Raw genomic sequence first — 57671 nt, 5'->3', positions numbered from 1 at the left:
CACTTCAGGAGCGGCGTATCGATATCGCGGTGCATAGCCTGAAGGATCTGCCAACCGCACAGCCAGAGGGGCTCTGTGTGCTTACGCCGGGACCACGCGAGGATGTGCGCGATGTGCTCGTCTCAAAGGGAGACCTGCATATTTCGGCACAGGGTACACTGGAAGGGATAACGCCTGGGCGCGCTCCCCGCATTGGTACCTGTAGTTTGCGTCGTACCGCGCAGATTCGTCATCTCTGCCCCAAAGCGGAGATCCTCTCGCTGCGTGGGAACGTTGATACACGCCTGCGTAAGCTTGAGGCGGGCGAGTATGATGCAATCGTCCTGGCAGCGGCGGGACTACATCGCCTGGACCTGCAAGCCACGCTAGAGGGAAAGCTCAGCTATTTCCCGGTTGTGCAGATGCTGCCCGCGCCAGGGCAAGGCGCTTTGGGCCTGGAGATTCGCGATGAGCCAGCTTTCCGTGAACTACTGGCACCTTTGCAGGATCGGAACGTCCAGGCCGCAACGAGCGCCGAGCGCATGTTTATGCGTCGCCTGGGCGCGGGGTGTTATCTCCCGGTCGCGGCCCATGCCCATATCATTGATGAACGTCTGGTGTTGCGTGGACTGGTAACGAGCCTGGATGGGCAGCGGCGGATTCTCGTGCAGCAGGAGACGGGTTGGAACGCATATGCCTTCCTGGAGAATGCCGAGCGTCTAGGTATCGAACTGGCTGAGATAGCGCTGGCGCAGGGCGCGCACGGTATTATTGCGGAGCTTGATGGGAGTCGCGTGCAGGAGCAGCAACATGTCTGAGAGGCAGGCAGCAACTCAATCTCTACAGGGCCAGCGTATCCTGGTTACGCGTACACGCGAACAGGCGTCAGCCTTTAGCGAGCGGCTGCGCGCTCTGGGTGCGCTGCCTATTGAGTTTCCCACCATTCGCATTGAGCCACCCCAGGACTGGAGCCAGCTCGACGCAGCGCTACACCGCCTGTATGCTGCTGAGCAGTCCCTGCCCTATGATTGGCTGATCCTGACCAGTGCGAATGGCGTCTCCATCTGTATGCAACGCCTGCGCGCCCTGGGCCTGGAACCCGCGTGCTTACGCGAGGTCTCGCCCAGGCTACACATTGCCACCATTGGACCCGCGACAGCCGCGACCTTGCAGGATTATGGCCTGCATGCGGATCTCGTGCCAGACGAATATGTGGCCGAGGGCGTCATTGCGGCCATGCACGAGTGGGCGCGGCAAAAGGAGCTCTCTCTACAGGGCCAGCGTATCCTGCTGGCGCGGGCCGCCGAGGCGCGTAAAGTGCTGGTGGTCGAATTGAAGCAGGCAGGCGCACAGGTAGATGAGGTGCCGGCCTATTATACCAGGCCGGTCGCGAGCGATGATGAGCATGGACGCGAGATTCTGCGTCGCCTACAGCGTCATGAACTGGACGTTCTGACCTTTACCAGCTCCTCGACGGTGCGTAACTTTGTGTTCTGGCTCAACTCATGCACGCAGGGGACAGGCCTGGACGCTACGGAACTGCTCGCGGGCGTGCGCATCGCCAGTATCGGCCCCATCACATCCCAGACCGCATACGACCTGGGTCTGCACGTCGACATTGAGGCCCAGGCCTTTACGATTGATGGCCTGGTAGAGGCTATCCATCACGCTGTGAGTGCTTAAACTAGAGTAAATTATATTTTTGCGTTTTACTGAAATAATTCATGATAGAGGAATAAACATTATGGCAGAACAGACAACTGAGATCACACAACCGGTGCAGCACGAGACGCAGGCGACGGCTCCCGCAGCCGCGCCCGCCCAACCCAAACCCAAACAGCCACGCCAGCTGGTACGGTTCACCTTCTATAAACTGGATCAGCAGTGGCAATTGCTGCCCGCCGAGGTACGTGAGCAGGGCAAGCGCGAGCTTAAGCGTATTGTTGATGCCTACTCTGAGCGTGCCTTGATCCGTAGTTATGGCCTCTACGGTGTGCGCTCCGACTGCGACTTTATGCTCTGGACCGCGACTTACGAGGCTGAGGATCTGCGCTGGCTGAGCAGCCAGATTCGCCGTAGCCCAATGGGTCCCTACCTGCGCGAGGCGCAGGCCTTCCTGGCCATGACCAAGCGTTCGGTCTATGTGGGGAAAAATGCGCGAGGCGCGCACGATCCACGCCTGGTGATCTCGCCCGAGGATAGCAAGTACCTCTTTGTATATCCCTTCGTCAAGACGCGTCCCTGGTATATGCTCTCGCTCGAAGAGCGCAAGCGCATGATGAACGAGCATATTCGTGTGGGTCTGAAATATCCGCAGATCAAACTCAACACCACCTATTCCTTCGGTATCGACGACCAGGAGTTCGTCGTCGCTTTCGAGTCGGATAGCATCGCTGATTTCCTCGACCTGGTGCAGGAGCTGCGTGAGACCGAGGCCAGTCAGTACACCCTGCGCGATACTCCCATGTTTATGTGCGTCCTGGAGGAGATCGACCAGATTCTCGACGCGATTGGTGCGTAGAACACGAATAGAAATAGAAGGGGACGTGGTGTGGTGGTGTAGCCGTGTACGCAAGTAGCGGGTTACACTACCACACCACGTCCCATGTGTAGAGAGAGGAGCGTTAACATGAGTCAGCAGAGCGCGAGTGAGCGCAAGCTCAATTTGTCCAGGTCCCGTGCGCTCTTTCAGGAGGCACAGCAGGTCATGCCCGGTGGCGTCAATAGCCCGGTGCGTGCCTTTCGTGGGGTAGGTGGAGAGCCCGTCTTTTTGGAGCGCGCCGAGGGCGCCTATCTCTATGATGTCGACGGCAATCGCTATCTCGATTTTGTTCAGTCCTGGGGGCCGATGATTCTTGGCTTTGGCTATCCCAGCGTGCTTGAGGCGGTAACTGAGGCCAGCAAACGAGGCTTTACCTTTGGCGCCCCAACTCAGGCCGAGACCGAATTGGCACGCCTGGTGATCGAGAGCGTCCCCTCGGTTGAGATGATCCGCTTCGTCAATTCCGGTACTGAGGCCACTATGAGTGCACTCCGCGTCGCACGCGCCTACACGGGCCGCAGCAAGATCGTCAAATTTACCGGTTGCTACCATGGACACGCGGATATGCTGCTGGTACAGGCTGGCTCGGGTGTAGCCACGCTGGGCCTGCCTGATAGCCCCGGTGTGCCCAGCGAGACCACGGCCAATACCCTCTCGGTTCCCTATAATGATAAAGAAGCGATCAAACAGGTATTTCAGACATATGCCAATGAGATCGCCGCGGTCATCGTCGAGCCTGTGGCCGCCAATATGGGCCTGGTGCTTCCGGTCCCAGGCTTTCTGGAGCTGCTTCGCGAGCTTACGACAAAGCATGGGGCCCTGCTGATCTTCGACGAAGTCATGACAGGTTTCCGTGTGGCGCTGGGTGGTATGCAGGAACGTGTCCAGATCACGCCTGACCTGACCTGCTTTGGCAAGATCATCGGCGGTGGTCTTCCTGTGGGGGCCTATGGTGGGCGACGCGAAATTATGCAGGTGGTCGCGCCGCTGGGTCCTATGTACCAGGCGGGCACCCTCTCGGGAAATCCCCTGGCGATGGCCTCGGGTATCGCGACTCTAAAAGAGCTGCGTAAGCCGGGCCAGTATGAGCTATTAGAGCAGAAGAGCCAGCTCCTGGGCGAAGGCATCGCGCGTGTGCTGCACGATACCAATACTGATGCCCAAATAACACGTATCGGCGCCATGTTCTGCCTCTACTTTACCCGCGAGCCAGTTCACAACTACGCAGACGCCAAACGTGCCAGCACCGAGCGTTTCGCCAGCTACTTCTGGGAGATGTTGGAGCGAGGTTATTACTTGCCGCCCTCGCAGTTTGAGTCTTGCTTTCTCTCACTAGCGCAAGAAGAGGCGCAGTTGCAGGAGATGGTGCAGAGCATCGAGACCGTATTACGTCAGCAAGCATAGAAAAGGGAGCCCTGGATACAATGACAGCCAATTTCCCGATTGTTCGCATGCGCCGGACGCGCCAGAACGAGGCGCTACGCTCCATGGTGCGTGAGACCCATTTACAGACCAGCCAGTTAATCTATCCTATCTTTATTGCGGAAGGCATCACGCAGCCGCAGCCCATCGCATCCATGCCTGGCATTGTGCAGTGGCCACTGGAGTTGCTGGAGCAAGAGGCGAAGCGCCTGGTACAACTGGGCATTCCCGCGACCCTGCTCTTTGGCATTCCTGCGGAGAAGGATGCCGTTGGTTCGCAGGCCTATGCCGAGCAGGGTATTATCCAGCAGGCCATTCGCCTCCTCAAGGCCACCGTTCCCGAGCTGCTCGTGATTACGGATGTCTGTCTCTGCGAATACACCGACCACGGGCATTGTGGCGTCATCCATAATGGAGATGTCCTCAACGACGAATCGCTGGAGCTCCTGGCGCGCATGGCCGCCTCACATGTCGAGGCGGGCGCGGATATTGTTGCTCCTTCAGATATGATGGATGGACGCGTGGGAGCCTTGCGCCATGTGCTCGATGAGCAGGGCTACAAGCAGACTCCGATCATGGCATATTCCGCCAAATTCGCCTCCGCCTTCTATGGTCCCTTCCGCGAGGCGGCGGGCTCAACTCCGCAATTTGGGGATCGGCGCTCATATCAGATGGACCCGGCTAACGCTCGCGAGGCCTTGCGCGAAGTGGAGCTGGATATTCGCGAGGGTGCCGACATCGTCATGGTCAAGCCCGCGATGGCCTATATGGACGTCATTCACCGGGTGCGTGAGTATTGTGACTTGCCGCTTGCTGTCTATAATGTGAGTGGTGAATATTCTATGGTCAAAGCCGCGGCCCAGCAGGGCTGGATTGACGAGCGGCGTGTGATCATGGAGGTACTGACAGGATTGCGGCGTGCTGGCGCGGACATGATCATCACCTACTTCGCGCCAGAGGTCGCACAATGGCTCAAGGAGGCGTAGAGGACTCATGACACTCTCAAAAGACGAACTGGAGCGTATGCGAAGCCTGGCGCGCGAATATGTCGAAGAGGTTGCCACGCTCACGCAGCGCATCTGTAGGGTGCCTGCCCCCACCGGCAGCGAGCAGCAACGGGCCGCATTTGTAACTGGGCTGTTTGAGGAGCGTGGTTATCGCTGTGAGCATGACGAAGTCGGCAATGTGTACGTGCGACGCGGGCGAGGGACTGGCCCTGTCTTGCTGCTGCTGGCGCACCTGGACACGGTTTTCCCCCAGGACACGCCGCTCAACGTTCGTCGCGAGGGTGACGTACTCTATGGGCCTGGTATTGGCGATAATAGCCTGAGCGTGGCCTCTATGCTTACGCTGCTCAAGATGCTTGATCTGCTCAAGCTGGAGACACCCATCGATATCGTGGCAGCCGCAAATGTGGGTGAGGAGGGCCTGGGCAACTTGCGTGGAGCCAGGGCGGCCGTCGAGCGTTATAAACAGCAACTGGGAGCCGTGATCGCCATCGATGGTAACCTGGGGTATATCGTGAATGAAGCCGTGGGTTCGCTGCGCTGGCGCATTACCGTCAATGGTCCTGGCGGCCATTCCTATGGCGCCTTTGGGCGTCCCAGCGCCATTCATGGCCTGGCGCGTATCATCGCGCGGATTGCCGAGATCCAGGTGCCAAAAGATCCCAAGACTACCTATAACGTAGGAGTTATCGATGGAGGTACATCGGTCAATACAATTGCCGCCAGTGCCTCGGCCCTACTAGATATGCGCTCTACGGATGTGCTGGCGCTAGACCGGCTTGCCGACGAGGTGCGAACCATCGTCAAGACCGCGCCTGGCGAAGGACTCCAGGGCGTGATTACCATCCTTGGTGAGCGACCAGCGGGAAAGATTGCGCCTGACGCGCCGCTTGTGCACCTAGCGCAAGAGGCTTTGCGTTGGATTGAGATCGAGCCGCGCCTCGTAGCCTCCAGTACGGACGTCAATATACCCTTGAGTCAGGGGATACCCGCCGTATGTGTAGGCGTCTCACAAGGCAGGCAGGCCCACACACTTGAGGAGTGGGTCCCCGTAGCCCCAATCGCAGATGGCCTGGCCCAACTCCTCTACCTGATCACCCATGCCTGTGAACAACTCGCACACTAAAGCCAACACAAGAGAACACCCTGGATCCGCAGTATTTCTAGTAAGTAATGTAGGAATGGGCCCTGGTAGCCGAAGGCTACCAGGGCCCATTCCTACATTACTTACTAAGCGAGCGCTAGGAAAGATGGGGGATGGTAACAAGAAGCGATGTTTTTGGCAGAGCCGCAAACATCGCCTCTTGTTATCCTTAAGTACGCGCCGTCCGACCGGCGAGAAAATGGCAGAGGCCAGCGAAAAGCAGAATTTTACTGGCATTGCCCCGCAAACTTGCCAGAAAGCCGAGCGTCAGGCCCAGTGTCAGGCCGATACGTCCCGCGGGATGGCGAACCATTTGTGCTAATATCTGCATACAAACTCCTCAAATTATGGTATCTTTGGCGTAACTTCTTCCCTTAGTGATACGTGGAAGATTATTAAAACGTGGAGATGCCTTGATTCCTAAATGTGGCCTCCTATATGCTCTATTCGAGAAGAAATTAGAGTGTCCGGGTTGTTATTACTGATACGAGTAGTATACATGCCTGGCTCTAAAAAGGGGTGGAATATGGTGACATGTATATAATCATTTTTTGTCATTTTTTATATATGTGTCATTGGTTTTGAGAAGGCATGACGACGGACCTTAGCAACTTGCCAGGGGGGGTGATGAGCCATAAAAAAAACTTATGGAAAAATCTGTTACTATTCTCTGAGGTCCTGCGTCTAACCCTGATATAAGGCTCCAATCAGGAGTTCTAAGGGCTTTCTAATAATAAACTTAGTGAATTTTAAGGATGTTGGCGAACAGTTCAACGCCGAACAGTTCTAGGAAGTATAGTCTAAATGGTTGGGATGACCGAATTCAATCGCACTTATCTACCAATTAATTCATACGGAGTCATTGGCGATTGTCATTCAGCCTTGTTGGTCGCGCCCGACGGGTCAGTTGACTGGGGATGCCTGCCAGACTTCGATAGTCCAGCTATCTTCTGTCGTTTGCTTGATCACGAGCATGGTGGCTACTTTCAAATCGCCCCCTCCGAGCCTATGCCGGGGACCCAGCGCTACCTGAAAGGTAGCAATGTTTTACAAACCCGTTTTACCAGTACCACTGGCGAATTACTCCTGACCGACTTTATGCCGGTAGAAACCTTGCGTGCCTGGCCGTACCAGGGGATGAATAACAATACCTGGACGCGTGAAGATGGCTCATGCCACTGCATGGTGCGTATTGCCGAATGTACCCATGGCGAGATGCCTGTAACTATGACACTCAAGGTCAGTCCAAATTATGCTGCCTCGCCCAGCGAGGTCAGCCTGGTTCCTGGGAACAAAGGCGTTCTCGTTTCAGGTGGAAACCAGTACGTTGGCCTGGCTATTATTGGCGCACACCTGCATCCATCCTTAACACTCAATGTCGTACAGGACGCTGAAGATAGGCATCCTTCGGTTGTATTGAACGTGATGCTCTCAGAGGGCGAGCGCCTGCTCTTCGCGGTGGGCATGGGCCGCAACATGCAGGCGACGCGAAGACTGGTCGAGGGCGAATTGCACCAACGCAATTTCGATTCTGAACTGGCACATACCCTGCATTGTTGGCGCGAGTGGCTCTCGACCTGCAACTATCGTGGGCCGTACCGCGAGGTGGTAGAGCGGAGCGCGTTGGCCTTAAAGATGATGACCTATGCCCCCACAGGAGCCATTGTCGCGGCCCCCACGACTTCGCTGCCCGAGCATATAGGTGGGGTACGCAACTGGGATTACCGCTATACCTGGCTGCGGGACGCGACCTTTACGCTCTATGCCCTGAACGTCCTTGGCTTTACCGACGAGGCACGCGCCTTTACGCACTGGCTCAGGCGACTCACATATGCGGATGGCGAGTCGTTGCAAATCATGTATGGTATCCGTGGCGAGCGTGACCTGGCCGAGCAAGAACTGACTCACCTGGAGGGCTATGCCGGTTCAAGCCCCGTACGCATTGGCAATGGGGCCGCCAGGCAGAGACAGATGGATGTCTTCGGTGAGGTGCTGGACTGTATCCACCTCTACCGGCGCCAGGGCAGCTTTGAGCGCTATGGCGAGACACTGGATGGTCCGCTATGGAATCTAATGCGCGACCTCGTGGAGCATGTCTGTGCGCACTGGCAGGACCCTGATAGCGGCATCTGGGAGATCCGTGGCGATGACCGGCACTATGTCTATTCCAAGGCGATGTGCTGGGTGGCTTTAGACCGGGGCATTCGTGCCGCGCAGCAACTCAACCTTGAAGCGGACCTGCCGCGCTGGCTGATGGTGCGAGACCAGATTCGTGCCGACATCCTGGCGAACGGTTATAACACGAGCGTTGGCGCGTTCACCCAATCTTATGGGGATACTGCCCTGGATGCCTCCAATCTCTTGCTGCCCTTGATCGGCTTTATCCCGCCCGATGATCCGAGAATGCGTTCAACCGTGGACCGTATCATTGAAGGCCTGACGGACGAGAATGGCTTTGTTTTCCGCTATATCTCCCATGATGGTCTTGCTGGTCACGAAGGGACATTTACCATTTGTACCTTCTGGCTCGTGGATAATCTCGCTATGCAGGGCCGGGTCGACGAGGCGCGCTCACTCTTTGAGCGCTTGCTTAAATATGCTGGCCGCCTGGGACTCTTCTCGGAAGAGGTGGATGCCAATACTAGCAGCGCGCTGGGAAACTATCCCCAGGCCTTTACGCATATCGCGCTTATCAACAGCGCCTTCAACCTGCGCAAAGCTGAGATTCGTCAATCCGAGCATCATACAGATCCTTTAATTGCAGCCATTCGCTTGAACAAACAGTAAGCTTTGTCGTTCTACTGGTAGCCTGGAAGCAAACGTAGAATAGCCTGTATGCAGAATTTACCACAGGCATGAATTTGGGGGAGGGGCATTGTCCTCCTTCAAATTCATGCCTTTTTACATGAATGCATTGTTCCAATGAAGAAAGTCGTAGGTTCCAAGCTGGCTTGGACTCCGAGGCCCACAGACCGATACCCAGACGCGGGTAGATCGCTTCGCTCGGAGTCCAAGCCAGCTTGGAACCTATAATTTAACGACTTCACTATGTATGCGATAATGGCAAGAACAATATGCACTTAAAATAAGAGAGCGAGTTATATCAGTGTCATCTGTTCAATACCCTACAGCGAGTTTAAAGCCCCATAAAGATGAGAGCCTGCTTGGTGGTCATCTCTGGATCTTCTCTGGTGCCTTACAGCAACCACCACGCTGGGTCGAGCCAGGCGCCCTACTGGACGTGAAGTCCTCGACAGGCCAGTTTGTGGCGCGCGGCTACTATAATCCCCAGACGGATATCGCGATCCGTATCCTGACACGCGATAACGCAGAGTCTATCGATGGTGACTTTTTGCGTAAGCGTGTGCGCGAGGCGCAGGAGCTGCGCAGGGTCTTTGTGCCGAGTGTGACTAATGCCTATCGCCTGATTCACTCGGAGGGAGATGGCCTGCCGGGCCTGGTGGTGGATCGCTACGCCGACATCCTGGTTGCCCAGGTGCATACTCTAGGCATGGATCGCCTGCTGCCCCAGGTGCTTGAAGCCTTGCTCGCAGAGACGGGCGCACGCGGAATTCTCTTGCGCAACGAGAGCCAGGCACGTCGCCGCGAGGGTCTAGAGGTAGAGGAGCCACGCGTGGCAGCAGGGGAGGTGCCCCAGCAGATCGAGATCTTTGAGAACGGCGTGCGCTTCATTGTTGATCCCTGGCGGGGACAGAAAACGGGCTTTTTCCTGGATCAGCGCGATAAGCGCGAGGCCTTGCGTAAATATGCGCGAGGTGGGCGCGTGCTCAATTGCTTCAGTTATAGCGGGGGCTTCTCGGTCTATGCGGCCCTGAGCTCAGAAGCGACACAGACGGTGAGCGTAGATGCCTCTGCTCCAGCTATTGAGGCGGCACGTCAGCATTTTGCCCTGAATGGCCTGGATGCCAGCAAGCACGAGTTTCATACCGAGGATGTGTTTGAGTACCTGGAACAGGCCGCAGAGCGTGGGGAGCGCTTTGACGTGGTTATACTGGACCCACCTGCCTTTGCCAAGAACCAGGGTGCGCGTACGCAGGCACTTAAAGCCTACCGGCGCCTCAATACCCTGGGCATGCAGGTCTTGCGTCCAGGCGGGATTCTCTTGACCTGTTCATGCTCTGGCGTGATTGGTATGGACGATCTGCTGGGGGTCGTCTCCAATAGTGCCCAGCGTCAGAAGCGCACGGTACAACTGCTGGAGTCCTATACCCATGGCGTGGATCATCCTACCAACCTGGCGATGCCGGAGACCAATTATCTCAAATCCGTCTTTTGCCGGATTTTGGCCTAGTATAAGGTTTAAAGAGATGTGCAGAAAGATGGCGTTTTAGCTATCGACCGACGCTGCTAAAGCACGCGTCTACATATCAAGGCGCGATATCCCCCGTACCTCATATGTAGACGCGTGCTTTAGCAGCGTCGTGCTACTCTTTACTGAATTATTTCTTCTGCCTGCTTCTTGAACTCGGGAACGGCAGGCACGAAGTTCGCGGCCTCGCCCGAGAGATGGGCGCAGGCCGCCCACTGTACCAGTCTGCCCACGACATCGTGCTCGCTGGTGGTGAGTTCGATCTCGGTAATTGAGCAGTTGTGCTTCTTGCCTCTGCTAATGGTTTCCAGGCTTTTGGGACCACAAATCGCCGAGACGAGGGCGATAAAGATGGCCGCGTGCCCGGCGATGGCGATCACACGTCCCTGTTTGCCCCAAGTGGCTTTATGCAGGCCTCGTTTGCCGCGCTCGATCAGGGTCAGGAAGCTCTCTCCATTGGGGAAGCTGGCATCGAGGCGTCCATGATACCACTCGGTGACAATACTGTTATGGTAATCCCAGTTCTCAGCGGTGGGCGCGGCATCCTCGAGGTCACCCACATTGACCTCGCGGAACTCTTCATAAAGCGCCACTGGTCGCTGATGTGGCTCAGCGATAATCTCGGCGGTTTCACGGGCGCGTTTGAGGGGCGAAGAGAAGAATTCATCGATGTGCTGATCGCGTAAGTGGGTGGCAGTTTGTTGGGCCTGGAGCACGCCCTTGGCCGTCAGCGAGTAGTCAACGCGTTTATAGGAAAATTCCCCGGTAACATTTGCGAGATTTTCTCCATGGCGAATAAGAAGGATGGTATTGGTATACTGAGTATTCATATGCTCCTAATATATTTTGGGGATAGTGTTCAGGTACCATCTTCTCTATGGGTCTCAGCGCCGAGTCCCGCACTGGCGTGTGCGAGGGCACCCGAATAGGCAAAGGATCGGACATCGCTCTTGATATCATCTATACTATAGTTCCAACGACATAACATTGTCTAGTGATTTCTCGTGGTTTATCTAACTGCGCCAGAAGACCCCTGTTTTCAAACATGGGGATGAATGGCGCGCTCCTTTTTTGAGGTGGATAGGGCGGTGCAAATTGTTGCATTTTTACACTGTAACTGCTATAATATAACCTATGAAACAGAAACGCGCTTTCAAGTACCGCGTGTATCCCGCGCCAGAACAACAGCAGATCCTTGCTCAAACCTTTGGGTGCTGTCGCTTCGTCTATAACTGGGCCTTGCGCAAGAAAACCGATGCCTATTACAACGACCATCAGCGACTCTATTACAAAGAGTTGAGTTTCCTGTTGACTGACTTGAAAAAGCAAGAAGAGACGCACTGGTTGAATGCCGTTTCGAGCGTGCCCTTGCAGCAAGCTCTTCGTCACCTGGACAAAGCGTTTCTCAACTTCTTTGAAGGGGTGCCAAGTACCCCACCTTCCACAAAAAACGCAACAAGCAATCCGCCACCTATACCGCCAACGCTTTTATCTGGCACAATGGAGCTCTCACACTCGCCAAGATGAACGAACCCCTTGATATCCGCTGGTCGCGCCCTCTGCCAAAAGACGCACCCCCTTCGAGTGTGACCATCTCCAAAGACTGTGCCAATCGCTACTTCATCAGCATCCTTGTGGAAGATGAGATTGAGCATGTACCCGCCAATGAGCAGGCGATTGGTGCTGATCTTGGTTTAAAGTCCTTTGTGGTCCTCTCGACAGGCGAAGTGGTGGGCAATCCCAGGTTCTTCCACAAGGATGAAAAGAAACTGGGCAAAGCCCAACGTTGTCATGCCAGGAAGAAAAAGGGCTCGAAAAACCGAGACAAGGCACGTCTCAAAGTAGCACGCATGCATGCCCGTATCGCTGATCGCCGCCGTGACTTCCTGCAGAAACTGTCGACCCGACTCATACGCGAGAACCAAGTGGTATGTGTCGAGTCGTTGGCAGTCAAGAACATGGTCAAGCACCCAACCCTCAGCAAAGCCATCAGCGATGTGGGATGGAGTGAGTTTGTGTCCCAACTCGAATACAAGGCCAACTGGTATGGTCGAAACCTGGTCAAGATTGACAAATGGTATCCTTCCAGTAAGCGCTGTTTCGATTGCGGTCATCTCCTCGACTCCTTAGCGCTTGATGTCCGTCAATGGGACTGTCCGGAATGTGGGGTCCATCATGACCGCGATATCAATGCTGCAAAGAACATTGTGGCCGTGGGGCTCACGGTCCTTAACGCCTGTGGAGAGTCTGTAAGACCTGGACGGGCTTTGTCTCGTTCAGGCAAGACTCAGCGAAGCAGGAAACCCTAGAGGCGACTCGAGGAATCCCCTGGCTTTAGCCATGGGGAGGATGTCAATGGCCACTTGTTTTCACGAGACAAGGCTTGTCCTTTTGCTTCGTGAGGGGAACGACAATCCTCACCGGATGGACTACCAGAGATGCAAGCACCTCTCCACCATCCTCTACCCCCTTTGGCCCGGAGGCATCAGGGGCTACTTTGCGTACTCGAACTGCAGTGCGATGATGAATCCATTGAGGAGGCGCTTTTTCCAGTCCTCGTCCAGGTGAGCGCCCACGCTTTCGGTTGTACTCCTTGACCTCCTCAATGGCCACCAGAAGCGGGGCTTGCAAGTTGGGCTTTCCCGTAGCCGCATCGGGAGAGAGCCTCATAATCGAGGTAAGGTAGCCCGCGAAACTGGCAACACTGGCCAGCTTGCGAAGCTTATTTACATCCCTATTGCCTATTTTGGCAAGGATCTTAGGATTACCTCAACCGACCACGCGGCCGGTGATCGTTGTGACCGTCGTGGGACCCCAGGATGCATTCGGCTCCACTTCCAGTTGCAGTTCGCCGCTCGTGTAGTGGAAGCGGAAGACCGGGCAGAACACGCCCTCGTAATAACAGATCCTCACCTCGTAGGTGTCTTCCGCCGTCCAGGCGCCGCACGCGGCGACGGGTTCATCGCCATGCCCGCGCATGTCGGTGGTCCCTTTCAGCCACGTAGCGTAGCCGACCTGCATCGAGTGCTCGCCGCGTTCGTCGCGCACTATGAGCGTGCCGCGCTCGTCGCCGAACTTGATCGCGACGCTCTCCAGCTTCAGATCATTGCTCTCCAGCTTGTACGTTTTCCCCCACCACTGCTCTGCCTTGGGCGACGAGGGCTGTCCCTTCGGCAGCGGCAGCGACAGGATCGCCAGCTTGTCGTACAACCCGCCGTAGGCTTGCGGGTCGGCGGGCAACGCTTCCGGCTGCATGGCGGGCAGCAGATGCTCCCAGACCTTGTCCAGTACAGACTGCATGTTCCGCACACCGCCGATGATGGCCAGCACCACGTCCTGCTCAGGCATGACGATGCAGTATTGGCCGAAGGCGCCATCGCCGCGGTAGCCATCGTACCGGCAGCGCCAGAACTGGTAGCCGTATCCGACCATCCAGTCTGGGTTGGTCTGGGTGTTGCTGTTGTCGGAGTGGGCGCTCGTCGCCTCGGCGACCCACGCCTCCGACAGGATGCGCCTGTCGTGCCAGCTGCCCTTCTGCAGATACATCTGGCCGAAGCGGGCGATGTCCTCCGTCTTGATGTGTAGGCCGGACCCGCCGATGTTGATGCCGCGCGGGTCGGTCTCCCAGGTGGGGTTCTCGATGCCTAGCGGGTCGAACAGGCGCGTGCGCAGGTAGTCTAGCAGGGGCTTACCCGTCAGTCTGGTGATGATGGCCGAGAGCATGTACGTGGCCGCGGTATTGTAGACGAACCACGTGCCGGGCTGGTACTCGACGGGCAGAGACAGGAACGTGCGGGGCCAGTTGTCGTCTTCGCCTCCGAACACGTGCCTGGACGTGTCCTCCTTGTGGCCGGTGTTCATTGACAGCAGGTGCCGCACGCGCATAGCCTTCAGGTTCTCGCTGGGGTTCGCCGGAGAGTCGTCGGGGAAGAACTTCAGGACGGGGTCATCCACCGTGAGCAAACCCTCGGCCACCGCCAGGCCGATGCCGCTGGAGGTAAAGCTCTTGCTCAGCGAGTAGAGCGAGTGCGGGGATTGGGGCCCGTAGGGCGTCCACCATCCCTCTGCCGCCACGTTCCCGTGACGCAGAAGCATGAAGCCCTGCACCGCGTCCAACGGGTGGGTGTGCTGCTCAACTGCCCGGATGAAGTCCAGGATCGCCGAGGAGGGGAGGCCCTCGGCTTCCGGGCTGCTGCGCTTCAACTGAGTTATGCTTGCCATGATATCAATCTACCCCTTTCTTTTATTCGGCCCCTCATAAGGCCTGGTGTTGTCCGTAATGAATGAATTGGCCTGTTCTGTCGCCGCGCTTCAGGCTTCCTCTGTTGCTGTAATCGTCGTTCTTGTTCTTACTGTACCACATAGCGCGCTGGGTTGCTCGCAAATCGAGACTTCAACTCCCTGGTGGCGCTGACGAGATCGGGGAAGCTAAAGTCTATTGAGTGCCGCAGGCGCGAAAAGTAATGCTTCTTTAGTCCCAGCGTTGGTGTGATATGATGGTAACAACGCTTTGCTTGCGCGACAAGTAGGAATTGTGGAAAGGATAATGTGTTATGCAGTTTTCTGGCTCGCAAACGATCGCTGCCCCTCTTGAGAAGGTGTGGGCGTTTCTCTTAGATGTGAATAATGTGGCGAGCTGTGCGCCGGGCTTTCAGAGCCTGGAGCAGTTGGGCGAAGAGCATTGGAAGGCCCTGATCTCGGTTGGCGTGGGACCTGTGAAGGCCAAGTTTAACCTGGATGTCACGCGCCCAGAGAAGCGCGAACCCGAATTTATGGCCGTCAAGGCACGTGGCAAAGCGCCCGGCAGCGCAGTCGACCTCGCGGGCGATATGCAGTTAAGCGCCATTGATGCCAACCAGACGAAGATGGATTGGAATGCCCAGGTAACGATCAGTGGCTCTATTGCCAGCGTCGGCGCGCGCCTGATCAATGGCACTGCCGAGAAGATGACTAATCAGTTCTTTAGCTGCCTCCAATCCAAGCTCCAGGAGCCACAGACCGCTTCAGCTGGCGAGTAACCGCGTTGTAGGCCTTGTGCTCTTTTCTCAGGGAGGTAGAAACAATGCAAATGGCGCTTGCGCGTTGGCAAGAGATCCTGACGGCGAGGGCGCGTCAGATGGACGAGGCATATGCCCGTCTGGGGCGTTCCAGTGCCGACTTCTGGGATCGGCGCGCGCGCAACTACCACCGCTCAAGCCAACGAGTTCAATCCGATAACTCGTTGCTGCTGCGAATGGGTGAGGTGCTTACACCCGAGAGCGAGGTGCTGGATGTAGGAGCGGGCACCGGACGCTATGCGCTGGCCCTGGCACCTCTGGTGAAACACGTCTACGCGGTCGAGCCAAACGCAAGTATGTTGCGCTATTTACAAGCGGATGCGCAGGCCAGCGGGATCACGAATATTTCATCTATAGCCAGTACGTGGCAGGAGGCAGATCCCGCTCTGCGTGCAGATGTCTCGCTGTGCAGCCACGTGCTCTATCCTATTCTTGATCTGGACCGTTTCCTCGCCAGGCTACATGCAGCGACGCGGCACACCTGTTTCCTCTTTATGCGCGCCACCTCTTTTGATGAGATCAGCGATCCCCTGTGGCGGCATTTCCATGGCGAGCCTCGCTGCCTGCCCCCTGGCTATATCCACGCGCTGGATGTCCTCTACGAAATGGGCATTTATGCCAATGTCGAGGTCGTCTCTACCACGCAAAGTATGAGCTTTGCCTCGCTTGAGGAGGCCGTCGCGGAGATGCGTGAACAGTTGATTTTGCCTGAGGATCCCGAGATTACGGAGGAACTGCGTGGTATGCTGGCCTCCTGGCTGGTTGAACAGGAGGCCATGCTGACCTTCCCGTTGCCGCAGATGCCCAATGCCATTATCTCCTGGCGGGCGAATGGATAAGCAGGAACAAGAAAAGCGGGTCCCTTGCTCTCATCCGAGAGCAAGGGACCCGCTTATTGAGTTTGCGAGAAATTACGCGATATTGTTATCCAGGTTCTTGAAGATGGTGTTCAGGGTGCTGTTGACTACGCCCTTGCCGATGGGATTGTTCGCCATCGCGACCGCGCCTTCAAGCTCCGCGTTGGCCTCATACGCCAGCACGGCGCCGCCGGGCTCGTCGGAAATATTGATCTGGCAGACGCCATTGACCGAGCCACCGGTGCCCTGGCGCTGAATCTGAAGTTCAATGAAGTTAGGTTCCTGAACGCGGGTGATGTTGATGACCACCGCGTAGGGACCTTTCAGTCCGGGGATGGGTGTCGTCACAAATGCCTTGATGCGGTTCGCGTCGAGGAACTCAATCGACTGGCAACCAGGGATGCTGGCCTGGAGGATGGAGGGATTGAGAATGCCCTTGAAGACCTGCGAGCTGGAAGACTTGAACTTGTGTGTACCACTAAGTTTCATGCGAGAAAAACCCTTCCTTAGAAAAAATATTGTTGATAGCGTCTTGATGCGCTTCTGCAATATGCATGTGTTTGCATGTACGATCTAGTAGATCAGGCCCTATTGTACCGACTTCTTATGCGACTTTCAAGAAGTTAGCCTCTTTTCCTATTCCTTTGCACCTGTGGCGCTCAGGAGTAAAGTGTGATGATGTGGCGCGTGGGCAAATGCCCACGCGCCACATCATCACACTTTACTCCTGAGCATGTCCATCGCAGGGGAGACTTACGGCGTCTCGAATGGATATTTTTTATCTTCTATGAGGTCTATAAATTGCATTCAATATGCAAATTTGGGATTTTGAAATGTATGGAAAGTAGATTATCCAAATGTGCTATCTGCATAATTTTTGCAAATCTTTTGTGGAATATGTGTTATACTGCATCTATACGTTCCAACCTGTATCGTATAATCCTAAAAACTTTTGGGAGCAGCGATGTCTTTGCATAGAGAACAAGTAGAAACAACGAACCAAGATTGGCATACTTATGTGGCGAGAGAGAGGTATAATCTTTCGGCCTCTATAGAGCAGACCTTTTATCAAAAAGCTGAGAAATCTGTAGCTGCTGGCCGAGAGCGGGAGGGGGGAGATGGGAAAGTGAAGAACTCGAGTCATACCATCTATGGCAAAACGCTGATTCCACCTCGTATTAGCTTGCAATCGCGCCTGGCACCAGCCTTTTACCGCAGTAATCTGGGCGAGGAACCCGCGGCCACGCAGACAAATGTGGCCCTCATGGCTCTGGGTGAAAATGGCGAACTGAAGGCGAGTTCTGAGAATAACCTGCTGACCCGCTTTGCGCGGCGTGTCACCTCATCGCTGGCGGCTATCGGTTTCTACAAACGGAGCGGAACACCTCCGGAGTCAGGTGATTATAGAAATACTGCTGCTAGAGATACTACAAATGTTGTGGTTAACACGATCTCTGCGCAAGAGACGCTTGATTTTCCATCGATACCGGCATCTTTTCATGATGGCATGCCGACTATGAATGAGATGAGAGAGGCAGCGCATATTGCGGACCAGATGACTATACCGCCGCTGGAGCAGATGTTTGACACACCGTGGAATGAAGCCTTTCGCCCGTTGCCATCTTCGATGGGTTCATTCTCGGCCTCCATGACGAGCATCAGTTCCTCCATGGGAAGTGTTGCCGTCTCGCAGACGGGCAGGGGCAGGTATCGCCTGGCTGGCCACACTACCAAAATTCATTTGCAGGCCGCCTCACCTGTGGCTATGGCGAAGGAGACCCTGGCCTCTACTCAGATCCCGCTTTCACCCACAGCTCCCCGTGTTCCGATTGCCGGGACGCGCCGCAAGGAGAGCGTGAGCGCCTATATACCAGCCGTGCAGAAGGGAAGCGAGAAGCGTGCAAGTGAGGACATTGTGACTACACATGCCCCTGGTCTCCTGCCCGATACGCCCATGGAGATGATGCGTAATAGCGCTTACCTTACGGCCCTGAAACCAGTGCAGACAGCACGAAAGACGGCGAATGCGGGGAGTGGCGTCTTTGAGAGCGCTCAGCGCGACGTCACCATTAATCATGAACAGGTCAGTGCCACCAGTACGGTCCTGGTCACGTTGACATCTGACCCTGGCCCGGTGGTGGTGCATTTCGTCACGCTCCAGCCCGGCGTCGGCTTCACCGTCCACCTGACGGCCCCTGCATCTAAACAAGCAACCTTTAACTACATCATCCTCTAGCAGTTTGTCGGAGAGAAGGAAGTACTTACCACACGAAGCGGCAACATGCTTGATGTTGATGGGGAGAGCCCGTGGCCAGCAATAAGGTGTGACAAGATTACCGGGGTAAAACCTACGCGAAGCGCTTCGCGTAGGTTTTACCCCGGTAATCTTGTCACACCGATCTGGGCGAATAGACTTGGCAATATACAGCAAAACAGCTGGACGCTGTTCTCCTTGCGAAGTGCAGCGAGATCCGATCACTCTTTGAGCCAGATCTTGCGATGACTCTGCATGACGCTGATCCTACTCTAGATCTTTGCGTGCTAGGTCGCTCAGCGATGGAATGGCTCGTAGTCGACGGTTCAAGGTGGCAAACAATGCGATGAGAGCTTGAGGCACAAAAAGCAGCACCACTGTCTGAGCCGGACCAATCCATTGAATCAACAACCCGGCGAGTGCGAGGCCCAGGGGCATGCTGCCAAGAGAAAGGAGACGGAATACGCTCTGCACGCGCCCCTGCAAATGGTCTGGGATCACGATCAGGCGATAACTGGACTGGACTGAATAAAAAACGGGCACGACAATGAAGCTCACTCCGTTGGCGACCCCTAACACCCAGAGATTCGGCGCGACGGCCAGGGCGAGCCAGGAAACGGCCCAGACCCAGGCTGCACCGATCGTCAACGGCCCAACGGCGAAACGCTTTTGCAAGGGACCACTCAGCACTGCTCCGGCAATACTGCCCACACCGCCACTGGCGAAAAGCATGCCGATGGCAAGCGGCGTGGCATGCAGGTCCTGCGCCAGCACAATCAGGATCAACGTAAAGCCGACCGTGGGGAAGACCAGTCCCAGGGTCAGCAGGGCCAGAAAACGCAGGACGTGCTCGCGCCAGAGCCAAAGAAGCCCCTCGCCGATCTCGTACCAGATTTTGCGCGGTTCCTCCGTGCGCCCCTCTTGAAAACGCGCGTGCATCAAAAAGATGCTGAGCACCGAACAGACGTAAGAGATCGCATCGGTCAAGAACGGGACCGCGTGCCCCACGCCATAGAGGAAGCCGCCCAGAAATGGTCCCAGCGTCCAGGAGGTCGAGTCGATGACCTGATTCTGCGCACTGGCGGCGGGGATCTGCGCTTTGGGCACTACGTGCGGCAGGCAGGCGATCTGGGCCACCGAAAAGAAGGTCATCAGCGTCCCCTCGACCAGCGCGACCAGGCAGAGTTGGAGAAGGCCCAGGCGGCCCAACCAGAGCGCGACGGGAATACTGCCCAGGGCAAGCGCTCGCCCCGTGTCGCAGATCAGCATCACCCGCTTGCGATCCCAGCGGTCGATGAATGCGCCTGCAGGCAGGCAGAGCAGAGCGAAAGGCAGGCTGCGCAGAGCACCAACCAGGCCGGCCTGAATTGCTGAGTGCGTAATGCCCAGGACCAGCAGGGGAAAGGCCAGCAGTGAAACCTCGCTGCCGACGCTTGAAAGGAGTTGGCTGCTCCAGAGCAGCATAAAATCGCGGTTGTGCCACAGGGGCGCAAGATGCCGCACCTCCTTCGCCGATGATGGTGAACTGAGTTCGGAAGAGCGCGAGCTTTCCGCGCCACCTGATTGATCATTCAGAATATCTTGTTCACTAATCATGTTCGTTTCTAACTTTCTTCTCTCTCTTTGAAAAGTTTGCCCCTCTTCAAGCTGCCCGTGTCTGCGAACCCGGCACAAAACGCGCACCTGCGCTTTCGCGCGTTCGGCCAACAACTGCCTAACGAGCAGAGACGCCGCAAACGGCCAGTGTGTACGGGAGCAGGAAGAGTTACAAACATTTTCCCGGCAACGATTGGGCAGACCGTACCATTCCCAGAAGGAAACAAAGGATGAACGGGCGTCTGCGCGAATCGCATATCTGGTAGAGCTACAAGATTGGTAGCCTTGTGGGGTCGCGAACATCACAACGAGCATGCACTTTACACCATGCAGCAAGGTATAGACGCCACTGCTGGAACAGATTGTGGTTCTCTGGCAAGAGCTGTTCCTTTTGCTCGATCAACGTCGCGTATTCAGATATGACAGGCTCCCTCGCACATGAAGACCTGTATGTGAGGATGAAGCGTTAGAAGACCTTCAACGCGAAGGTGGAGGTAGTAATCATGTTCATTCCTTTCGCGTAGTGGGGCAAGTATAGCGAAGAAAATACCATCAGTCAAGAGAGGTCCCGGCCTTTTTGCCCCCCAGAATCCCCACTAAGGATTCTGCGAGACGATTCGGCCTCGTTTTCTTCCCGCTAAGCCAGGAATAGATGGGCGTCCTTGCTTGGTGTAGTCCCTCCCGCTTGTGGTGGTATATTGGTGAATATGAGTAAAACGTTCAAAACAGTAGATTACGCTCAGAAGCTTGACCTGACCGTGCGCCTGGGTGATTGTTTGCCTCCTGATCATCTCGCCCGCTTTGTGGTAGATAGCGTGGCACAACTTGACCTCTCGGCGCTCTATGCTCGGTATGGGTCGCGCGGCGGGGAGCCATATGCCTCTGAAGTGCTGTTGGGCTTACTTCTCTATGGGTATGCCACTGGGGTATTCAGCATGCGCAAGATTGAGCGAGCCACCTATGAGGCAGTCCCCTTTCGCTTTATCGCAGGCAATCTGCATCCCGATCACGACACGCTCGCTGCCTTCCGATGCACGTTCTTGTCAGAGCTGAAAAATCTCTTCGTACAGGTGCTTTTGCTTGCGCAAGAGGCAGGCGTCTTGACACTGGGAACGATCAGCCTAGATGGAACGAAGGTGCATGCCGATGCCTCCAAACGCAAAGCGGTGAGTTACAAGCGTCTGCTGGAACTGGAGACCCAACTGCAAGCCGAGGTAGAGGAGTTGTTTGCTCAGGGTGAACAAAGTGAACAGCCAGAGATACCTGATGAACTGGTGGTGCGCAAGGAGATCGCACGACGACAGGACCGCCTGGTGCGGCTGGCAGAGGCCAAAGCAGCCTTGGAAACACGCGCGAAGGAACGGGTGTCAGTTGAGCAGGCGGAGTATGAGGCTAAACTGGCGCAACGCAAGGAGCGAGAGCGCACGACGGGACGTCGCCCAGGAGGTCGTCCACCAGCTCCACCGACAGAAGGGCCACGTGATAGCGATCAATACAACTTCACCGACCCAGAATCGCGCATCATGAAAAGCTCAACGCATGCTGAAAGTACGCGTCTACATATAGATCATATGTAGACGCGTACTTTTGTAGCGTCGTCCCACCTCCACATCCTGTATCTTTACAGCTCTCCTTGTACTTCCTGGCGCAGGCGCTGGAAGAAGTTTTCCATATAGTCAAAGCGCTCCTGTGCCAGTTCGCGGCCGGTCGCGGTCGTCATGCGCTGGGGCATGGCATCGAAGAGCAGTTCAAACTCGATGCTTGGCGAATAGTCAGGGCGCCGACGGAGCTGGCGGACGAGGAGGGGATCGACAGGTCGACTGACCTCGGGGGGAACCTCTGAGTAGACCTTCTGGTTGTAGCGTCCCGTAATGCAGAAGAGGCGCGCAATCCCAATTGCGCCTAGACAATCAATCTTATCTGCGTCATAGAGGATACGCCCTTCGAGGGTGCGCGGAACCTGGCCCCCTGTCATGCGATGGTCGCGAATGGCCTGCTGGACCAGGGGAATGCTCTCCTGGGGGAAGTGGGTATGCGCGAGCAGGTCGGCGGCCATATGCGCGCCTATCTCGGCATGGTCGCCACCATGCAGGCGTTCGCGCTCCTGCCCGATATCGTGAAATGCGACCGCGGCCCAGATCACGGGCAGATTACCACCCTCCCTGGCTTGAATCGTCTCTGCCAGGGACATGACACGAAGTAAGTGGTCAAAATCATGTGAGGCATCCTTACACTCTTCTTGTTCCAGTACCTCCCTGGCGCGTTCCACGATCCAGGAGCGAAGTTCAGGCTTCAATGATGTCAGATCTTTCTACTAATGGTAAGGTGAGAATAAAACAAGTGCCCTCGCCCGGTATACCCCTACTCTCGACGCCGATATGCCCACCATGCAGGCTTAGAAACTGTGCCACGACATACAGCCCCAGGCCCACACCCCTGGTCTTGTTCCCTTCGATATTGGGGGCGCGATAAAAGCGCTCGAAGAGGCGTGCCTGGGCATCGAGGGGGATGCCAATGCCCTGATCTTGTATGCGTATCTCTACAAAGGGATCCCCGCTGGCGTTAGGTGTCTGCTGCAAGGTAACAGTAATAGATCCTCCGAACGGACTGTATTTTATCGCATTTTGTAGGAGGTTCGCAAAGACCTGGGAGAGGCGGGCGCTATCACCCAGGATGAGGTAGGGGTGCGCGCCTGTTTGAACCTGGCAGGTGATGGTATGCATGGGCGAGGTCATAGCATGCTCGGCGACCGTCCGCTCAACGATACGCTGGATATCAAGTTCTTCTGTATTGAGCACGATCTGGCCCCGATTGAGGCGCGTTACCTCCAGGAAGGTATTGACGATGTTAGTGAGTTGATGGCCCTGTTGATCAATCGTGGCGATGCTCTCATGCAATTTGTCCTGGAGCACTGGCTCAAGTTGATGCTTGCGGAGCAGGCGTGCCATCATCTGGCTATGGGCGACGATAATGGTGAGCGGCGTGCGAAACTCATGGGCAGTAATATCGAGAAATTCGTCTTTCAGATCATTTGACTGGCGCATAAGCTCCTCACTGGTGCGGGCGAGGGTCGCCTCCTTTTGCCAGTGCATCTGTTCCATGGCCAGGCCCGCGAACTGCGCGATACCTTCGGCGACCGCGAGATCCCAGACATTAAAGACCGGGTGGCGCAGGGGACGTGTCGCGCCCTCCTGTGGATGCTGCTCCCTGCGCAGCGTAGTCGAGCGGTCGAGCAGAATAACCCCGTGGAGGTCGTTACGATGCATAATGGGAGCCGCGATGAGCATGGTTTCGGCGAAGGGATTAGGCTGCTCCGGGCATTGTTCCGCGCTGACCTGGAGCGCGTGCCCGGCCAGCAGGTGTTCCCGAAATCCCGTGTACTGTCCCTCTGTTGGCATAAGCCAGGTTTGTTGCTCTTGCTGCCAGAGCTCCTCCTCCTCTGGAGCGAAACCAATGGAGAGATAGGGTTCAAATACATGCTGTTCCTGGTTGTAGAGCTGAACCATACCGCGATCACAATGCAGCGAAGCCAGGGTTTTCCCCAGCAGGCTCTGTAGCATATCGTGAAGGTTCGTCAGGCCCGAAGCTGCCTCGGCGGCATGGAGCATGGTATCCAGTGCGCGCCGGACGCGCCGCTCGCTACGTATCTGTTCGCTGATATCCCGAAATGCGCTGACGATGCCAATCTGTTGCTGTTGATCGTCTAGGAGCGGCTCGACATTTATCTCCATGGTACGCTCGGAGCCATCGGCGCTTGTGGTCACATAGCGCTCGCCACGGATATATTCGCCACGTAGTGCGCGTACAATCGGGAAGCGCTCAGGTGGAATAGTTTTGCCGCGTAAGGTTGAAATATGTCGATGTTGGAGGAGCTTGGAGAGGTCAATTTGCGCGTCAAAAGAGGTTTCCAGGTAGCGCCTGGCCATATGGTTGCTGAGAATGGCCTCCCCTTGCATATCCAGGACCAGGATGCCCTCGCTCATGGCGTTGAAGATAGCATCAAGAGTATTGGCGCGTTCATTCGCCAGGGCGGCGGCCCGGCGGGCCTCCTGCAAAATATGATCTTTCTCGATGGCCAGGGCACACTGAGCGGCGATATCCAGGGCAAAGGCGCGATATCCCTGCGAGGGGGCACGTGCATGCAGGGGAAAGCCAATCAAGGCCAGTCCCAGGCACGAGGTCTCGCCACGCGCCGTCCGCCGACTATGCTGGCGGGGAAGATTCCCCATCAAGGGAGCCACGAGGACTTGCTCAAAACCAAGTTGCTGAAACCAGGCACGCTCATGTGGAGTGGCCTGATCGGAGGGAATGAAGTAGGTCTTCCCCGTTGTGGCCGCTTGCTGACAGTGAGATAACGCTGGCAGGTGGGGGCCTTCGCTGGGTGTTGAGGAGGTTGACTCGCCCTGGATCATCATGGTCAGGGTCGTGTCCTGGGAGAGAAGCGCAATGGCTGCCTTGCCCGTACCAAAGCCCTGTTGGAGGTGCTGTGTGGCAATATGCAAGACCGTCGCCAGCTCCTCACCGGAGTTGACGGCCATAGCAACCTGGTAAATAGAGCGGGCGCGCTGGATCAGGCGTTCGGCGCGCTTGCGCTCGCTCTGTGCTTGCTGATAGAGGCGAGCATTATGAATAGTGAGCGCGGCCTGCTGGCCGATGGCGCGTGCCAACTGCTGTTGTTCCGCACTAAAAAGCGTTTCCTGCTGGGGATTATCGAGCGACATGATGCCCACGGGTTTGCCTTCACGCAAGAGCGCGATCAATAGAATCGAGCGCACCAGAAATTTATCAGCGAGCAGGCGCATGTGGGAACTGGGGGTACTGGCGAGATCGCTAAGTGCCAGGCAGGGTTGTTGTTGTACGAGGTGTTGTACAATAGGATCATGAAAGGGAAAGCGACTTCGGTGCCAGACGTGGTCGGCGGCCTGGAGCGCCTTCGGCGGAAAGCTTGAGGCGTTCAGGTGATAGGCTGAGGGGAGAAAGGAAGTCTGGGCTTCGTCGAGGAGCCAGACCGCGCAGCGCTGCACTTCGCACACTTCTGTGGTACGGCGCACGAGTACCTGTAAAATATGGGTCGGGTCCAGCGAAGAGGCCAGCAGTTCTGAGAGTTCGCGCAACAACTCGCTCTCGCGCAATGCGTTTCTCAGTCGAATGTGCTCTTCATTACTTGTCGATATAGATTGCTCTCCAGGCATACTTACGACCTCTTCCGAAGCTACATGGACCTCAAAAAGGCACGTGCATTTTTACTACACTCTGTCACTAGAACCAGGAGTTCATGGACGGCATTGGGTAAACGAGGCATCTCATCTAATTGAGTGAAAGTGTAACAGATTCTTACAGGTTACGTCAAGGAAAACGAAGGAATACAGTATTGGACGCGCTGTGTGTTTCAATATGTTGTGTCCATACATGGGAGATAAATTGAAGAGCATGAATATAAGCCTGGGTCTTGAGTATCGCCATGGTGAGTGGCGTCTTTGCGTGTTGGAGCAGGGAACGCCCATCGAGTATAGGTCCTTCGCCACGGGCGAACTGCTCGCCGAGCATATATCGCGTCTCTGTGCCTGCTATCCCGAGCCGGCTCTGGCCCTGGCATCTCAACTGGAAACGGGCCTGCGCCCTTTAGCTACGTTTGATCCAGGGACACAGGTCCCGCTTTCGCTCTGTACCGCAGTTAGCGCTGAGGAGCTTGATGAACTACAACGCTTTCTCGTCTCGTTAAGCGCCTACAATAACCACAGCCACTGCCTGCCGAGTGTGCGTTATTTGCCGAGCGTGCCGGCTTTTCGCAAGCGTTATCGCTCCCAGATGGGGGGATCTGATCGCCTCAGTGTGACGGCGACCTTGCTCTACCGTATGCGCCAGCGCGAGGCGGTCTGGCCAGAGATGCGCTTCCTCTTGCTTGACATGAGTAGTATAGCGCGTCATATTACGGTGATCTATGATGGGCGCATCATCGATGATTACGGCGAGAAGCCACTCACCTATTTCTCGCCTGAGCAGGCAGAGAGCGAGGAATTAGCCATGGCGCTGGAAGAGGATCTACGCCAGGACCTCGCGGCGCTTATAGCTATCCACCACATTGAAGATATCGTGTTGCTGGATCGAGGCTATATGCCTGTGGGATCAACAGCCACGGTGCCGCTGGTAAACGAAAAGATGCTCGCTCGCCTCGGGGACCTCTACCAGGTCTATGTTTTTCCCCGTGAGGCAAGCGAGCCTGAAGGTTTCGAGTGTGCGCTAGGAACCGCGCTTCTCGCCGATGGTCTGGATGGACAGGGACTCGCGGCCGAGATTACTGAGCACCTAATGTCTCTGGCGCAGGCGGAACCATTCGAGCAAGACCGCGACGAGGGAGCCAGCGGCCACCTGTAGGACCATGCCCTTTTTGCTTGGTTTGGCGGCAGGGGCTTTTCCGGCTGAACCGTGTTGCAGGTAACCTGGCGTCTGGTGGATTTTCTCCTGGTTGCGGCGCTGGTTCTGCTCCTCCTGGTTCCGCGCTTCTGCGACATGCTGGCGGTCGGCAAGCTCGGTAGCTTTGATATTTACAATTGCCTCAGCTTCTTTCTCTGGAATATCCTTATTGAGCTTGCCCGCCATGGTGCTGACAAACGTTACCAGGTTGTTGGGGAGAGGGCGTACGCCTTCGCTAAAGAAGGCATTGATCTCGCCACCAATCATCAGGATCGTGGCGAAGTAGTAGAAAAAGATCAAGGAAATGATCGCGAAGCCCACCTGGCCGGTATAGTTGCCCAGGCCAAAACGCGCATAGATTGGGAAGAGTGCCAGGAAAAGAGCCAGGGCAATCGACGAGCCAAGCGCGCCCTTCCAGCTATTCTTCCAGCTGATTTGCTGATTGGGGACAATAACGTAAATGGCCTCGAAGAGCATAAAACCTACCAGGACGCTACCGCCAAAACCTGCCAGGTACGAGAGCACAGGGTTTGCGGCGATGGTTGATACAAAGGGAATGCTCTTCAATGCCGGGTTATTTTGCAGTAATCCGAGTATAAGGGTGGGGAGCGACGAGGCAAAGACCATGATGGGAACGAGAAAGACAAAGATCAGCACCATGCCTATGGCGACCAGGCGCTGGCGTATCATAGGGCGTGGCCGTACGCGGTAGACGATATCCAGGCAGTTCTCTATGGTCACAAACAGGTTGGAGCCGTTGAAAAGTGCCAGCACTACGGCGATAATTGTCAACCAACCGGCGTTTTTCTGCAGTTGCGTAATCGCCAGGCTGAGCGCAGCCTTGTTGGACCCTGCGATTGGGAAGAAGCTCGTTGCCTGGTTAATAAGTTGCTGTGTATCGGTGACACCACCCAGGGCAAACCCCAGGATGGCGATCAAGGCAATGGCGATAGGCACTATCGACATCAGAATGTTATAGGCCAGCAGGCCCGCCAGGCCCGACGACCAGTCGTTATTAAATTTGTTCAGGAATTCGCGGAAGGTCTTGCCGCCCGCTTCTGCCCCGTGGAGGAGGTGCTGTGTCGCGCTCTTTTTCTTGTGCGCCTCACTCTCCATATTGCTTATGCCGCTTGCCATAATTGCATCTCCCGTTGGATACTATACAGTGCTCGATCTGCTATCCGCATTTTCTGAAAGATAAAGGAAAAGCAAGAAAAAGGACCTTATCTTCTGTATATCAGTCACGGTTGAGCATAGTGTAGCGTTTCATTTCTAGCGCTGTTTCGGGTATAGTATTGGAGAGAAGGCAGGCAGAAAACCTATAGCGGTATGTAGTAGCATGAAGCTGTGTATTATATACGGGCATAATATGTAGACGCGTGCTTTAGTAGCGTCGGGCAGGAGCTTACTGTAGATTGAGAGGACAATGAGTACACGACCACCAAAATCGCTGGGCGCCTTACTATGGCAGATGCTGCGCCTGAGTATGAAAGCGCTCTGGGAGAGCAATTCAAATCCAGCCCGTGTGCTCATGCAGCGCCAGCAGGCCCTGGCGGTGCTGGGCCTGCCTGCGAACGCGACTCCTCAACAAATTAAACAGCGCTATCGCCTGCTGGCCAAGCGATACCACCCGGACCGGGGAGGCGATCCCCAGCAGATGCAGCGTATCATCGCGGCCTATCATACTTTGATGCGCGAGCAGAAATAGGAGGGACGGGCGCGCCTAGAAGAGGGGCGCGCCACAGCGATTACAGAAGCGCTTCCCCGGTCGACAGCGATTACCACACTGCTCACAATAGATCGGCTGCCCACTGGCTGCTGGCGCCTGATTTTGGCTGACAACGGGGGGCGCGGATGGTGGCGCAGGCGGTGTGGGCATAGTTTGGTGCTGGGGCGCAGGCGGGGCGACGTTCTGTATTGGTTGCCTGGGATAGTTTGGATTCGCTGTAGGTTGGCTCTGACCCGCTAGCTGCGCGTCGGGATCTGGCTTCTGTGTGCTCTGAATCGTATCATTGATGGTTTTCGCGGCCTTGACGGCCATTCCACCCAGCGTCGTGGCGATCTTAATGCCCTTAGCGATGTCATCCATATCCTTTTTCATGCGTTGCATCGAGGGCAGGGATGGCGAGTCTGAGACCTTCGAGAACAGGTTCTTCCCCAACTGGATGCCATCCTCTTGCGGCGTCAACTGCCCTTGCTCCTGGTTCCCATCGTCAAAGCGTAGGGTCAGTAGCGAGCCCTGCTGATAAAAATTTCCCTCACGCCTGATCTCAGCGGCGGGCGCCGTGGCGTTGGTCTGCTCGCCCTTGATGAAGGACTGGGCCATATGGGCCAGGCGACTGCGATCCTGGACAATCAAGACGAAGCGCCCATTCGCTTGGAGAACAAGGCGGTCAATGAGGGAGGTAAAGTAGTCTAGACCGACCCCTGAGCGATGCTGACACTCATACTGACCTGTAATTGGCTTCATGATAATTCGCGCCCTTTCCCGGTGAAATTCTATCCTTGCTGTCTTATACTACGAAAATGAGGCCAGGATAGTTGAGTATATCACAGCCGTTTGTGCTACCCACAGTTGCCAAATTGGTGTCTCTATTCTAACATGTGCATGCGCTAATCTTGCGCCCTGGCATGATTACCAGATATGCTAAGAACAAAAAGAATTTGACTAATAGAACTTTTGATCCAAAATTGCTAGAGATTATCTTGACTTTCCATGTTTAAGGCTGTATGCTGATTAGGCAATAAACGCATTGAAAGAGGTATAGGGTTAGATGTCTCGTTCCCCAAAAGCACTCCCTCCCATGCAGAATGAGTCAGACCTTCAGCAACAGGAGTTCTCATTCTTAGCGACGCGGAGTATAGACGAAGATAGAGAAGAAAAACAACAGATACAGAGCGTTGAGTCGAAGGCGCCTAGAGCCCGGAAGGAGGCAGTATACTCCTCTGCCGATATCCAGGTGCTCGAGGGTATCTCCGCCATTCGACATCGCCCGGGAATGTATATTGGCTCAACATCTACCTCTGGACTGGTGCATCTGATTTGGGAGGCGCTTGACAATGCTGTTGATGAGGCTGTAGCTGGCTATGGCAAGCAGATCTGGGTAACGATAGATCGGGAGGGCTGGGTCACGGTACGTGACGAAGCACGAGGTATGCCCTTTGACCTTATGCTTTACCAGGGGGATTACCTGCCCGCGGCAACGGTTATCCTGACAGTACCTCATTCAGGCGGCAAATTCGCTGAAGGTGCCTACAAGACTGCAGGTGGTCTGCATGGTGTTGGCTCGACCGTCATCAATGCCCTTTCAGAGAAGCTAGAATTGACCATCTGGAAGGATGGACAGTGTTTTACCCAGTCGTTTAGTCGTGGTACCGCGCTGCCACACCACATTGAGCCTTGTGACCCAAAATTACACGGTACCCAGCTGCGCTGGGCGTATGACCGCACCATCTTTGATCCCGATGTCTACTACTCTCTTGAAGCCATCGATAGCCGTTTGAAGGCCTCTGCCTATCTCAATCGCGGTGTGACTTTCCATCTTGAGGCCTGGGATGAGAGCCTCAACGAGCAGGTGCGGCGCGTGTACTATTCGCGTGAGGGTCTGCCAGACTATGTGCGTGATCTCTCCTCTGGGACGAATACCCCCATGTTTAAGCATGTGCTTGGCATCGCCAAAGAGAAGGACGATGTCTCGGTCGAGGTTGCGCTCCAGCCTACCACAGGGTATAAAACCGCGCTCTATAGCTATGCCAACGCCGTGCGTACGCGCGATGGTGGCGTGCATGAAAGCGGGTTTAAGGCCGCCTTAACCAAGGTCATCAATGACTATGCCATCAAGCTGAGCGTGATCAAGAATCGCGAACGTGATGGCTTTAAACCAGAGGTGATTCAACAGGGCCTAAACATCGTGATCTCGGTCAAGCTGACCAACCCCCAGTTCCAGGGCCAGACCAAGGATCGCCTGAACAATGCTCCCATTGAAGGCATCGTTCGTTCAGTCGTTGACGAGGGGTTGAAGGACTGGTTTGAGAAGAATAGCGTGGCCGGGAAAGAGTGGCTGAAGAAAATTCAGCAGATGCAGAAGGCGCGCAATGAGGCTCAGTTGGTGGAGGAGCTGGCGCGGGCGGGCACTAAGAAGAACAATGAGATGATCGACACCTCGCTCTCAAAGAAGTTCCTGCGTTGCAATACTAGTGATGCTTCGCGCGCGGAACTCTTTATCGTCGAGGGCGATTCGGCGGGTGGTAGCGCCGGTCAGGGGCGTTTCTCCGAGTTCCAGGCCGTCTTAAAGCTCAAGGGCAAACCCCTGAACGTGGCCAAGGCCGATTTGAAGAGTATCGTCGAGAACGAAGAGATTCGCACGATCATCAATGTGCTGGGAACTGGCACACGCGATGTATTTGATATTAGCCGTCTCAAATTTAACCGGGTTATTATCGCGACCGATGCGGACGTCGATGGCCTGCATATCCAATGCCTCCTGTTGACGCTTTTCCACCAGGAGTTTAGCGATCTGATTGAGCAAGGGCATGTGTATATTGCCTGTCCCCCCCTGTTCTCCGTCAAGTATAAGGGCAAGGTGCATTGGCTGCTCAATGACGAGGCGCGTGAGCGCTTTGTACGTACCCATGCCGACGCGCAGAACCTGGAGTTCAAGCGCTTCAAAGGTCTGGGCGAGATGAACCCGAAGGAACTGCGCGATACCACCTTTGACCCGGCACGGCGTACGCTCAAGCGGGTAACAATGGAGGATGGCGTCCTGGCGGCGAAGCTGGTGACTGAGCTGATGGAGGATAAAAACGCGGAACGCCGTCGCGTTTTCCTGGCGGAACACTCGCGTAAGATCAAGGAACTGGACGTGTAAACGATGGCTAGTGTAAGTGAAAATACAGAGAAAACCGTAGAAACGGGTATCATACAGGAAGATTTCTCCGTGATCATGGCCCAGGCCTTTGCGACCTACGGCCTCTCCGTGGTCACGGATCGCGCCCTCCCAGATGCGCGCGATGGCCTCAAACCGGTGCAGCGCCGCATCCTGGCGGGTATGCGCGAGGCACGTTATCTTGCCAGCCGCCCTACGGTCAAGAGCGCCGAGGTCGTGGGCCTGATCCTGGGTAATTATCATCCACACGGCGATACCTCGGTCTATGATGCGGCAGTCCGCATGGCCCAGCCCTTTACTATGCGCTATCCGCTGATCGAGGGGCAGGGCAACATGGGCAGCGAGGATGGCGATGCCCCGGCGGCTTATCGCTATACCGAGATGCGCCTCTCGCCGCTCGCGGAGGCCTTGATGGCCGATATGGAGCGCGAGACGGTTCCCCTGCATCCAACCTATAAGCAGGATCCCAAGGTGCAGGAGCCTGACTATCTACCTGGACGCATTCCGCCTGTCGTCAATCCCTCCAGCGGTATCGCAGTTGGCCTCTCAACCAACATTCCGCCCCATAACCTGGGCGAGGTGCTACGAGCCTGTATCGCCCTGCTGGACCGTCCCGATATGACCGTCGATGAGCTGATGGGCTATATTCCAGGGCCTGACTTTAGCCAGGGTGGCCATATCATCGGCACCGAGGGCATTCGCGATTATTTCACCACTGGCAAGGGACGTATCATTGTGCGGGCGGAGGTGCGCCTGGAGGAGACGCCGCGCAGCCGCGCGCTCGTCGTTACTCAGATCCCCCCGACTGGTCGCGACAAGGTCAAGGCTTCCATTATCAAGGCCTTTAACGCGCGCAAGCTCGAAGGACTGATGGCCGATCTGCGCGACGAGACCGACACCGAGAAGGGGACGCGTATCGTGCTGGAACTGCGCAAAGACGTGGACGCAGCCCAGACCCTGGAGCAGCTCTATCGCGAAACTGATCTCCAGATCGCGATCTCCTTCCAGATGGTCTTTCTCTTTGGCTCACCCATGCAGGCCGCACGCCAGCCCAAACAGACTGGGATGCTGGAACTGCTCAACTACTGGAACGCGCACCAGCTCGACTTGCTCACGCGCCGGGCACAGTACGACCTGCGCAAGGCCCGTGAGCGCCTGCATGTCATTGAGGGCCTGATTACCGGTGCCGCGCACGCGGAAGAGATCGTGAAGATCTTCCAGCAGTCAGAAGATCGGACAAGCGCCCGTAGAGCCATTGAAGAGCGCTACTCCCTGACGGAGATCCAATCGGATGTCATCGCCTCAATGACTTTATCACAGGTCACTAAACTGGATAGCGGCAAATACCAGCGCGAGCGCGATGAGTTGCAGCGGCGCATCGAGGAACTTGAGAATCTGCTCACGAATCGGCGCGCCCTGATCTCCCTCTTGAAGAAGGAGATGCAGCAGCTCATGCGCCAGTTTGCGGATGAGCGCCGCACCTATATTGATGTCGAGGGGCAGCCCCACGCGCCCATCACTCATGTGGCCAGCCTGCACGAGCGTGAGCCGCTGACCGTCGCCTTTGCCTCTCCAGGGACGTTGAAGGCGCTTGCGCCCGATACCTTCAAGCCCAAGCAGAAAAATGGTGTGCTTGCGTATACCCCTGTCCGTGGCGATGAGCAGTTGCGCCAGGTGGTCGCCACCACCACGCAGGACTACCTGCTATGTATGTCCTCGACCGGGCGTGTCTTCCAGATCGGTAGCCATCGCCTACCCCTGGTGACGCGTTCCGCCAAGGGCGAGGCCATCCGCGATCTGCTGGAGCTGGCGCCAGGTGAAGAGATCGTGGCGGTTGTGCCCATCGATGCCTATGACGAGGATCGCTACCTGGTCACCTTTAGCCGCCTGGGCAAGGTCAAGAAGTCGCCACTTAGCGAGTACAAAACGGTCGATATCGATGGCGCGCAAGATATGAAGCTGGCCGAGGGCGATAGCGTCGTCACGGCGCTGCTCTCACGTGGACAGGGCGAGTACTTTGTCACTACCGATTATGCGCAGACGCTGCGTTTTAGCGACGAGGCCTTGCGTGCTCAGGGTCGTGTTGGCCAGGGTGTCGCGGCCATCGCCCTCGCCAAGGGAGGTGGCGTCGTTGTAAGCGCCTCTTATTATGAGCCTCAAGGAACCGTCGTCGACGAGACCACGGGCGAAGTCCTGCCAGAGCTGAATAGCCTGCTGGTCGTAACCGAGCAGGGCACGCTCAAGAAGGTACCTGTTAGCCAGTATCCCCAGAAGGGACGTGCAACTGGTGGTGTGGTCACTACCGAGATCGGCGACAAAGATCGCGTCCTGCTCAGCATGCTGGTAAATGAACAGGATCACCTGCTGCTCGGCTGGACGGGACGCAGTGGAGAGAAAGGCGAGCATGCCCTGGTCCTTCCTGTCAGCGAGGTCAAGGCCTTCCCGCGCGTCAAGCAGGGCGTCGAGGTCGTCAATGGGCGCATCCTTACCGTAGTCAAGCTAGGGTAGTTTTATAGTGTAGAGAAAAAAGTGTGAGAGCTGGTTCGGGCATTGGCCCGAACCAGCTCTCACACTTTTTTCTCTACACTAATTGGGTTTAGAGGGCAGGGGGAACGTCGTCGCGAATCTCTTCCACCTTGCGCTCGATATAGTCGGCGGGGCTATCGGTGCGCACGACTTCGATGGAGCACTGCGTCAACAGCGCGCCCAGGACGCCGACCGCTGCCAGGGCTGGCGCGAGGAGAACGCCCGCGACGCCAATGGTCAGAGGAAGTTCCAGAATGGAGTTGCCATCCTGCTTAATGATAATACGGCGAACATTACCCTCATGGATAAGCTCTTTTACCTTGGCCAGTAACTGCTCGCCAACGACCTGGAGCTCTTCAACACCATAAGATTTCTGCTCAATATTGCTGCGATCAGTATAGCCTTCACGTGGATCTTGTGCCATTGTTATTACACTCCTTTTTGCATATGCTGCATAAGTATGTTTTTATGTGCTCATCTATTCTGCTGTGTGCTCATCTTGACTGTGACCGTTCTCTCACAGCCTCACCTATAATACGCAGCACATGGTTGAAAGGTTGAATAATTTGGGAACAAATAAGGGTGTGGTGCTGGATCCGCTAAGCCGGTCCAGCACCACACCCTTTATCTCACATCAAGAAGGCTAGTCGGCAACTGGCTGCAGAGCATGCCAGTTATGACCGCCGTTGTTGGTCTGGAAAAGATTCCAGTTATTCTGCTTATCCTTGATCCAGACCCAACCCGTTTGGGGCGTGAGGAAGGTCAAGCCACCCAACACCTGCCAATCGGCGTCAGCCTTGAGTAGCCCGCTTGGGTGGATGATATCCCAGGAGCGACCACCAGTGCTGGTGTGATGAAGGACGAATTGGCCCTGACCATCAAAGCCAAAGCTCCAGCCCTCTCGGGCATTGAGGAAACTAAAGTTTGTGAATTCCGTGTACCAGGTCGCGGGCGAAGAAGGTCCCAGCAGCCAGGTCTTGCCTCCATCCTGCGTCTGATAGGCGGTGAGATGCGACATACCGTTGCCAGAGCTTGTGTCATATTTCACAAAAAGCGTGCCAGTATACTTGTCCTGCCAGAATGGCCCATACCCTTGCGTAAAATAAACGCTATTGCCCCCTTTGATTGGCGCAATGTTGTCTTTACTCCAGGTCTTGCCGCCATCATGGGTGCTATAGAGATAGACCTCGCCTGAGAGCCAGATGCCCGTTACCCAGCCCTGTTGGGGGGTGGCAAACGTAAAATGGATCGACTGGCCGTATGGACGAACCAGGCTCGCCGGATTATCAACGGTATTCAATAAGGTCTCCCAGGTTTTACCGCCGTTACTGGTGCGCAATAGTGCTATCTCGGACGATCCTGGATGGGAACCCTGAGCGCTGAACGCGAGCCAGCCATGTTGGGAGTCCAGAAAGTTAATCTGATAGAAGTAGTACGGCCCACCAGGGGTCGAAAGGGTAAAGGATGTTGTTTGCCAGGTCTGACCGCTATCCTGAGTGCTAAGAAGAATCTGTGTTTGATCTTGTAGGGCTCCAATATAGCCATGCCTGGCATCCGGGAAGAATGAAGTTGTGACGAACATATTCGTCGCTTTGAACTGTGATGGCGTCACGTCGCGCCAGTGTTCGGGTCCCTGATGCGTTGCATAGATATGGGTATGACTCTCATCGAATGCCCAGCCGTGTTGTTGGTCAATCATGGTCAGCCCCGCAAGCTGGATCTGGTGTGTTGCCGTCGGTGCCGCCTGCGCGTTAGCGATGGAAGGCGCTAGAAATGCTCCGATCATCAGACACACTGCCAGCAATGCTATGCAGGAAAAGCGTGCTTGCCAGGCTGTAATTCTCCATCTGGAGCCTGTGAACAGAGGTCGCATACCGTAAACTCCTTTGAATGTTCTTCTATCCATGGTTTGCCTCTATTTTCAAGAATGGGTAGCCGTCAACGCCACATCATCAACGAAGAAGGCCGTCGCTGTCGATGATGTCGTGGTCCCGTGGAAGTCGACCTCAACGCGTTTACCGGCATACCTGGCAAGCGCCTGCGTGACGTCAAAGGTATATTGATTCCAGCCCGAGGCCTGCGTGTTGCACAACTTCTGAGAGGTGGTAATGGTGGTCCCATTGCTCGTGCGCAGGCGTGTGGTGAGGGCGTCGGTGCAGTTGCGTCCTGTGGCCTGGCTGCTGACATAGACCCAGTAGCTTAGCACAACTTTAGCGGTGTTGGCGGGGAGGGTCACAGTTTGCCCGATGCTATCGTTACACGTTGCGTAGCCACAGAGATCGGCGCTCGTATCCCCCGCATGGGCTTGTGTCGTATCGACGATCTCATACGCGCCAGAAGCATGTTCTGTCCACGATTGTGATCCATTGTCAAAGCCTGGATTCTGTAACAACTGCGTCGAGCCATGATCTCCGCCTGGTGCCAGAGTGAGCAGATCTCGCGCGATGTTCCAGGCATCAGGGGTGCCTATACCAGACGCGTTATCATAGCCTGAAGTGGCCTGGTAGTACAGGTTATTACCCGACGTAATATCGTGGTAGGCGCTGTAGGTCTGAGGAGTGTTGTAGAGGGCGTATAAACTGGCGCTGGCCCCACCGAGACCAGGCTTACCCTGCTTAGAGAGGTATTCGTTCACATCGGTGGCGAGGGCCGCCCACAAGGGCGCCGCGGCACTTGTACCACCAACAACTCCCCACCCCTGAGCGCAGATAGTGTCCGTAGTGGTGCAGTAGATTGAATAGCCAGTCTGTGGATCGGCATCTGCCGATACATCGGGCGTCTCGCGGTTGAGATTTGTAAGATTGGGGCCTGCCTGGTAGGCTGGACGTGTAAAGTGAGCACTGATGCCGCCGCCGCCGCCTTCGCCGTAGGTCTGATTGCTCCATGCTGACTCGCTGCCGTAGGTCCCATTGCTTTGAAGCTGTAAATTGGTGCCGCCAACGCCCACCACATATGGGTCATCAGAGGGCGAGTCAACAGCCAGGGTTGAGCCATCGCGACAATCGTAGGCACCAGAATCACCGGATGCAGAAAAGAAAGCCTGCCCCTGGGCTGCACCCTGCGCGAAGATATTGTCTAGTGTTGTCAGTTCCGCGTCACCAGAGTTCAGCTCACATATGCCCCAGCTAATACTGACGACTTTGGCAAGGTTATCGGTCACGATTTTGTTGTATGTATCATTCACACCAGGAACGGTATTGGGACCGATATACACCTTCTGCGTGGCATCGGGCGCTAGCGCTGAGAGAACCTCCATATCCAGCTCGACCTCTACGGCTCCATCGCCAGGGGTATTGGTCGCGTCATCCACAAGCACATTCGAGTACTTGGGAGCGCCGAGATGATAGTAGTCGAGGTAGGTCGAAACATCGGAGGGATTATAGCCATCGAGCTCAAAAAGAGCCGTCGTCTGACCAGCGCCGGTGCCGCCATTGTTCATTAGTTCATTCATATCATAGGCGGTCCGCAACTCCGTCGGCGTGTAGCCTTTTCCTGGGCCAGTCGCTTGCCTGGATTGTTGCTTTATGGCTGCATGGTGATAGAGAACGAGATTATCCAATCCTTCAATATTCAGAATCGTGTTACTTAGCGTATCAGGAATGGTCGGGTCAGAAGCGGGAGCATAGACCACGCGTCCGTTGACCTGGTAGTCGTTGAGCGTGACGCCAAAGGCCTTTTCAACCGTTGCTACTGATCCGGCCGCATTCACCAGCATATTGTTTGTGGCTACCGAAGTAACCGTTAATCCCTGCCCCTTCAAGTAGGAGACGACGCTCTCCACCGTCGCCGGCGTTGGACCAAATTCGGCTGTAAACTGCTGGGGCGTCAGGTAGTGGTGATAAGAAGGTGACTTCGGATCGTTCTGGGCCGCGATCAGCGCGTCCAGGCCAGCGCGATTGCGAAGATTGAGGCTGATCGAGAGCTGTAGCTGTTTCTGTTTGCTAGTTTCTTGTGTGGATTTATAGCGTTTGAGCGTCGTAATCGCGCGACTAGGTAGTGTATGACGTCCAGTCTGTGACGCCGCAGAAACGGGATTACTATGATAGATAAACATCGATGTAAGCGTCGCCAGTAGGACAGCACATCCCATCAGGCGAGCGAGAAATGGCGACATCTTGCGCCGCAAACTTTTTCTCACAAATCCTCCGGAGTAATGGAACGACAAAACATACAGTTGTCTTGTCAGGCACAGTTCACATACCGTCAAAAGAAAAGAAACTTACTTTTTCTTTTCTACTAGGGATAACGCAACCAACCAGCCAATAATCGCGCCCATAGGAGATTTGGTATTCTCTGGGGAGTGGCGCGATCAAAATAGGTAACACCTATCGATCGCGCCACTCCCCAGAGACCACCTATCCCTTGATACTCCGGTCTCAGCAGTTGTGATATAATACCTATCAAGTTTATTGAGTTGTAGCCTCGCACATACGTAGCATGATCGGGTTCCACGAGAAAGCACGATGTGATATGAGTACGTTTGAAAAAGATGCCCTGGCGCTAGATGCCTATTCGCACGCGGTCACGACGGCGGCTGAGCGGGTTGGACCTGCGGTTGTACGTATCGATGTCGAGCATGCCACGCGCCGCTCTCGCTCCTATGGCTATCCGCCAGAGTTGCGGGGAGGAATCGGCTCGGGCTTCATTTTTGCTTCTGATGGACAAATTTTAACCAATGCCCATGTCGTCGAGGGGCGCGCCATATCAAGGTAACCCTGGCGGATGGGCGAACCTTCGATGCAGGCCTGATGGGAAGTGATCCCGCTGTCGATGTCGCGGTTCTGCGTATCGGAGCTGAGCGCTTGCCAGTGGCCGAGCTTGGCCATTCGCCCCTACGGGTTGGTCAGCTGGTGATTGCAGTGGGCAATCCCTACGGCTTAAACTGGACGGTTACCGCGGGCGTGGTCAGCGCCCTGGGACGTACCTTGCAGGCTCCAGGCACTCCCAAGATGACCAACCTGATTCAGACAGATACCTCCATCAATCCCGGCAATTCTGGAGGTCCCCTGGTAGACAGCCTGGGGCACGTGGTTGGGATTACGACGGCTATGATGCCGATGGCCCAGGGCCTGGGCTTCTCGGTTCCGCTGGATACAGTCAAGAGTGTAGTGGCAAAGATCGCCACCCAGCGCTCCGCCAGGCCAGAGGGTGTCTCGCTCGGCGTGGGCGGCATGCGTGTCACGCTTGAGGAATCGCTGCGCCAGCGTTTACAGCTCCAGCAGCGCTGGGGCATGGAGATTCTTGAGCTTCGCTCCCAGAGCCCGGCGGACCAGGCTCAGCTCAAGCGCCTGGACGTTATTTTCTCAGCCGATGAGGAGCCTGTAACCGAGCCTCGGGACTTGCAGCGTATCGTGCGAACCCACAAAGCTGGCGAAAAGGTCACCATTGGATTTCTGCGTGGAGGAACACAGCGGAAAGTGACAGTGGTTTTGTAGGATTGGTATGGGAAAGAGACGTTGATAGGCTTGTAGAGCGCCAGCTTTATTGAATGTGACGCGAAAAGTTACGCTTTTCTGACAAAATCATTACGAAATGCCTCCATTGAAGAGAAATGGAGGCATTTCTTTTTTTAGCGCCTTGTGTAGTACGCGTCTAGGTAATTGAAAGTGCGAACAACCACGCAAGTGGAGTAGTAAAAGACTGGTATGTTCAGGCAGACACAAAAAAGGGACGGTGTAACTATGCAAGCAATGGTCGGTTTGATCGCTCTAATCTTCTTCGTTGCCCTTGTCGTAGGCGGTGTGTTTGTAAATGTGTTCCTGTATACCAGAGGCGTGGTCAGTTCGCGCAGCCGCATGGGCGAACTTGCCACGGTGACCCTGAGCCAGGAGGCTAGCACCGAGGCCGAAGACCTCTTCTATCTGGGTATTGGAATGCATGACGAGACCATGAATAATTATATGCGTAAAACTTTGGTCGCTTTTGGCGCAGCCATCCTGGTGGTAAGTCTGCTTGGGGCGGCGGCCTTCAACCTGGTCATGCACTAAGCAAGCTTTACAGAACATGAAGAGGGCGTCAATTGAAACAACGGCCTGGAATGTGATACAACATTCCAGGCACGTTTTATTTCTGCATCTAATTTGGTAAAAAGAAAGTGAGTACGCCAGCGATGTCGTTACTTCCAGAACGTATACAAACGCGTTTTACCGAACTGGTGGGTATTCGTTATCCTATTGTGCAAGGAGGGCTGGCCCATCTCTCCTTTGCCGAGCTTGCGGCAGCGGTCTCCAATGCGGGCGGGCTGGGGCAGATTGGTTGCGCCTGTTTTAAAACTCCTGATGAATTGCGTGCGAATATTCAGCAGGCGAAGCGTTTGACGGAGCAGCCCTTCGGGGTCAATTTTCCTATCGGTCACATTCCCCTGGGTGAGTTTCTGGATGTCACCCTTGAGGAAGGTCCGGCCGTCATTAGCATCACGGGCGGCAATCCCGAGCCACTCTTAAAGCATATTCAGCAGAGCGGCGTCCCCGTGAAGACGATGGTATTAGTCGCGGGGGTACGTGCGGCGCGCAAGGCCGAAGCTCTGGGCGCGGATGCCGTCATCGCCGTAGGCTTTGAGGGCGGTGGTCACCTGGGACGTGACGATATCGGAACAATGGTGCTCACGCCACGCGTGGTGGACGCGGTCAGCATCCCCGTGCTGGCCAGCGGAGGCATCGCCGATGGACGAGGGCTTGTCGCGGCCCTGGCCCTGGGCGCGGAAGGCATTGAACTGGGGACGCGTTTTGTCGCGGTACAGGAGAGTAATGCCCATCCCGCCTACCAGCAGGCGCTGGTCGAGGCGCAAGAGACGGATACCGTGGTGGTTGAGCGCGCCATCGGACGCCCGGCGCGTGTGCTAAAAGGGAAGGCCGCCGAGCAGATCCTCGCGCTTGAAGCCGAGATGGAGCAGGAGCAGCTTGCGCCGCCGGAGCGCCTGGCTCGCCTGCTTCCCTACATCCAGGGGCGGGTAAACACGCGCGCCTCCCTGGAAGGCGAGCTTGATGAAGGCTTCGTCTGGGGTGGCCAGGTCGCGGGCCTGATACAGGATATCCCCTCGACCCAGGAGCTCATCGAGCGTATCGTCAGAGAAGCCACCACCATAGGCCGCGGCTTCTCTGAGAAATTCTTATAGTCGTATTTGACCTTGATTGCCAGGTGAGCCAACTCGCGAAGTGGGTCACCAAGCTGGTAGGAACCTCCACGATCGATCGTGGAGGTTCCTACCATAGGAAAAGCGCATCACCCGCTATTGTATTATCGAATGGATGCTTGTGAGGCTGGAGCTGTGCTCTCCTGTTTGGCTAGGAACTGGCCGACTTCGGAGAGGGCGGCCATGGCGCGACAGGTGATCTCGACCGATTCGTAGTAGGGGACGCCCTCTTCGCGCAGGATGCGCAGCGCGGGGATATCGTGGCGTGCATAGATGGTCTGAACCAGTATGGGTTTGCCATACTGGCGTACGAGGTCGCCAAGGGCGCGGGCCGCGGCCTCTTCGCGTGGGCCAAAGTCCTCTGAGAGGAGCCAGCGGTAGCCACCGAAGAGTCCCGTAATGATCACGCCATCGACATCGGGATCTTTGACACAGACCTCGGCCAGGTGGGCGAAGGAGAGGGGATCCTCATCGGCGGCGCCCGCGACGTCTACGGGATTCGTCGAGGTCGCACGGCTGGGCATAAGCGCGCGGAGGGCCGCCTGTGTCTCGGCTTTGAGGGCGGGAACCTCCAGGCCGGCGCGAATTACGGCGTCGCCAGAGGCGACCGAGCTGCCGCCGCCATCGCCAATGATCGCGATGCGTCGACCGCCCTGAGGGGTTGTTGGCTGGAGCGCGAGGGCCTGGGCCACGGGGAAGAGCTCGTCTGAGCGTAGGACGCGTACGACGCCGCTGGCGAAGAGGCTGGTATCGCTATCTGGGCGAACGCGAGCCTGGGAGCCAGTATGGGCCAGAGAGGCGCGCACACCCACCTCTGTCGCGCCGCTGAGCAGGATCACGGCAGGTTTGTAATGGCCACGTGCATGCATATCTCTGGTGACTTGGCGCAGGGTCTCCTCTTCGATGGACTCAACATAGCCAGCGATCACACTGGTCTCTGGATCATCGGCCAGGTACTGCATGCATTCCGGGAAGGAGACATCGACGGAGTTGCCGACACTCAAGAAGGTGGTAAAGCCGCAGCCATCCAGGTGCGCCTGGGCGTAGAAATACATGCCCAGGTTGCCGCTCTGCGAGACCAGGCCGATGGGGCCTTCGGGAAGCGGGAAGACCATTCCCAACGCGTTGAGTTTGGAGCGACGCACATAGAGACCCATGCAGTTGCTGCCGATGATACGAATGCCATGCTCGCGGCAGCGGGCCACAAGGTCTTGCTCCAGGGCGCGTCCCTCAGGACCCGTCTCGCTAAAGCCAGCGGTGATCAGGACAATACCTTTCACGCCTTTAGCGATACAATCCTCAATGGAACTGGGAACGTGTGGGAACGAGGTCGCAATCACAGCCAGGTCTACCTGTCCGGGGACATCACGCAGGCTGGGATAGGTGGGGCGTCCCAGGATCTCGGACACGGTCGGGTTGATGAGGTAGACCTCACCAGCAAATCCCCCTTCGATCAACTGGCGCGCGGCGACATGCCCCCACTTCTGGGGGGAACGCGAGGCGCCCAGAATCGCGACTGAGCGTGGTTGCAATACCTCTTCGAGGCTATGAAGCTCTTTATTCATTCTACATCTTTCTCGTCATCATCAGAGTGATAGGGAAGGCCCTGATGCTCCCGTTCCATCCGTAACATGGCCTCAATATTCTCGATCAAAACATCTGCGCTTGGCAGAGGGGTTGACTGCTCTTCGCGGTGGGAATCCGTCTCATCCTCGTCTTCCTCCTCCAGTTCAATTTCAATCTCGATCTCGTTCTCTAGCTCATCCAACTGCTCTTCGAGCTGGCGAATGTACTCGCCGGCCTCTGGATTGCGCGCAACCATGGCATCAATGCGGGAACTAAAGCGCCTGGCTTCAGCCTGGATCTCATCGAGGTCCAGGTCTAGAGATAAGTAGCCGTTGAGCGTGGTGAGTAGGGCAGACGAGACCATGATATTGGGGGTAGTCGCCAGGTAGTGGGGAGCAGCGGCCCAGAACATCGTGGTCGGTATTTGTGCCTGGTGGCAGACTTCATGGAGCACGCTGAGAATCCCGGTGGGACCCTCATATCCAGAGGTAGGGAGCGTCATCTCTTCCAGGCGTGAAAGTGTTGCGGGATCGTACGAAGCCCCCGTGATGGGGACCGCGAGCGAGTGGGGGACATCTGAGAGCATCGACCCAAACAAGATCACCTCAGAGGCGCGAAAGTTCCTACAGACCTTTAAGAAGCTCTGCGCAAAGGTATTCCATTTGAGTTGTGGCTCGGTCCCCAGAAATAGGATAATATCGCGCTCTAGATCGGGTGCGCTATAGGCCAGGAATTCATTGTTGGGCCACACAATCACGCGTTTATCGTCGTCGGTAATCTTGACTGTTGGCCGCGTTTCTGTAAAGATGAAGAAGTCTTCGCTATCTATCTCGGCAATTTTCTCGGATGACCAGCGGTCAGCGAGATATTGAATGGCATGCGTCGCCGACTCTGCGGCATCGTTCCAGCCCCGGAACGCGGCGATTACCAGGGGATCTCGTAGGGTTGGCTGGGCATGATAGTGCAACTGTGACATTCAAAAAACCTCTCTACCTGCCTGTGTAAATGCTCCTTAAGCAAATATTTGTTATCATTCTACCATTCTTGCGGCTTGTGGCAAATATGGTAGTAGAGATATGCCACCTCTTTTTTGTGCGAGGGAAAAATTTTATGTGCTGCGTCCTGCGGGTGAGCCTGATAGGACCATTGTCCAGTCGAAAGGATTATTGACGTTGGCGACTTCAATCCCTATACTGCCTAACATGGAAGAGATGGGCATTACTATTCTTTATCAAGACCATTATCTCCTGATCGTCAATAAACCGGCAGGCATGGTCATTCACCCCACTTACAAGCATACTGATGGGGGTACGATGTGGGATGCTCTGCTGCGTCACCTGGCAGCGCAGGAGCCCGAGCAGTGGAATCCACCAGAACTCGCGGACGATCCCGCCTGGGCGCGTGCCCCTCTGGAGATTCAGAATATGCTGCGCGAGCGGCGGCGTGCCCAATTCCTGCAAGAAGAAGGCCTGCTCCCACACCCCTGCCTGGTGCATCGCCTGGACAAAGATACCTCGGGCGTGGTGGCCCTGGCACGCACGGAGAGTTCGCGCACGCATCTGGTTCATCAATTTCATGATCATACCATAGTCAAAAGCTACCTGGCGGTCGTCGAGCCAGGCTCGCCAGATTGGACACGGCCACGCGCTCCCCTGAGTGTCGCTTTCCCTCACAATGGACAGGTGCTCGCACACTTCCCTACCTCTTTCATTCAGGAGCTTGCGCCCGATACTGAGTTTCTGATTGATGGCCCCCTTTGGCGCGACCCCGATGATCGCCGGCGCTGTGTCGTAATTGAGGGCGGACAGGAGGCGCGTACCCAGGTACGTGTGCTGGCGCATGAGGCGTCGCGCTCGCTGCTCGAAGTCCGACCCGTGACGGGTCGCACGCACCAGATCCGGGCGCACCTGGCGGCCTTAGGCCAGGCTATCGTGGGTGATCCGGTATATCGCGAACCCCAGCCCTCCGATCTCGTGCTTGGTCGCCAGTTTCTGCACGCGCGCAGTCTGATGCTACGCCATTATGTCGATAATCGTGTCATGACCTTTACCGCCCCCTTAACGGCGGACCTGCTGACCTGGTTAGAACGCTATTTTCCGTCTGCCCAGCCTCGTGTTGTATAGTGAAGGATACGCAGCTACCTGGCTTGCTGACAAGAATGAGCGTGGGTCCACTGATGTGCTCGCGCAAAAGAGGATAAGATATGACAGCTTCAACACCATATCCCGTGAATAGTGGCTCGCTTGCCGGAGCGAGTGAACAGGAAAAGAAGAAACGCCTCGACGCGATGGTGGCGCTCTGGCAGAGCGATACCCAGCGTCGCCTCGCGCGCGATGGATATACTCCCTTCGTCTCCGCCATGGGCCTGGATGAGTATCGCTACTCGGTCTGGCTGCGCTTCCCTGAGTGGGAGCGCTCGGTGGTCGTTGGACAGGTTGTGACCCTGCGACCCGCCGAGGGGAGCAAGGAGCCCCAGCCCGCGCTTTTTAGCGCCTGGCGCCAGGACCCCTTGCTCAAAAGCATGCCAGATTGGAAGCAGCACCTCCCTAAAGAGACGGTCTTCAACCTCAATGTCAGGATCACGCCGGGTTCCCTGGGCGAGGGCAGCAAGTGGGCGATCATCATGCCACGCGACATGGTAGCGCGTTACCGGCCCGGCTGGCCGACACAGCAGGAATGGGTCGCCTGGACGCGCTCCTTCGACTGGCTCTCAGTAAGCGTCGGCTTTATCCGTACGATGCTAGATACCCTGGAGCAATGAGCGTCAGAGAAATCTCCTCCATCCTCGGGGCACACGGCCTGGCAGCTGTCGAGATTTAGGTGAAGAGGTCTGAAAAAGTAGCCGCGTACGCCAGTAGCGGACCCGCTACTGGCGTACGCGGCTACTTTTTCTTGCCCGGAGGCTAGCTGATGGGTAGCTCCTCTTCGTTGGCTACGGGCTGAGCTTCTTCTTCCGCCTGTTCGCCAGGCTCCACATGAGCAACTGGTTCTTCCTCTTTAGGGTGTACTGTCTCTGGTACAGGTTGCTGCGTGTGTACTGTCGCTGCTGGCGGTGGCGTAGAGAGTCTTTGTGGTCTGTAGTTCGTCACCTGTCTGCCCCTGCGCCAGCGCCTGTAGAGCCAGATGAGGATTAGAGTCGGGATAATATAGATGCTGAAGGCCAGCAGCCAGATGAGGATCGAGACCAGGAATTGGAAGAAGTGGAGCGAGGCCTGGAAGGCATCGTGCGCGATTTGACCGGCGTTCCAACTATTGCCGCTGGGGGCCGTAGGTGTAGCGGAGCCATCTCCTGGCGGTTGAAGCGTGATCGAAATGGGATAGAAGGTGGTCTGGTCGCTCAGAGCATTGAGGTGTCCTTCTGCCTGTTCGATCTGCCCCTCGACATCCGACAACTGCGAATTAATGCTCAAGACATCCGACATTGATTGGGCATTCTTCATCAAATCCTGTAGGCGCTGCTGCTCGACGCGCAGATTCTTGAGGCGTGACTGCGTATCAATGTAGTCATTGGTGGCGTTCTGCACCGACTCATTGAGGCTAAGCAGGCGCCCGTTGTGCTTGGCAGGATAGTCTACCAGGTAGCGCTGAATCTGGGTATAGTCGCTGGCCTGCACGGAGAAGGTAATGGTAATCGTATACGTATCTCCGTTCAGTTGGTATTGCATACCCGAAGAGAAGGCGCGTGTATCAGTGCTCGTGATCCAGTTTTGTAGATCATTGGCGGTACTGTTTGTGTCTTTGGCCTCCATGGTGACATTCAGTTGCTTAATGAGGTACTGTGGTGTGTAGTTTGTTGGCGCATTGGATGTAGAAGACCCACTTGCATTGCTGGAGCTGGCCTGCTTGGAAGTATTATAGCTTGCTGTGCTACCAGTATTGCTGCTGGCTGTGCCGCCGCTCGTGCTCGCGCCTCCACAGCCTACAAGGAAAATGGTCAACAATAAGCAGAGCAGGCCCCCCAATTTTAGGCCTCGTAGCTGGTTTCCCCGGCCCTTCATGATTGCGGCTCCTTTTTTAGACATAAAAATACAACGACCGTATGTGTGGACAACGGTATACATTGTGTGGCTGTTGCAGAGCAGCCAGTATAGAGATGATTTGTCTAGCTTTAACTCTACTCTAAGAGACGTCAGAGGTGCATGTTTTGTTCCCATAAGGTTAATCAGCATATTATGCTGGATATAATACGCATTTTGCGCTAAATTTCTCACAATATACATATAAAAGGGATGAGCATGTGGTGCTGGCAATTGCCAGCACCACATGCTCATCCCTTTTACTCTTTCGTACCGCAGGTGCGAGAGAGGGCGCTTAGCCTTTGAGGCCTGTTCCAGCCACGCCCTGAATGATCTGGCGCTGGAAGAACAGGAAGACGATTAGGACCGGTAGACCGCCCGCGACCGCCGAGGCCATGATCTGCGCGTAGCGGACGCCATAGGAGGTCTGGACCGTCGCCAGGCCGACTGGCAGCGTCATCATGTCAACGCCAGTGGCGACGATGAAGGGCCAGAGGAAGTTGTTCCAGACGCCGATAAAGGTAATGATCGCCACCGCCGAGATCGCGGTGCGCGCCAGGGGCATCCAGATCTGCCAGTAGACGCGGAAGCGACTGGCCCCGTCAACGATGGCTGCCTCCTCCAGTTCCTGTGGGATGTTATCAAAGAACTGCTTGAAGATGAATACCGCCAGGGGAGAGGCAATCTGTGGCAGGATAATGCCCCAGTAGGTATTGACGAGGTTCATCTGCTGCATCTCGGTGAAGAGGGGCACGATCAGGATCTGACCGGGGACCATCAAGCCGGCGAGAATGATCCAGAAGAGGGGACCCCGGGCGCGAAAACGAATGCGCGAGAGACCAAATGCGGCCAGGCTCGCCAGGACAATGACCAGTACCGTGGCGATCAACGCCGTAAACGCGCTATTAAAGTACCAGCGGAAGATATCCGCTGTACTGAAGACGTTGTGGTAGGCGTCACCCGTGAAGTGCGAGGCCAGCCAGCTTACAGGCACTGTAGTGGTCTCGGCCTCTGGTTTCAGCGAGGTATCGACCGCCCAGAGCAGGGGAATGATCCACAGCAGTGCCATGATCGTCAGCAAGACAAGCGCGAGCGTGCGCGAAAGCGAGAAACGTTTCCTGGGTTCTGCCTGCCCCCGAGTCGACAGGTTGGGTGCCAGACTACTCATTACCTTTTGCCTCCCTACGATACAGTACGACAAACTGGATGGCTGTTACGACGAGTACAACGATAAAGAAGAGATACGACATTGCCGATGCGAATCCGACGCGGAAGGAGGTGAAGGCCGAATCGTAGATGTATTCCAGCATGGGGCGGGTCATAAAGTTTGGACCGCCACCCGTGAGCAGGGCTGCCTGCGCGTAGAGCTGAAGCGAGCCAATGACCTGGAGGATAATCACGGTAACCGTCGTATTCTTCAGGAGTGGAACGGTAATGCTGAAAAGCTTTGAGCTGGAGTTCGCACCATCAATTGAGGCCGCTTCATAAATCTCCTGGGGAATCTGTTGTAGACCCGCCAGGTAGAGCAGGAAGTTAAAACCAAGCGTCCACCAGACCGTCACAATCACGACCGAGAACATCGCCACATTGGGATCGGACAGCCAGGCGACCTCTTTGAGCCCAAAGGCCGTGATCACGCTATTGAGCAGGCCGAAGCCAGGCTGGTAGAGCCAGTTCCAGATCAGGACCACCACCGAGACCGGTAGGATATATGGAGCAAAGAAGGCCAGGCGGAAGAGCCAGCGTGCCGGGATGGCCATATTCGCCAGCAAAGCCAGGCCCAGGCTCAGTATCACCAGGATAGGAGTGCTAATGATGGTAAAGAGGAAGGTGTTTCCCAGGGCACCCCAGAAGTTGGCGTCGCCCAGGGCCTCAGCATAGTTGCTCAAGCCCATGAACACGTCGGTGCCCGTGCCCGCCAGGCTCCAGTTAAAGAAGCTCATGCGGAAGCCGAGAATGACGGGCCAGATGAGAAAGATGGCGTAAGCCAGCAGGAATGGAAGGACAAAGGCAAAGCCGGTTAGTTCATTGCGCCAGCGAGCCTGCCTTCTGGCCTGCTGCGCCTTCTGAAGACGCTCGGCAGGCTGTTGTTCAAGCAAAATTTCTGACATGACGAATCCTCTCTGTGCTGTAGAGCGTCCTTAAAACGGTTTGGGCGTTTGCAACTGCTTGAGCATGGCCGCGCGGAATTGCTGGATGCCCTGCTTGGGCGTCTTTTGCTGCATGATGACCGACTGGAACGCCGCGCCCGCCTGGTTTTCCAGCTCTGAGGCTGCTCCAGCAAACCAGACTGGAGGATCGTATACCACATTTGAGGCTTCAGCCGCGTAGTGTGACTGGGGCGAGAGTTGCTTATATTCGCTACTGGTGGCTACGGGGAGATAGGTCGGAATGTGCCCACCCTGTGCCCAGATATAGCTACTCTTGAGAAGCTCGCTAACAAATTTGATGCTCATCGCGCGCCGCTCTGGGTCAACCGTGCCCTGGCGTGGCAGGACGAGGGAGTGCGAGTCGGCCCAGGTCTGCTGTCCACCAAAGACATTAGGGAAGAGCGTCATGTCGAATTTCATCTTCTGTGCCTGGAAGGTCGTGACCTCCCACTCACCATTCCAGTGGAAGCCTGCCTTCCCGCCGCTGAAGAGCGCAACAGCTCCCGGGTAATCGATATTGGTGCTACCTACCTCTTTGGCGAGCTTCGAGATATAGGCCAGGACCTGCTCTGCCTTGTCATCTTCAAAGGTCAGTTGGGTGCCATCTGCTGAGAAATACTGCCCATTGAGCTGAGCATAAAGGGCGCAGAAGACGCGCCAGCAGGTGGAGGGATCGCCCACGCCCATGGCGAGGCCCAGGCCACCAGAGGCTTTTTTAGCTTCGCTAAAGGCATTGAGAACGTCGTCTTCGCCCTTGAATTCCAGGAGCTTGCCGTTGCTGTCAAGTAGCCCCGCCTTCTGGCAGACGTCCGTGCTGTAGTACATCACCAGTGGGTGGGTATCAAGAGGGACGGCATACAGTTTGCCGTTGTAATGCGCCTTCTGCCAGACGGGGTCCACGAAATTATCCTGTGTGATGCCGTTGTTGGAGAGGGCGGAGGTATCGAACGGCTCAAGCAGGCCGCTTCCCGCATACATTGGTAGGCGCGACATATGCAGAATACTCACATCGGGTGGGCGTCCGCCCGCCGCCGCCATCGCAAGCTTGGTGTAGTAGGGGGTTCCCCAGGAGAGGGTGACGGCTTCCAGGTCAACCTCGGGGTGGTTATGCTGGAACTGTTGCACCATCTCAAGCATGCGCTCGCCGTCACCGCCACCTAGGAGGTGCCAGTAGGTAATGTGCGTCTTGCCCGCGCCAAAGGCGGTTGTGCCACAAGAGCTGAGGATTCCAGCCAGGGCCGTGGTTCCCAGACCGAGAGCGGCCGCGCGCCCGAGGAAGCCTCGACGGCTAATGCGCGACGCCTGTTCTGGTTCAGAACCCGTCGTAAATGTACGCTGCTCAGAGACCATTGAGTGATCCTTCCTTTGTGTGATACTCCTCTGAAAAAGCTGTGTCAGCGCCACACGGTTACAAGCATGGCAGGCCTCTCTGTAACTTACACTCCCAGTTGAATCTGCGTGAATAGGATCGAGGATATAAGCAGGTGATTGACGTTGTAATTGCATATGAGCAACAATAAAAGGCCAGAAGAAGAGACTCTCACCAGCGTTGGCACCTCGGTACCTCTAAAAATCTACGTTGATTCGTGAATTCGCCTGTCAGATTTCTTGTAACTCCACTTTTTACAACGTTGTAATCGCGATTACAACGTTGTAAAGAACTGTACCATATAAAATTTACCATTGTCAATATATTTTGACGTTTGCATTGACGATCATAAATTTTTCATGGTATAGTTGTTTGACGTTGTATTTCATGGAGTTCTGGGAAAAGGAATAAGAAACACGTGCCAACGACGCTCAAAGATGTCGCATTACGCGCTGGAGTTTCTATAAAAACGGTTTCCAATGTGATTCATGGGCGGGTGTATGTCACTGATGAGAAGCGCGAGCGGGTTGAAGAGGCGCTCAAGGAGCTAAACTACCAGCCCAACCTCTCGGCACGCTATCTGCGCAAGGGACGTGTAGGTGTGATTGGCCTGGCTATCCCTGAACTCTTAAACCCCTATTTTGCAGAGGTCAGCAATACTATTATCCTGGCTGCGGGGCGCCAGGCGTATACTGTCCTGGTGGATACGACTGGGGGGAACGCGCCAATGAGCGGATGGTCATCAATGGATGGCGCCCGCAGCTCTTAGATGGGGTGATCTTAAGTCCCCTGGCGCTTGAGCAGGAGGATCTGCAACCTGGCCTGGTTGAGACGCCCGTGGTGCTGCTGGGCGAGCGCTTCCTCGATGTCCCCCATGATCACGTGGCGATTGATAACGTTGCCGCGGCTTATGAAGCCACCTGCCACCTTTTGCGCCTGGGTTACAGGCGTATCGCCGCTATTGGTCTGCGCATCGATATCCCGGACCAGACGGAAACGTCCAAACTACGCCTGCGTGGCTACCTGCAAGCCTTACAGGAGGCTGGCATCGCCTCTGATAGGCAACTGATTACCACAACCGAAGCCTTTTATGATCGCGAGAGTGGCTATAGCGCTATACGTCGTCTGTTCGCTGATGGCGTAGCCGTGGACGCCATTTTTTGCTTCAATGACTTGATGGCGCTGGGAGCCCTACGTGCCCTCTATGACATGGGGTTGCGCGTGCCCGAGGATGTCGCGGTCATCGGCTTTGATGATATCGAGGAGGGGCGCTATGCCTTTCCAGCGCTGACGACCATCTCGCCCGATAAGAAACTGATTGGTGAGACGGCGGTCGATTTCCTGCTGGGGCGTATCGAGGGCACACGTGATGTACCACCAGAGCATGTGTATATCCCTTTCCGGCTCATTGAGCGTGAAAGCACAATGGGGCGTGCGGGGAGAGGGGAGCGGAGGGATGTACTGAAAGATCATGCATGATCTTTCAGTACATCCCTCCGCTCTTAAACGGACGCCGCTGGCACGCCAAACAGGACACGTAGGTAGTCGTTGAGGAAGAGTCCCTGGGGATCAAGCTGCGCCCGGATGCGCTTGAAGTCCTCCCAGCGAGGGTAGAGGCGCGCCAACTGCTCCGCTGTGAGAGTGTGCATCTTGCCCCAGTGGGGACGCCCCTGGTAGTGTTGATAAATTTCCTCGACGGCCTGGAAATAGTCTTTGTAGCGCATTCCCCGATACATATGCACGGCGATATAGGCGGAATCACGCTGGTAGGCTGGGCTGAGCCAGATATCATCACCCTGCACAAAGCGGCATTCAATGGGGAAATGGACCTCAAAGTTGTGTTTCTCAATGCAGCGCTTTACCTCGGCGAGGACGGTGGTGAAGTGCTCGGCGGGAATGTTGTATTCCATCTCCTGGAAGCGCACCCAGCGCGGGGTGGCAAAGATCAAATGACTGTAGTCAACTTCGTCTACGGGGGAGATACCCATGGCGGAGATGCGGCTAATAGTAGGTGTCAGGCGAGGGAAGAGGAGACAGGCCTCCGAGAGCAGCCAGTAGAGGCCATTCTCCAGCGCGACCTGGTTAATCGTGCTCCAGAGACTCCCAGCGTTGGGCGCGGCCTCCGTTTCATTGGCAAACTTGGTCTGAACCCACTTTGTATGCGGGAGCCAGTAAAATTCGAAGTGGCTATTTTCCTGTTTGTAGCTCTCCAGGTGCTCCAGGCAGCTTTCAAGAGATTCACGATGGCTGCGGTAGTGCAGGCGCTTGCTGGGAACGGTGCGCAATTTGACGTGTGTGAGAATGCCCAGGCTGCCCAGCGAAACCTGCGCGGCCTTAAAAATATCAGGGCGCTCTTCAGGTGAGCATTCTAGCTCTTCTCCCTGCGCCGTCAGCAGGGTCAGGCCAACGACCTGCGTCGCGATGGTACCAAACTGAATACCGGTACCGTGCGTACCTGTGCTGATGGCGCCTGCAATGCTTTGCACGTCGATATCACCCAGGTTCTCCTGAGCTAAACCATGTTCATGTAGCAATTTGCCCAGCGTGCTTAGCTTGGTGCCTGCACGTACAGCGACTATGTCCTGTTGCTCATCCACTTTCTCGACATGCTCGATCCCCTGCCAGTTGTCCAACGAAATAAGCGTATCATTAGTCTGTACGAGGGGGTGAAGGAGTGCCCCGCACCGACGACGCGCACCTGTCCACCTGCTGTGCTTGCCTGGAGGACAAGCTTACGCAGTTCCTCTATCGTGCTTGGGCGCGCGAAGTTCTGGGGTGTGCAGGCAACCGAACCCGACCAGTTGCGCCAGCTACGCGCGCTTCCCGTGCTAGTTGGGTCCATCAAACTCTTCTGGCTCATATCTATTCCCTCTTACAACTCGTTTATAAAAAGCATTTGCCGTCGCCGCGATAGGTAGTTACCTCGTCGATGATTGTGCCGGACTGCACCAGCAGCAGGTGCGTAAAGCGTTCGCAGACCTCTCCCGCCTTAGCGTGGCGCATAAAGATGGGGTCTCCTGGGTGAAGGGCGAGCGCTCCCTTGTAGTGAACAGGTGTCTGTACCTCGCCCGCGCCCTCCATGGGGTCCAGCCTGGCTCCCTCGGGCAGATAGGGCTGAGGTTGTTTATCGAGTCCGACCGCGCCGGAGGCCGTGTAGCCTCCTCCCTGGCAGGTATAGATTTGGGGCTGAGGTCGGCGGACGATCTCGATGGCGTAGCCAAGCGCGGGCTGATAGCGAAACGCCTGGTAGTTATCAAAGAGGGTGGGGGAGTAGAAGCCTGAGCCAACCGTTATTTCGGTGACTGCTGTCTCTGTGCGGGTAGTGTGTACGCTTCCGGTCCCGCCGCCATTGACGACGCGTAGTGGAAGTCCCGCCTCCTCTTGAATGTAGCGCACTATCTCTGCTCGCCTGCGTGCAATGTCTGGGAGCGAGCGCCGTTTGAGCAGGCGGACGAGGGTATTTTTTGCGCGCTGACCTGCGAAGGCGTCGCCTACTCCCGCGATCTGTGCCTCGTAGCCCATGATGCCATTGAGCAAGATATGCTCTGAGCCCTGGATATGCTCAACCAGTGGACGCACATCCGCGACGGTGCGCAGGGGTGAGCGCCAGACGCCGAAGTGCAGCCCTGGCAGGGGGAGAGACATATCAATATCCAGGCAGAGCGGCAGGCGTACGGCGAATTGTTGCGCGACGCGCTCCACCTGCGCGATCTGCTCCAGGCTATCGACCATCAAAACGGCGCGTTTCCCCTGGGCATTGACGCGGGCAATCTCGGCGAGATCCTCCTCGTTCCAGGTGGGATAGCCCAGCAGCAGGTCATCGAAGCCCTGTTCCGCCAGGAAGGCAGCCTCACGCGCGGTAAAACACATAATGCCCTGAAAGCATGAATTGGCCTCCAGGATGCGGCGCAGAATAGCGGTGCTGCGGATAGACTTTGATGCCAGGCGAATATGCTTCCCTCCTGCCTGGGTGGCGATGCGCTCGACGTTCTGCTGTAAGAGGTCAAGATCCACAAAGGCAAAGGGCTTTCTTTGCGTTTTAAAGATCTCGCGGTAATACTCATAGCGCGCATCAAGCTGCTCTGGAGGATGAGGAGTGGTGGATGATAACGAACCCTGTTGTGCTGTAGTCAAAAATACTTCTTTGTGTGTAGACATGGCAGCATCCTTTATGCAGGCAAAATAAGAGGTCCTGTTTGGATAACTTGCCCCTGAGTGTAGCATCTAGAAATGCGTAGCGTCAAGCAAACAATAATAAACGAGCTAGCCACGAATTCGCGCGCTCTAACGTGTGAAAGGAAAAGGGCTTGCAGAAGGATGGAGCCGTTCAAGAAGGAGAGATGCTATGTCGACACTTGTGCGCGAGGCCGATGCCCAGGAGTATCCATCGTGGATCAAGGATGCCGTTGCCGGATGTGTAGCGACTGCGCCAATGACGCTGTTTATGCTGCTTACACAACGCTTCTTGCCGCATGGGCAGCGCTACGATCTGCCACCCGAGATCATCATACAAGACCTGGCGCGTCGAGCGCACCTCCATTGGCGGCTCAGCAAGCGCCAGGTCTTGCTGGCGACGCTTGTATCTCATTTCGGCTTTGGAACTGCTATGGGCCTGTTCTATAGACCTGTCGAGCGCTATATGCCCGGACCCTCGCTGGCAAAGGGAGGCGGCTTTGGCCTGCTTGTCTGGGCCGCAAGCTACCTTGGACTCCTGCCCGCGCTGGGACTGGTAGCGTCAGCCTACCGCGAACCTGGACGGCGTAACCTGATGATGATCGCCGCCCACCTGGTCTGGGGGAGCGCGACGGGCCTGCTTGCGTCCCTGTTTGCCAACCGACGCTAGGAGAAGTAGGGTTGTGTGCGTTGCTCAAGAAAGTGATGAATGCGCAGGCGAATAGAGGGATGCATGCTCAGGTACTCTATCTCGCAGGGGAAGAAGAACGCGACCTCGAATGACTCCGCGCTGACGCGTAACTTGCCACCAAGGAGCATACAGGCAAAGCAGACCGAGAACTGTTGTCTGACCTCCCCATCGCTAAAGGCAATGATGTGGCGCGGATCCGAGTAGATACCCACAATCCGCTCTGGTTGGACATGTAAGCCCGTCTCTTCCCGCACCTCGCGTACTACTGTCTTGCCAATAGACTCGCCTGGTTCCATCGCGCCGCCGGGCAGTGCCCAGAGATTATTATCGCTGCGCCGATGGAGTAAAATGCGGCCCTGCTGATCACAGATAATCGCTGATGCCGCGGGCACCAGGCTATTGGGTCTGGGGGCTTGAGGATCATTATAATAATCGATGCGTGCCATTGCTCCATGCCTACTTCATATAATCGCCTGCAGTTGCTATTGTAGCATAGGAACGATGGTATATGCTGCTCTGTTCTTCCGTATAGGAAGAAAATAGTGGTCTATGCTTGTGTACTCTACCTCTGCCGCTTATTGGCACCTCATTGAGAGTGACCTGCCAGCCAACACTTCTATTTAAGTGCAGGTCCATATTGCATACGCTGTCCTATTAATGTTAAAATAAACCCATGCACTTTCCCAATTGCAAATGTTCTTTCGCACTCCTGGCGTTGTGAGTAAGAAGAAGCCTCACTTTTTGCAAGTGATCATATTGTATATATATTTATATATGCGCACAAATTCCCTCTTACCCTTTGCCAGGCGATCTCTCTTAGTATCTTCTCCTCCTGTCTCTGCACCCTTCAATAGCTTCGCCTACCACCTGTTATTTTTTATGCATGAGGTGAGCATGTTTGTCTATCGAACATAACTGATACTGGAGAACGCGGGCGCCGCTGCCTGTGGACATCGCGTGCGAGTTGCGTGGTGGCTCGTTGGAGCGCCTACCTGGAGGGAAAGGGCTTGTTGAGGGTCAACGCCTGTGGCCTGCAGAGTGTAATACGTTGGCCTGTAGTGTAAGGCTCAACCTGCCGGTTCGTGTACCTGCACATCATCTCTCATGAATACGGCTGCCTGGGCCTGATAAGATGAGGAGTACAAGGATGAGTAGCTCGATTACGCGTCGTCAATTGCTTGTTGAGGGCAGCAAAGTTGCTGTAAGTGCCAGTGTGCTGAGCGCACTGCTCGCCGCGTGTGGGGGGGATTCGGGGTCGGGGAATCAAACAAGTGATGTTTCCTTACGCTATTGGGTGCTTGGCTATTCGCCCAATGGTGGTAACCAGACGGGTAAACTGACCGATGCCGCAGTCGCCGCCTATAAAAAGGCTCACAAGAACCTGAAGGGGGTGACGATTACAGGTTATACAGGCGATCAGAGTGGCTTCACTAAGCTGACACAAGCGGTGCAGGGAGGCAGTACCGTAGATGTATTTCGCCTGCCATCCGATGTCCTGCCAACCCTGGTGCGTGCGGGGTCGGTCGCGCCAATCGATGACTTTCTCACGGCGGACGATAAGAGCGATATCGCCTCTAATCTTCTTGACGCGGTCTCGACCGATGGTAAACGCTACTCCTGGCCGCTCTGGGTGCCGCCTGTGGGCATGTATCTCAACCTGGATATTTTTAAAGAGCGAGGCGTCGATGTTCCCAAGGATGATTGGACCTATGAGGAGTTTGTGGATATCGCCAAACGCCTCACCTTCAAACGCTCCAATGGCCAGCAGGTATATGGCTATAGCGGCGTCATTGACGCCGGCGTCGTCAATACCTGGCCCTTTATTATGGGGGATGGGGCCTATCCGCTGAGCAAAGATAACAAACAGTATACCTTTAATACCCCGGAAGGCGTGAGCGGCCTGCAAAAGCTGATGGACCTGGCGTTGAAGTATAAGGTCACGCCTCCTGACTTTGGTACGCAAACCACCACTGACATGGTCACCGGCTTTAGCCAGAAGAAGAACTACGCGATGTATAGTGAGCCCAGTGGTTCCTCCGCGACCTATAAAGCCCTGGGAATGAACTTTACAGTCAAGTCGATGCCTATTGGCATGAGCGGCAAACCACTTACGACCGGAGGCATTGGCCTGATCTCGGTGACGAACCTGCAGGATGATAATAAGCTTAAGGCCGCCATGGACCTGGCGCGCTACCTGACAAGCTCGCAGGTGGGTCACGATATTACTGGCTACTACCTGGCCCCTGGCGCGCGTAAATCGGTCGAAGTGAGCGATCCTATCGCTCTGTTCAAGCCGTTTGTGCCTTATACCTACATTACCCCGATCATCGCGCAGTGGCCGCAGATTCGCACGATCCTGCACGATCAGATCCAGAAGGCGGTCCTGGGCAAGGTCTCAGCCAAAGACGCGCTCAACAATCCCGCCAGCGAGGTAAATTCACTGCTCAACGGCTAAACACTTTACAAGTTGATGGTATGGTACAGGTGGCAGCCATTGGCCGCCCACCTGTACCATACCATCAACTGAAGCCAGCGCCGCAGGTGCGCGGCTTCAGGCACA

Annotated in this window: 43 protein-coding genes and 4 pseudogenes (1 of these 47 only partly in view); 26 read left to right on the top strand and 21 right to left on the bottom strand. The window is 55.8% G+C overall.

The genetic code is table 11. The features are described 5' to 3' along the window. The 6 genes from hemC to JMJ04_RS42440 all read left to right on the top strand — a co-directional run. A protein-coding gene (gene hemC / locus JMJ04_RS42465) for a hydroxymethylbilane synthase (RefSeq protein ID WP_201376448.1) crosses the window boundary here: on the top strand, window positions 1-797 show its 3' portion. The gene continues 157 nt to the left of window position 1, outside the view; the window shows 797 of its 954 coding nt (coding positions 158-954); the start codon falls outside the window, past its left edge; the stop codon is at window positions 795-797. Then, on the top strand, window positions 790-1662 hold the full coding sequence (locus tag JMJ04_RS42460) for a uroporphyrinogen-III synthase (RefSeq protein WP_201376447.1): 873 nt from the start codon (window positions 790-792) through the stop codon (window positions 1660-1662). Before hemC ends, JMJ04_RS42460 begins: the two co-directional genes overlap by 8 nt. Before the next feature lie 61 nt (window positions 1663-1723). Then, a complete protein-coding gene (locus tag JMJ04_RS42455) occupies window positions 1724-2500 on the top strand; it encodes a chlorite dismutase family protein (protein WP_201376446.1) in 777 nt (258 codons plus the stop codon). 108 nt (window positions 2501-2608) lie between these two features. Further along, on the top strand, window positions 2609-3925 hold the full coding sequence (gene hemL / locus JMJ04_RS42450; RefSeq protein ID WP_201376445.1) for a glutamate-1-semialdehyde 2,1-aminomutase: 1317 nt from the start codon (window positions 2609-2611) through the stop codon (window positions 3923-3925). Between the two features lie 20 nt (window positions 3926-3945). Next, entirely contained in the window at window positions 3946-4929 is a 984-nt protein-coding gene (hemB, locus tag JMJ04_RS42445; RefSeq protein ID WP_201376444.1) for a porphobilinogen synthase, read from the top strand. Between the two features lie 7 nt (window positions 4930-4936). Beyond that, entirely contained in the window at window positions 4937-6076 is a 1140-nt protein-coding gene (locus JMJ04_RS42440; RefSeq protein WP_201376443.1) for a M20/M25/M40 family metallo-hydrolase, read from the top strand. Between the two features lie 187 nt (window positions 6077-6263). Here the strand turns inward: JMJ04_RS42440 and JMJ04_RS42435 are convergent, their stop codons facing one another. Then, window positions 6264-6425, bottom strand: coding sequence for a hypothetical protein (locus JMJ04_RS42435; protein WP_201376442.1), 162 nt, complete (start codon window positions 6423-6425; stop codon window positions 6264-6266). 473 nt (window positions 6426-6898) lie between these two features. Between JMJ04_RS42435 and JMJ04_RS42430 the strand changes: the two genes are divergently transcribed. Further along, window positions 6899-8881, top strand: coding sequence for a glycoside hydrolase family 15 protein (locus tag JMJ04_RS42430; RefSeq protein ID WP_201376441.1), 1983 nt, complete (start codon window positions 6899-6901; stop codon window positions 8879-8881). Window positions 8882-9200: 319 nt separating this feature from the next. Next, window positions 9201-10406 carry a class I SAM-dependent rRNA methyltransferase gene (locus tag JMJ04_RS42425; RefSeq protein ID WP_201376440.1) on the top strand — a complete coding sequence of 402 codons (1206 nt, stop codon included), beginning with the start codon at window positions 9201-9203 and terminating at the stop codon, window positions 10404-10406. Between the two features lie 140 nt (window positions 10407-10546). Here JMJ04_RS42425 and JMJ04_RS42420 read toward each other — a convergent pair whose 3' ends face one another. Then, window positions 10547-11254 carry a histidine phosphatase family protein gene (locus JMJ04_RS42420; RefSeq protein ID WP_201376439.1) on the bottom strand — a complete coding sequence of 236 codons (708 nt, stop codon included), beginning with the start codon at window positions 11252-11254 and terminating at the stop codon, window positions 10547-10549. Window positions 11255-11558: 304 nt separating this feature from the next. Here JMJ04_RS42420 and JMJ04_RS42415 point away from each other — a divergent pair. Beyond that, window positions 11559-12733, top strand: a pseudogene (locus JMJ04_RS42415) (RNA-guided endonuclease TnpB family protein). Window positions 12734-13193: 460 nt separating this feature from the next. Here JMJ04_RS42415 and JMJ04_RS42410 read toward each other — a convergent pair. After that, the gene (locus JMJ04_RS42410) at window positions 13194-14645 is read right to left on the bottom strand and encodes a serine hydrolase domain-containing protein (RefSeq protein WP_201376438.1); all 1452 of its coding nucleotides are present in this window, start codon (window positions 14643-14645) and stop codon (window positions 13194-13196) included. 332 nt (window positions 14646-14977) lie between these two features. On the opposite strand from JMJ04_RS42410, the gene JMJ04_RS42405 reads away from it, so the two are divergent. Both JMJ04_RS42405 and JMJ04_RS42400 read left to right on the top strand, forming a co-directional pair. Then, a complete protein-coding gene (locus tag JMJ04_RS42405; protein WP_201376437.1) occupies window positions 14978-15442 on the top strand; it encodes an SRPBCC family protein in 465 nt (154 codons plus the stop codon). Between the two features lie 44 nt (window positions 15443-15486). After that, window positions 15487-16320, top strand: a complete 834-nt coding sequence (locus JMJ04_RS42400; RefSeq protein ID WP_201376436.1) for a class I SAM-dependent methyltransferase — start codon at window positions 15487-15489, stop codon at window positions 16318-16320. Between the two features lie 72 nt (window positions 16321-16392). Here JMJ04_RS42400 and JMJ04_RS42395 read toward each other — a convergent pair whose 3' ends face one another. Next, on the bottom strand, window positions 16393-16827 hold the full coding sequence (locus JMJ04_RS42395; RefSeq protein WP_201376435.1) for an SRPBCC family protein: 435 nt from the start codon (window positions 16825-16827) through the stop codon (window positions 16393-16395). Between the two features lie 637 nt (window positions 16828-17464). Between JMJ04_RS42395 and JMJ04_RS42390 the strand changes: the two genes are divergently transcribed. Beyond that, complete coding sequence (locus JMJ04_RS42390) at window positions 17465-18574, top strand: hypothetical protein (RefSeq protein ID WP_201376434.1); 1110 nt, start codon at window positions 17465-17467, stop codon at window positions 18572-18574. 285 nt (window positions 18575-18859) lie between these two features. On the opposite strand, the gene JMJ04_RS42385 is transcribed toward JMJ04_RS42390, so the two are convergent. After that, complete coding sequence (locus JMJ04_RS42385; protein WP_201376433.1) at window positions 18860-20188, bottom strand: MFS transporter; 1329 nt, start codon at window positions 20186-20188, stop codon at window positions 18860-18862. 707 nt (window positions 20189-20895) lie between these two features. Here JMJ04_RS42385 and JMJ04_RS42380 point away from each other — a divergent pair. Then, window positions 20896-21732, top strand: a pseudogene (locus JMJ04_RS42380) (transposase); the annotation flags it as partial. Between the two features lie 77 nt (window positions 21733-21809). Here JMJ04_RS42380 and JMJ04_RS42375 read toward each other — a convergent pair. Next, window positions 21810-22484, bottom strand: a complete 675-nt coding sequence (locus JMJ04_RS42375; RefSeq protein ID WP_201376432.1) for an HD domain-containing protein — start codon at window positions 22482-22484, stop codon at window positions 21810-21812. Then, complete coding sequence (locus JMJ04_RS42370) at window positions 22474-25380, bottom strand: sensor histidine kinase (protein ID WP_201376431.1); 2907 nt, start codon at window positions 25378-25380, stop codon at window positions 22474-22476. The genes JMJ04_RS42375 and JMJ04_RS42370 overlap by 11 nt, the downstream gene beginning before the upstream one ends. Before the next feature lie 238 nt (window positions 25381-25618). On the opposite strand from JMJ04_RS42370, the gene JMJ04_RS42365 reads away from it, so the two are divergent. Continuing rightward, window positions 25619-26563 carry a DUF1464 family protein gene (locus tag JMJ04_RS42365; RefSeq protein WP_201376430.1) on the top strand — a complete coding sequence of 315 codons (945 nt, stop codon included), beginning with the start codon at window positions 25619-25621 and terminating at the stop codon, window positions 26561-26563. On the opposite strand, the gene JMJ04_RS42360 is transcribed toward JMJ04_RS42365, so the two are convergent. Then, entirely contained in the window at window positions 26495-27739 is a 1245-nt protein-coding gene (locus tag JMJ04_RS42360; RefSeq protein ID WP_201376429.1) for a YihY/virulence factor BrkB family protein, read from the bottom strand. The two genes, JMJ04_RS42365 and JMJ04_RS42360, sit on opposite strands and share 69 nt — an antisense overlap. A 289-nt stretch (window positions 27740-28028) precedes the next feature. Here JMJ04_RS42360 and JMJ04_RS42355 point away from each other — a divergent pair, with 289 nt between their 5' ends. Further along, window positions 28029-28310: a J domain-containing protein gene (locus JMJ04_RS42355; RefSeq protein WP_007923439.1), complete on the top strand. Its 282-nt coding sequence runs from the start codon at window positions 28029-28031 to the stop codon at window positions 28308-28310. A gap of 15 nt (window positions 28311-28325) precedes the next feature. On the opposite strand, the gene JMJ04_RS42350 is transcribed toward JMJ04_RS42355, so the two are convergent. Next, entirely contained in the window at window positions 28326-29072 is a 747-nt protein-coding gene (locus tag JMJ04_RS42350; protein WP_201376428.1) for a zinc ribbon domain-containing protein, read from the bottom strand. A 304-nt stretch (window positions 29073-29376) separates the two neighbouring features. Here JMJ04_RS42350 and JMJ04_RS42345 point away from each other — a divergent pair, with 304 nt between their 5' ends. Together JMJ04_RS42345 and JMJ04_RS42340 are read left to right on the top strand one after the other, a co-directional pair. Further along, entirely contained in the window at window positions 29377-31470 is a 2094-nt protein-coding gene (locus tag JMJ04_RS42345; protein WP_236039094.1) for a DNA gyrase/topoisomerase IV subunit B, read from the top strand. 3 nt (window positions 31471-31473) lie between these two features. Then, window positions 31474-33996 carry a DNA gyrase/topoisomerase IV subunit A gene (locus JMJ04_RS42340; RefSeq protein WP_201376427.1) on the top strand — a complete coding sequence of 841 codons (2523 nt, stop codon included), beginning with the start codon at window positions 31474-31476 and terminating at the stop codon, window positions 33994-33996. Window positions 33997-34084: 88 nt separating this feature from the next. On the opposite strand, the gene JMJ04_RS42335 is transcribed toward JMJ04_RS42340, so the two are convergent. From JMJ04_RS42335 to JMJ04_RS42325, 3 genes are all read right to left on the bottom strand, one after another. Next, the gene (locus tag JMJ04_RS42335; protein ID WP_007923430.1) at window positions 34085-34438 is read right to left on the bottom strand and encodes a DUF4342 domain-containing protein; all 354 of its coding nucleotides are present in this window, start codon (window positions 34436-34438) and stop codon (window positions 34085-34087) included. Between the two features lie 219 nt (window positions 34439-34657). Continuing rightward, complete coding sequence (locus JMJ04_RS42330) at window positions 34658-35887, bottom strand: WD40/YVTN/BNR-like repeat-containing protein (protein ID WP_201376426.1); 1230 nt, start codon at window positions 35885-35887, stop codon at window positions 34658-34660. Window positions 35888-35935: 48 nt separating this feature from the next. Further along, the gene (locus JMJ04_RS42325; RefSeq protein ID WP_201376425.1) at window positions 35936-38152 is read right to left on the bottom strand and encodes a S53 family peptidase; all 2217 of its coding nucleotides are present in this window, start codon (window positions 38150-38152) and stop codon (window positions 35936-35938) included. A 332-nt stretch (window positions 38153-38484) separates the two neighbouring features. Between JMJ04_RS42325 and JMJ04_RS42320 the strand changes: the two genes are divergently transcribed. From JMJ04_RS42320 to JMJ04_RS42305, 4 genes are all read left to right on the top strand, one after another. Continuing rightward, the gene (locus JMJ04_RS42320) at window positions 38485-38727 is read left to right on the top strand and encodes a S1C family serine protease (protein WP_201376424.1); all 243 of its coding nucleotides are present in this window, start codon (window positions 38485-38487) and stop codon (window positions 38725-38727) included. Window positions 38728-38762: 35 nt separating this feature from the next. Next, window positions 38763-39449, top strand: coding sequence for a S1C family serine protease (locus tag JMJ04_RS42315; protein WP_201376423.1), 687 nt, complete (start codon window positions 38763-38765; stop codon window positions 39447-39449). 246 nt (window positions 39450-39695) lie between these two features. Next, window positions 39696-40001 carry a hypothetical protein gene (locus JMJ04_RS42310; protein WP_201376422.1) on the top strand — a complete coding sequence of 102 codons (306 nt, stop codon included), beginning with the start codon at window positions 39696-39698 and terminating at the stop codon, window positions 39999-40001. A 122-nt stretch (window positions 40002-40123) separates the two neighbouring features. After that, window positions 40124-41128 (top strand): NAD(P)H-dependent flavin oxidoreductase, encoded by a 1005-nt coding sequence (locus JMJ04_RS42305; RefSeq protein WP_201376421.1) that lies wholly within the window; start codon window positions 40124-40126, stop codon window positions 41126-41128. A 122-nt stretch (window positions 41129-41250) separates the two neighbouring features. Here the strand turns inward: JMJ04_RS42305 and JMJ04_RS42300 are convergent, their stop codons facing one another. Both JMJ04_RS42300 and JMJ04_RS42295 read right to left on the bottom strand, forming a co-directional pair. Beyond that, window positions 41251-42711 (bottom strand): acetate--CoA ligase family protein, encoded by a 1461-nt coding sequence (locus tag JMJ04_RS42300; protein WP_201376420.1) that lies wholly within the window; start codon window positions 42709-42711, stop codon window positions 41251-41253. After that, window positions 42708-43688 (bottom strand): PAC2 family protein, encoded by a 981-nt coding sequence (locus JMJ04_RS42295; protein WP_201376419.1) that lies wholly within the window; start codon window positions 43686-43688, stop codon window positions 42708-42710. The genes JMJ04_RS42300 and JMJ04_RS42295 overlap by 4 nt, the downstream gene beginning before the upstream one ends. 196 nt (window positions 43689-43884) lie before the next feature. Between JMJ04_RS42295 and JMJ04_RS42290 the strand changes: the two genes are divergently transcribed. Further along, the gene (locus JMJ04_RS42290) at window positions 43885-44835 is read left to right on the top strand and encodes an RluA family pseudouridine synthase (RefSeq protein WP_201376418.1); all 951 of its coding nucleotides are present in this window, start codon (window positions 43885-43887) and stop codon (window positions 44833-44835) included. 80 nt (window positions 44836-44915) lie between these two features. Then, window positions 44916-45473, top strand: a complete 558-nt coding sequence (locus tag JMJ04_RS42285; RefSeq protein WP_201376417.1) for a hypothetical protein — start codon at window positions 44916-44918, stop codon at window positions 45471-45473. Window positions 45474-45615: 142 nt separating this feature from the next. On the opposite strand, the gene JMJ04_RS42280 is transcribed toward JMJ04_RS42285, so the two are convergent. The 4 genes from JMJ04_RS42280 to JMJ04_RS42265 all read right to left on the bottom strand — a co-directional run bounded on the left by JMJ04_RS42280 (window position 45616) and on the right by JMJ04_RS42265 (window position 50228). Then, window positions 45616-46710, bottom strand: coding sequence for a DUF4349 domain-containing protein (locus tag JMJ04_RS42280; RefSeq protein WP_201376416.1), 1095 nt, complete (start codon window positions 46708-46710; stop codon window positions 45616-45618). A 313-nt stretch (window positions 46711-47023) separates the two neighbouring features. After that, window positions 47024-47896, bottom strand: coding sequence for a carbohydrate ABC transporter permease (locus JMJ04_RS42275; RefSeq protein ID WP_201376415.1), 873 nt, complete (start codon window positions 47894-47896; stop codon window positions 47024-47026). Further along, the gene (locus JMJ04_RS42270; RefSeq protein WP_201376414.1) at window positions 47889-48839 is read right to left on the bottom strand and encodes a carbohydrate ABC transporter permease; all 951 of its coding nucleotides are present in this window, start codon (window positions 48837-48839) and stop codon (window positions 47889-47891) included. Before JMJ04_RS42270 ends, JMJ04_RS42275 begins: the two co-directional genes overlap by 8 nt. Before the next feature lie 30 nt (window positions 48840-48869). Then, complete coding sequence (locus JMJ04_RS42265) at window positions 48870-50228, bottom strand: extracellular solute-binding protein (RefSeq protein WP_201376413.1); 1359 nt, start codon at window positions 50226-50228, stop codon at window positions 48870-48872. A gap of 437 nt (window positions 50229-50665) precedes the next feature. Between JMJ04_RS42265 and JMJ04_RS42260 the strand changes: the two are divergent. Next, a pseudogene (locus JMJ04_RS42260) lies at window positions 50666-51726 on the top strand (LacI family DNA-binding transcriptional regulator). Window positions 51727-51749: 23 nt separating this feature from the next. Here JMJ04_RS42260 and JMJ04_RS42255 read toward each other — a convergent pair. Together JMJ04_RS42255 and JMJ04_RS42245 are read right to left on the bottom strand one after the other, a co-directional pair. After that, a pseudogene (locus tag JMJ04_RS42255) lies at window positions 51750-53107 on the bottom strand (D-arabinono-1,4-lactone oxidase). Between the two features lie 23 nt (window positions 53108-53130). After that, window positions 53131-54471, bottom strand: coding sequence for an amino acid deaminase/aldolase (locus JMJ04_RS42245; RefSeq protein ID WP_201376410.1), 1341 nt, complete (start codon window positions 54469-54471; stop codon window positions 53131-53133). Between the two features lie 121 nt (window positions 54472-54592). On the opposite strand from JMJ04_RS42245, the gene JMJ04_RS42240 reads away from it, so the two are divergent. Beyond that, window positions 54593-55090 (top strand): DUF6789 family protein, encoded by a 498-nt coding sequence (locus JMJ04_RS42240; RefSeq protein WP_201376409.1) that lies wholly within the window; start codon window positions 54593-54595, stop codon window positions 55088-55090. Here the strand turns inward: JMJ04_RS42240 and JMJ04_RS42235 are convergent. Beyond that, window positions 55087-55557, bottom strand: a complete 471-nt coding sequence (locus JMJ04_RS42235) for an NUDIX domain-containing protein (protein WP_201376408.1) — start codon at window positions 55555-55557, stop codon at window positions 55087-55089. The genes JMJ04_RS42240 and JMJ04_RS42235 overlap by 4 nt on opposite strands. Before the next feature lie 701 nt (window positions 55558-56258). On the opposite strand from JMJ04_RS42235, the gene JMJ04_RS42230 reads away from it, so the two are divergent. Beyond that, window positions 56259-57566 carry an extracellular solute-binding protein gene (locus JMJ04_RS42230; RefSeq protein WP_201376407.1) on the top strand — a complete coding sequence of 436 codons (1308 nt, stop codon included), beginning with the start codon at window positions 56259-56261 and terminating at the stop codon, window positions 57564-57566. The last annotated feature ends 105 nt before the right edge of the window (window positions 57567-57671 follow it).

Origin of the sequence: Ktedonobacter robiniae (assembly GCF_016587375.1) — a bacterium.
GTDB lineage: Bacteria > Chloroflexota > Ktedonobacteria > Ktedonobacterales > Ktedonobacteraceae > Ktedonobacter > Ktedonobacter robiniae.
The sequence above is the reverse complement of the archived record's forward strand: the minus strand, read 5'-3'. Positions and strand labels throughout refer to the sequence as shown.

Coding starts and splice junctions, on each gene's coding strand:
- JMJ04_RS42460 (WP_201376447.1), top strand. CDS start 790: ATGTCTGAGAGGCAGGCAGCAACTCAATCTCTACAGGGCCAGCGTATC.
- JMJ04_RS42455 (WP_201376446.1), top strand. CDS start 1,724: ATGGCAGAACAGACAACTGAGATCACACAACCGGTGCAGCACGAGACG.
- hemL (WP_201376445.1), top strand. CDS start 2,609: ATGAGTCAGCAGAGCGCGAGTGAGCGCAAGCTCAATTTGTCCAGGTCC.
- hemB (WP_201376444.1), top strand. CDS start 3,946: ATGACAGCCAATTTCCCGATTGTTCGCATGCGCCGGACGCGCCAGAAC.
- JMJ04_RS42440 (WP_201376443.1), top strand. CDS start 4,937: ATGACACTCTCAAAAGACGAACTGGAGCGTATGCGAAGCCTGGCGCGC.
- JMJ04_RS42435 (WP_201376442.1), bottom strand. CDS start 6,425: ATGCAGATATTAGCACAAATGGTTCGCCATCCCGCGGGACGTATCGGC.
- JMJ04_RS42430 (WP_201376441.1), top strand. CDS start 6,899: ATGGTTGGGATGACCGAATTCAATCGCACTTATCTACCAATTAATTCA.
- JMJ04_RS42420 (WP_201376439.1), bottom strand. CDS start 11,254: ATGAATACTCAGTATACCAATACCATCCTTCTTATTCGCCATGGAGAA.
- JMJ04_RS42410 (WP_201376438.1), bottom strand. CDS start 14,645: ATGGCAAGCATAACTCAGTTGAAGCGCAGCAGCCCGGAAGCCGAGGGC.
- JMJ04_RS42405 (WP_201376437.1), top strand. CDS start 14,978: ATGCAGTTTTCTGGCTCGCAAACGATCGCTGCCCCTCTTGAGAAGGTG.
- JMJ04_RS42400 (WP_201376436.1), top strand. CDS start 15,487: ATGCAAATGGCGCTTGCGCGTTGGCAAGAGATCCTGACGGCGAGGGCG.
- JMJ04_RS42395 (WP_201376435.1), bottom strand. CDS start 16,827: ATGAAACTTAGTGGTACACACAAGTTCAAGTCTTCCAGCTCGCAGGTC.
- JMJ04_RS42385 (WP_201376433.1), bottom strand. CDS start 20,188: ATGATTAGTGAACAAGATATTCTGAATGATCAATCAGGTGGCGCGGAA.
- JMJ04_RS42370 (WP_201376431.1), bottom strand. CDS start 25,380: ATGCCTGGAGAGCAATCTATATCGACAAGTAATGAAGAGCACATTCGA.
- JMJ04_RS42365 (WP_201376430.1), top strand. CDS start 25,619: ATGAATATAAGCCTGGGTCTTGAGTATCGCCATGGTGAGTGGCGTCTT.
- JMJ04_RS42360 (WP_201376429.1), bottom strand. CDS start 27,739: ATGGCAAGCGGCATAAGCAATATGGAGAGTGAGGCGCACAAGAAAAAG.
- JMJ04_RS42355 (WP_007923439.1), top strand. CDS start 28,029: ATGAGTACACGACCACCAAAATCGCTGGGCGCCTTACTATGGCAGATG.
- JMJ04_RS42350 (WP_201376428.1), bottom strand. CDS start 29,072: ATGAAGCCAATTACAGGTCAGTATGAGTGTCAGCATCGCTCAGGGGTC.
- JMJ04_RS42345 (WP_236039094.1), top strand. CDS start 29,377: ATGTCTCGTTCCCCAAAAGCACTCCCTCCCATGCAGAATGAGTCAGAC.
- JMJ04_RS42340 (WP_201376427.1), top strand. CDS start 31,474: ATGGCTAGTGTAAGTGAAAATACAGAGAAAACCGTAGAAACGGGTATC.
- JMJ04_RS42335 (WP_007923430.1), bottom strand. CDS start 34,438: ATGGCACAAGATCCACGTGAAGGCTATACTGATCGCAGCAATATTGAG.
- JMJ04_RS42330 (WP_201376426.1), bottom strand. CDS start 35,887: ATGCGACCTCTGTTCACAGGCTCCAGATGGAGAATTACAGCCTGGCAA.
- JMJ04_RS42320 (WP_201376424.1), top strand. CDS start 38,485: ATGAGTACGTTTGAAAAAGATGCCCTGGCGCTAGATGCCTATTCGCAC.
- JMJ04_RS42315 (WP_201376423.1), top strand. CDS start 38,763: ATGGGAAGTGATCCCGCTGTCGATGTCGCGGTTCTGCGTATCGGAGCT.
- JMJ04_RS42310 (WP_201376422.1), top strand. CDS start 39,696: ATGCAAGCAATGGTCGGTTTGATCGCTCTAATCTTCTTCGTTGCCCTT.
- JMJ04_RS42305 (WP_201376421.1), top strand. CDS start 40,124: ATGTCGTTACTTCCAGAACGTATACAAACGCGTTTTACCGAACTGGTG.
- JMJ04_RS42300 (WP_201376420.1), bottom strand. CDS start 42,711: ATGAATAAAGAGCTTCATAGCCTCGAAGAGGTATTGCAACCACGCTCA.
- JMJ04_RS42295 (WP_201376419.1), bottom strand. CDS start 43,688: ATGTCACAGTTGCACTATCATGCCCAGCCAACCCTACGAGATCCCCTG.
- JMJ04_RS42285 (WP_201376417.1), top strand. CDS start 44,916: ATGACAGCTTCAACACCATATCCCGTGAATAGTGGCTCGCTTGCCGGA.
- JMJ04_RS42280 (WP_201376416.1), bottom strand. CDS start 46,710: ATGAAGGGCCGGGGAAACCAGCTACGAGGCCTAAAATTGGGGGGCCTG.
- JMJ04_RS42275 (WP_201376415.1), bottom strand. CDS start 47,896: ATGAGTAGTCTGGCACCCAACCTGTCGACTCGGGGGCAGGCAGAACCC.
- JMJ04_RS42270 (WP_201376414.1), bottom strand. CDS start 48,839: ATGTCAGAAATTTTGCTTGAACAACAGCCTGCCGAGCGTCTTCAGAAG.
- JMJ04_RS42265 (WP_201376413.1), bottom strand. CDS start 50,228: ATGGTCTCTGAGCAGCGTACATTTACGACGGGTTCTGAACCAGAACAG.
- JMJ04_RS42245 (WP_201376410.1), bottom strand. CDS start 54,471: ATGCTACACTCAGGGGCAAGTTATCCAAACAGGACCTCTTATTTTGCC.
- JMJ04_RS42240 (WP_201376409.1), top strand. CDS start 54,593: ATGTCGACACTTGTGCGCGAGGCCGATGCCCAGGAGTATCCATCGTGG.
- JMJ04_RS42235 (WP_201376408.1), bottom strand. CDS start 55,557: ATGGCACGCATCGATTATTATAATGATCCTCAAGCCCCCAGACCCAAT.
- JMJ04_RS42230 (WP_201376407.1), top strand. CDS start 56,259: ATGAGTAGCTCGATTACGCGTCGTCAATTGCTTGTTGAGGGCAGCAAA.